Origin of the sequence: Paenibacillus sp. GXUN7292, from assembly GCF_050864975.1 — a bacterium.
Taxonomy (GTDB): domain Bacteria; phylum Bacillota; class Bacilli; order Paenibacillales; family Paenibacillaceae; genus Pristimantibacillus.
In genome coordinates, this window is the sequence record NZ_JBOZWO010000001.1 from 230,687 (window position 1) to 288,357 (window position 57,671).

At 45.6% G+C, this 57,671-nt stretch carries 51 protein-coding genes and 2 tRNA genes (1 of these 53 cut by a window edge); 45 read left to right on the top strand and 8 right to left on the bottom strand.

Annotated elements, in window-relative coordinates:
- On the top strand, positions 1-1,708 hold the 3' portion of the coding sequence (vanT, locus tag ACRRU2_RS00990; RefSeq protein WP_432499682.1) for a serine racemase VanT catalytic subunit. The gene continues 434 nt to the left of window position 1, outside the view; the window shows 1,708 of its 2,142 coding nt (coding positions 435-2,142); its start codon lies off the left edge, out of view; its stop codon occupies positions 1,706-1,708.
- Between the two features lie 155 nt (positions 1,709-1,863).
- Here vanT and ACRRU2_RS00995 read toward each other — a convergent pair whose 3' ends face one another.
- Positions 1,864-2,346: a MarR family winged helix-turn-helix transcriptional regulator gene (locus ACRRU2_RS00995; protein WP_331699278.1), complete on the bottom strand. Its 483-nt coding sequence runs from the start codon at positions 2,344-2,346 to the stop codon at positions 1,864-1,866.
- Between the two features lie 93 nt (positions 2,347-2,439).
- Here ACRRU2_RS00995 and ACRRU2_RS01000 point away from each other — a divergent pair, with 93 nt between their 5' ends.
- The 4 genes from ACRRU2_RS01000 to ACRRU2_RS01015 all read left to right on the top strand — a co-directional run bounded on the left by ACRRU2_RS01000 (position 2,440) and on the right by ACRRU2_RS01015 (position 5,584).
- Positions 2,440-3,846 carry an MFS transporter gene (locus ACRRU2_RS01000; RefSeq protein ID WP_432499683.1) on the top strand — a complete coding sequence of 469 codons (1,407 nt, stop codon included), beginning with the start codon at positions 2,440-2,442 and terminating at the stop codon, positions 3,844-3,846.
- Between the two features lie 64 nt (positions 3,847-3,910).
- Positions 3,911-4,354 carry a MarR family winged helix-turn-helix transcriptional regulator gene (locus ACRRU2_RS01005; RefSeq protein WP_432499684.1) on the top strand — a complete coding sequence of 148 codons (444 nt, stop codon included), beginning with the start codon at positions 3,911-3,913 and terminating at the stop codon, positions 4,352-4,354.
- 52 nt (positions 4,355-4,406) lie between these two features.
- Complete coding sequence (locus ACRRU2_RS01010; protein ID WP_331699281.1) at positions 4,407-5,348, top strand: ring-cleaving dioxygenase; 942 nt, start codon at positions 4,407-4,409, stop codon at positions 5,346-5,348.
- Positions 5,349-5,422: 74 nt separating this feature from the next.
- Positions 5,423-5,584, top strand: coding sequence for a hypothetical protein (locus ACRRU2_RS01015; RefSeq protein WP_432499685.1), 162 nt, complete (start codon positions 5,423-5,425; stop codon positions 5,582-5,584).
- A gap of 618 nt (positions 5,585-6,202) precedes the next feature.
- Here ACRRU2_RS01015 and ACRRU2_RS01020 read toward each other — a convergent pair.
- A tRNA-Pro gene (locus ACRRU2_RS01020) sits at positions 6,203-6,279 on the bottom strand.
- An 8-nt stretch (positions 6,280-6,287) separates the two neighbouring features.
- Positions 6,288-6,363 (bottom strand) — tRNA-Thr (locus ACRRU2_RS01025).
- A 191-nt stretch (positions 6,364-6,554) separates the two neighbouring features.
- Here ACRRU2_RS01025 and ACRRU2_RS01030 point away from each other — a divergent pair.
- On the top strand, positions 6,555-8,075 hold the full coding sequence (locus tag ACRRU2_RS01030; protein WP_432499686.1) for a PAS domain-containing sensor histidine kinase: 1,521 nt from the start codon (positions 6,555-6,557) through the stop codon (positions 8,073-8,075).
- 592 nt (positions 8,076-8,667) lie between these two features.
- Here the strand turns inward: ACRRU2_RS01030 and ACRRU2_RS01035 are convergent.
- Complete coding sequence (locus tag ACRRU2_RS01035) at positions 8,668-9,981, bottom strand: hemolysin family protein (protein ID WP_331699284.1); 1,314 nt, start codon at positions 9,979-9,981, stop codon at positions 8,668-8,670.
- Positions 9,982-10,240: 259 nt separating this feature from the next.
- Between ACRRU2_RS01035 and ACRRU2_RS01040 the strand changes: the two genes are divergently transcribed.
- The 5 genes from ACRRU2_RS01040 (at position 10,241) to thiI (ending at position 15,254) form a co-directional block, all read left to right on the top strand.
- The gene (locus ACRRU2_RS01040; RefSeq protein ID WP_331699285.1) at positions 10,241-11,158 is read left to right on the top strand and encodes a prenyltransferase; all 918 of its coding nucleotides are present in this window, start codon (positions 10,241-10,243) and stop codon (positions 11,156-11,158) included.
- Between the two features lie 60 nt (positions 11,159-11,218).
- A complete protein-coding gene (locus tag ACRRU2_RS01045; RefSeq protein WP_331699286.1) occupies positions 11,219-11,947 on the top strand; it encodes a DUF6081 family protein in 729 nt (242 codons plus the stop codon).
- 88 nt (positions 11,948-12,035) lie between these two features.
- The gene (locus tag ACRRU2_RS01050; RefSeq protein ID WP_331699335.1) at positions 12,036-12,752 is read left to right on the top strand and encodes a lytic transglycosylase domain-containing protein; all 717 of its coding nucleotides are present in this window, start codon (positions 12,036-12,038) and stop codon (positions 12,750-12,752) included.
- A 132-nt stretch (positions 12,753-12,884) separates the two neighbouring features.
- A complete protein-coding gene (locus tag ACRRU2_RS01055) occupies positions 12,885-14,033 on the top strand; it encodes a cysteine desulfurase family protein (RefSeq protein ID WP_331699336.1) in 1,149 nt (382 codons plus the stop codon).
- Complete coding sequence (gene thiI / locus ACRRU2_RS01060; RefSeq protein WP_432499687.1) at positions 14,034-15,254, top strand: tRNA uracil 4-sulfurtransferase ThiI; 1,221 nt, start codon at positions 14,034-14,036, stop codon at positions 15,252-15,254.
- A gap of 16 nt (positions 15,255-15,270) precedes the next feature.
- Here thiI and ACRRU2_RS01065 read toward each other — a convergent pair whose 3' ends face one another.
- Positions 15,271-15,963, bottom strand: a complete 693-nt coding sequence (locus ACRRU2_RS01065) for a TerC family protein (RefSeq protein WP_331699288.1) — start codon at positions 15,961-15,963, stop codon at positions 15,271-15,273.
- Positions 15,964-16,115: 152 nt separating this feature from the next.
- Here ACRRU2_RS01065 and ACRRU2_RS01070 point away from each other — a divergent pair, with 152 nt between their 5' ends.
- The 6 genes from ACRRU2_RS01070 (at position 16,116) to ACRRU2_RS01095 (ending at position 21,053) form a co-directional block, all read left to right on the top strand.
- Entirely contained in the window at positions 16,116-16,769 is a 654-nt protein-coding gene (locus tag ACRRU2_RS01070) for a TerC family protein (protein ID WP_432499688.1), read from the top strand.
- Positions 16,770-16,934: 165 nt separating this feature from the next.
- Complete coding sequence (locus ACRRU2_RS01075) at positions 16,935-17,417, top strand: hypothetical protein (protein ID WP_331699290.1); 483 nt, start codon at positions 16,935-16,937, stop codon at positions 17,415-17,417.
- A gap of 52 nt (positions 17,418-17,469) precedes the next feature.
- Complete coding sequence (typA, locus tag ACRRU2_RS01080) at positions 17,470-19,311, top strand: translational GTPase TypA (RefSeq protein WP_432499689.1); 1,842 nt, start codon at positions 17,470-17,472, stop codon at positions 19,309-19,311.
- An 88-nt stretch (positions 19,312-19,399) separates the two neighbouring features.
- Positions 19,400-19,714 (top strand): YlaH-like family protein, encoded by a 315-nt coding sequence (locus ACRRU2_RS01085; protein ID WP_432499690.1) that lies wholly within the window; start codon positions 19,400-19,402, stop codon positions 19,712-19,714.
- On the top strand, positions 19,711-19,989 hold the full coding sequence (locus tag ACRRU2_RS01090) for a hypothetical protein (protein WP_432499691.1): 279 nt from the start codon (positions 19,711-19,713) through the stop codon (positions 19,987-19,989). Before ACRRU2_RS01085 ends, ACRRU2_RS01090 begins: the two co-directional genes overlap by 4 nt.
- A gap of 11 nt (positions 19,990-20,000) precedes the next feature.
- Positions 20,001-21,053 carry an LCP family protein gene (locus tag ACRRU2_RS01095; protein WP_331699294.1) on the top strand — a complete coding sequence of 351 codons (1,053 nt, stop codon included), beginning with the start codon at positions 20,001-20,003 and terminating at the stop codon, positions 21,051-21,053.
- A gap of 293 nt (positions 21,054-21,346) precedes the next feature.
- On the opposite strand, the gene ACRRU2_RS01100 is transcribed toward ACRRU2_RS01095, so the two are convergent.
- A complete protein-coding gene (locus ACRRU2_RS01100; protein WP_432499692.1) occupies positions 21,347-21,886 on the bottom strand; it encodes a YhcN/YlaJ family sporulation lipoprotein in 540 nt (179 codons plus the stop codon).
- 102 nt (positions 21,887-21,988) lie between these two features.
- Between ACRRU2_RS01100 and ACRRU2_RS01105 the strand changes: the two genes are divergently transcribed.
- Positions 21,989-23,320 carry a PhoH family protein gene (locus ACRRU2_RS01105; protein ID WP_432499693.1) on the top strand — a complete coding sequence of 444 codons (1,332 nt, stop codon included), beginning with the start codon at positions 21,989-21,991 and terminating at the stop codon, positions 23,318-23,320.
- Positions 23,321-23,550: 230 nt separating this feature from the next.
- Positions 23,551-24,840 carry an ABC transporter substrate-binding protein gene (locus ACRRU2_RS01110; RefSeq protein WP_432499694.1) on the top strand — a complete coding sequence of 430 codons (1,290 nt, stop codon included), beginning with the start codon at positions 23,551-23,553 and terminating at the stop codon, positions 24,838-24,840.
- 32 nt (positions 24,841-24,872) lie between these two features.
- Here the strand turns inward: ACRRU2_RS01110 and ACRRU2_RS01115 are convergent, their stop codons facing one another.
- Positions 24,873-25,979, bottom strand: a complete 1,107-nt coding sequence (locus ACRRU2_RS01115; protein ID WP_432499695.1) for a coiled-coil domain-containing protein — start codon at positions 25,977-25,979, stop codon at positions 24,873-24,875.
- 81 nt (positions 25,980-26,060) lie between these two features.
- Here ACRRU2_RS01115 and ACRRU2_RS01120 point away from each other — a divergent pair, with 81 nt between their 5' ends.
- The gene (locus ACRRU2_RS01120; RefSeq protein WP_432499696.1) at positions 26,061-27,224 is read left to right on the top strand and encodes a class I SAM-dependent methyltransferase; all 1,164 of its coding nucleotides are present in this window, start codon (positions 26,061-26,063) and stop codon (positions 27,222-27,224) included.
- Positions 27,225-27,438: 214 nt separating this feature from the next.
- Here ACRRU2_RS01120 and ACRRU2_RS01125 read toward each other — a convergent pair whose 3' ends face one another.
- On the bottom strand, positions 27,439-27,675 hold the full coding sequence (locus tag ACRRU2_RS01125; protein WP_331699337.1) for a DUF2626 family protein: 237 nt from the start codon (positions 27,673-27,675) through the stop codon (positions 27,439-27,441).
- Between the two features lie 265 nt (positions 27,676-27,940).
- Here ACRRU2_RS01125 and ACRRU2_RS01130 point away from each other — a divergent pair, with 265 nt between their 5' ends.
- The 25 genes from ACRRU2_RS01130 to sigG all read left to right on the top strand — a co-directional run bounded on the left by ACRRU2_RS01130 (position 27,941) and on the right by sigG (position 57,382).
- The gene (locus tag ACRRU2_RS01130; RefSeq protein ID WP_331699300.1) at positions 27,941-28,603 is read left to right on the top strand and encodes an RsfA family transcriptional regulator; all 663 of its coding nucleotides are present in this window, start codon (positions 27,941-27,943) and stop codon (positions 28,601-28,603) included.
- A 145-nt stretch (positions 28,604-28,748) separates the two neighbouring features.
- The gene (locus ACRRU2_RS01135) at positions 28,749-29,732 is read left to right on the top strand and encodes a ketopantoate reductase family protein (RefSeq protein ID WP_432499697.1); all 984 of its coding nucleotides are present in this window, start codon (positions 28,749-28,751) and stop codon (positions 29,730-29,732) included.
- A 5-nt stretch (positions 29,733-29,737) separates the two neighbouring features.
- Positions 29,738-30,133: a DUF3397 domain-containing protein gene (locus ACRRU2_RS01140; protein ID WP_331699302.1), complete on the top strand. Its 396-nt coding sequence runs from the start codon at positions 29,738-29,740 to the stop codon at positions 30,131-30,133.
- 135 nt (positions 30,134-30,268) lie between these two features.
- Positions 30,269-31,909, top strand: a complete 1,641-nt coding sequence (bshC, locus tag ACRRU2_RS01145) for a bacillithiol biosynthesis cysteine-adding enzyme BshC (protein WP_432499698.1) — start codon at positions 30,269-30,271, stop codon at positions 31,907-31,909.
- A gap of 32 nt (positions 31,910-31,941) precedes the next feature.
- Positions 31,942-33,204: an adenosylhomocysteinase gene (locus tag ACRRU2_RS01150; RefSeq protein ID WP_432499699.1), complete on the top strand. Its 1,263-nt coding sequence runs from the start codon at positions 31,942-31,944 to the stop codon at positions 33,202-33,204.
- A gap of 196 nt (positions 33,205-33,400) precedes the next feature.
- Positions 33,401-34,360 carry a DUF4349 domain-containing protein gene (locus tag ACRRU2_RS01155; protein ID WP_432499700.1) on the top strand — a complete coding sequence of 320 codons (960 nt, stop codon included), beginning with the start codon at positions 33,401-33,403 and terminating at the stop codon, positions 34,358-34,360.
- Between the two features lie 135 nt (positions 34,361-34,495).
- On the top strand, positions 34,496-34,933 hold the full coding sequence (mraZ, locus tag ACRRU2_RS01160; RefSeq protein WP_331699306.1) for a division/cell wall cluster transcriptional repressor MraZ: 438 nt from the start codon (positions 34,496-34,498) through the stop codon (positions 34,931-34,933).
- Between the two features lie 31 nt (positions 34,934-34,964).
- Complete coding sequence (gene rsmH / locus ACRRU2_RS01165; RefSeq protein WP_432499701.1) at positions 34,965-35,915, top strand: 16S rRNA (cytosine(1402)-N(4))-methyltransferase RsmH; 951 nt, start codon at positions 34,965-34,967, stop codon at positions 35,913-35,915.
- Between the two features lie 12 nt (positions 35,916-35,927).
- Entirely contained in the window at positions 35,928-36,335 is a 408-nt protein-coding gene (gene ftsL, locus ACRRU2_RS01170; protein WP_331699308.1) for a cell division protein FtsL, read from the top strand.
- Between the two features lie 11 nt (positions 36,336-36,346).
- Positions 36,347-38,635, top strand: coding sequence for a penicillin-binding transpeptidase domain-containing protein (locus ACRRU2_RS01175; protein ID WP_432499702.1), 2,289 nt, complete (start codon positions 36,347-36,349; stop codon positions 38,633-38,635).
- Between the two features lie 154 nt (positions 38,636-38,789).
- Entirely contained in the window at positions 38,790-40,730 is a 1,941-nt protein-coding gene (locus ACRRU2_RS01180; RefSeq protein WP_432499703.1) for a stage V sporulation protein D, read from the top strand.
- Positions 40,731-40,806: 76 nt separating this feature from the next.
- The gene (locus ACRRU2_RS01185; RefSeq protein ID WP_432499704.1) at positions 40,807-42,288 is read left to right on the top strand and encodes a UDP-N-acetylmuramoyl-L-alanyl-D-glutamate--2,6-diaminopimelate ligase; all 1,482 of its coding nucleotides are present in this window, start codon (positions 40,807-40,809) and stop codon (positions 42,286-42,288) included.
- Between the two features lie 5 nt (positions 42,289-42,293).
- Positions 42,294-43,703: a UDP-N-acetylmuramoyl-tripeptide--D-alanyl-D-alanine ligase gene (locus ACRRU2_RS01190; RefSeq protein ID WP_432499844.1), complete on the top strand. Its 1,410-nt coding sequence runs from the start codon at positions 42,294-42,296 to the stop codon at positions 43,701-43,703.
- A 4-nt stretch (positions 43,704-43,707) separates the two neighbouring features.
- A complete protein-coding gene (gene mraY / locus ACRRU2_RS01195; protein WP_432499705.1) occupies positions 43,708-44,667 on the top strand; it encodes a phospho-N-acetylmuramoyl-pentapeptide-transferase in 960 nt (319 codons plus the stop codon).
- A 67-nt stretch (positions 44,668-44,734) separates the two neighbouring features.
- A complete protein-coding gene (murD, locus tag ACRRU2_RS01200; RefSeq protein WP_432499706.1) occupies positions 44,735-46,162 on the top strand; it encodes a UDP-N-acetylmuramoyl-L-alanine--D-glutamate ligase in 1,428 nt (475 codons plus the stop codon).
- Positions 46,163-46,206: 44 nt separating this feature from the next.
- Positions 46,207-47,304: a stage V sporulation protein E gene (spoVE, locus tag ACRRU2_RS01205; RefSeq protein ID WP_432499707.1), complete on the top strand. Its 1,098-nt coding sequence runs from the start codon at positions 46,207-46,209 to the stop codon at positions 47,302-47,304.
- A gap of 7 nt (positions 47,305-47,311) precedes the next feature.
- Entirely contained in the window at positions 47,312-48,415 is a 1,104-nt protein-coding gene (gene murG / locus ACRRU2_RS01210) for an undecaprenyldiphospho-muramoylpentapeptide beta-N-acetylglucosaminyltransferase (RefSeq protein ID WP_432499708.1), read from the top strand.
- 170 nt (positions 48,416-48,585) lie between these two features.
- The gene (gene murB, locus ACRRU2_RS01215) at positions 48,586-49,491 is read left to right on the top strand and encodes a UDP-N-acetylmuramate dehydrogenase (protein WP_331699316.1); all 906 of its coding nucleotides are present in this window, start codon (positions 48,586-48,588) and stop codon (positions 49,489-49,491) included.
- A gap of 15 nt (positions 49,492-49,506) precedes the next feature.
- Positions 49,507-50,775, top strand: coding sequence for a UDP-N-acetylglucosamine 1-carboxyvinyltransferase (murA, locus tag ACRRU2_RS01220; protein WP_432499709.1), 1,269 nt, complete (start codon positions 49,507-49,509; stop codon positions 50,773-50,775).
- A 127-nt stretch (positions 50,776-50,902) separates the two neighbouring features.
- Positions 50,903-51,655: a cell division protein FtsQ/DivIB gene (locus ACRRU2_RS01225; RefSeq protein WP_331699318.1), complete on the top strand. Its 753-nt coding sequence runs from the start codon at positions 50,903-50,905 to the stop codon at positions 51,653-51,655.
- A 443-nt stretch (positions 51,656-52,098) separates the two neighbouring features.
- Positions 52,099-53,343, top strand: coding sequence for a cell division protein FtsA (gene ftsA, locus ACRRU2_RS01230; protein WP_331699319.1), 1,245 nt, complete (start codon positions 52,099-52,101; stop codon positions 53,341-53,343).
- A 17-nt stretch (positions 53,344-53,360) separates the two neighbouring features.
- Entirely contained in the window at positions 53,361-54,473 is a 1,113-nt protein-coding gene (ftsZ, locus tag ACRRU2_RS01235; protein WP_331699320.1) for a cell division protein FtsZ, read from the top strand.
- A 283-nt stretch (positions 54,474-54,756) separates the two neighbouring features.
- Complete coding sequence (gene spoIIGA / locus ACRRU2_RS01240; RefSeq protein ID WP_432499710.1) at positions 54,757-55,689, top strand: sigma-E processing peptidase SpoIIGA; 933 nt, start codon at positions 54,757-54,759, stop codon at positions 55,687-55,689.
- A 38-nt stretch (positions 55,690-55,727) separates the two neighbouring features.
- Positions 55,728-56,450: an RNA polymerase sporulation sigma factor SigE gene (sigE, locus tag ACRRU2_RS01245; RefSeq protein WP_432499711.1), complete on the top strand. Its 723-nt coding sequence runs from the start codon at positions 55,728-55,730 to the stop codon at positions 56,448-56,450.
- 149 nt (positions 56,451-56,599) lie between these two features.
- Positions 56,600-57,382, top strand: coding sequence for an RNA polymerase sporulation sigma factor SigG (gene sigG, locus ACRRU2_RS01250; protein WP_331699323.1), 783 nt, complete (start codon positions 56,600-56,602; stop codon positions 57,380-57,382).
- Positions 57,383-57,671: the final 289 nt, after the last annotated feature.

The following is a 57,671-nucleotide window of genomic DNA, read 5'->3' on the forward strand; positions in this document are numbered from 1 at the left end:
GCCGTTCGCATTCATAATGGCAATTACAGGCGGCTTATATATTGTTGGTTTGTTTGGCGATAGTTACTATGGGGTATCCGTACAGAGCTCAGCCTTGCAAGCCAGTTATGATATATTGTTTAAAATATTTGATTATACTCGAAACGGTTTGTTTTTCGCACCGCTGTTTATTGCGATGGGAGCTTGGACGGCAAAGCGGCCGAAAGCTATATTTGATGTAAATACGAATGCGGGCTTTTTAATAATATGTACGTTTATTATGGTGCTGGAAGGAGTATTGCTTCATTACTCCGAGTTCCCAAGACATGACAGCATGTATATTTTTTTAGTGCCTGTCGTATATTTTCTCGTACATTTATTATTAAAGCTAGACGTGCGCAACTATGTGTCCTTTAGGCAGCTTAGCACTTGGATTTATATTTTGCATCCATTAGCGATTATTATCGTCAGAGGTGCTGCGAAAGTAACAGGCACAACTAATTTGTTCGTAACTAATAGTATTTTGCATTATATGGCAGTGGTTGTATTGTCGTTTGCTTTAGCTGCTGTAATTACAAAGTTTGCAGGCAAGCGAGCAGAGCCGTCCGTACCTAATAGAAGAGCGTGGGCTGAAATAAATGTAACGCATATTAAGCATAATGCGATGGAGCTAAGCCGGATATTGCCAAGCGGATGTGGAATAATTGCCGTTTTAAAAGCGAATGGCTACGGTCACGGAAGTGTGGAAGCTGCACATGCTCTTACAGATGCAGGTATTACGCATTTTGCCGTTGCTACTATTACAGAGGCGATTAAAATGCGAGAAGGCGGAATCAAAGGCGATATATTAATTTTGGGCTATACGCAGCCAGAGCAATTCGATGAGCTTAGACGCTACCGATTGACGCAGACCGTTCTGGATGTTCAATACGCGCAGCTGTTGAATAGCTATAAGAAAACGCTCGATGTGCATATTAAAATAGACACAGGCATGGGCAGAGTGGGCGAGTCCTATTTGCATGCCGAAAGTATTAAAAGCCTGTATAGGCTCAAGTACTTGAACATAACGGGAACCTATACTCATCTATCGGCCCCTGACAGCACAAGCAAAAAAGATATTGCTTATACCGATCAACAAATTAGAAGATTCTATACGGTTATTGATTCATTAAAAGAAGCGGGCATCGAGCCTGGAAAGCTTCATATGCAAAGCAGCTATGGAATATTGAATTATCCGGAGCTGCGTTGTGATTTGGCTCGCCCTGGCATTGCATTGTTTGGCGTTCTTGGTCGTGATGAGGACCTTGTGCAGAAAAAAGTAGATTTAAAGCCGGCGTTATCCTTGAAGGCGACGATTACGGTAATAAAAAATATAGATGAAGACAGCACAATCAGCTACGGGGGAAATTACTTTGCTGCCAAAGGCAGCCGAATTGCAACAGTATCGATCGGATACGCGGATGGCATACCGCGCGAGCTGTTTGAAAGTGGTGGGTTTGCGCTTGTAAAAGGGCAGAGAGCGGCAATTTCGGGAAATATTTGTATGGATCAAATGATGCTCGATGTATCAGCTATTGATGGCGTCCAGCCAGGCGATATCGTTACTTTTATAGGGCATGACGGCGATGAACAGATTACAGCTGGACAGATTGCGCGGCGCTGCAATACGATAACGAATGAAGTGTTCTGCCGAATTGGGGAGCGGGTAGAAAGAATTTATGTGTCATAATTATACAAAGGTCAATCCATTGAGAAGTGGATTGACCTTTTGTCATGAACACGCTATATTTAAGTGTGTAAGCACATAGTGAGTAACCTCAGTAACTATTCGCAAGCTTTGCTGCAAAGACGTGCAATCATACTTGTGCATAGCGGCTCATATGGCTAGGATAGCAGATGGTCGACGCTAGGATTCGTTAAGTCGCTCGTTGATATTAATTGCATAAGCAGTGCCAACAGCTCGCTTCGCTGCTTTTCATTCAGATTTTGCAGCAGCAGCTCAGCAGCTTCAGCCTGTTTCGCTAAAGCTTTATCCAAATGCTCCTCAGCTTGAGGAGTTAATTTGACTAGTATGGCGCGCCGATCAGTAGGATCCGGCAAACGGATGATCAAATTTTCTTTCTCCAAACCGTCGACAAAGTCAGTAACCGTCCGAGCTTGAATGCCCAGCTTAGCGGCCAGCTCATTCATGCGTATTTGTCCGGCATTGTGAACAGTAGAAAGCAGTCTCAGGCGCGGCCCCGAAATCGTAAATGGCAAATTCAGCGTTGCCAGCTCCGCTTTGAATTCACGCCTAATGAAATGCGCTGATCGTGCCAGGTAGTGTAAAATATCGACAGCTTGCGAATGGCTTTCATTGGAAGGCAAGTTCCAGTTCTCCTTTCATTTCAATTCATAATTTTATTATAACTGGATTAGTACAAGTTTGCACTTTAATCAAGAAAGCAGAGGGTGAAGGATATGAATGGACATGAAATAAAACATGCAGATCGGCTGTTGAAAGTACTTGTCTTCGCTTTAATTTTTTCAGTTATGAACGGCACGATGTTCAACGTCGCATTGCCGATGATCGGAAAAGAATTTGAGCTGCTGCCGTCTCAGGTGAGCTGGGTTATGACGAGCTACATGGTGCTATACGCCATCGGCTCCGTTATATTCGGCAAGTTGGCAGACCGTTACAGCCTTAAAGATTTGCTGACGATAGGCCTTATTATTTTCGCATTTGGCTCAGTAGTAGGAATGTTTGCTGTGGATTACTGGATGGTAGTGGCCGGCCGAATTCTGCAAGCAGCCGGCGCTTCTGTAATGCCCGCGACTGCCATGATTATTCCGGTAAGGTATTTTGCTCCTGAAAAACGAGGCCGCGCACTAGGCACTACGGCGATGGGCCTTGCGCTGGGGAGCGCCCTGGGACCGATAGTTGCCGGAATGATTTCAAATTTTGGAAGCTGGCGAATATTGTTTTTATTTTCAATGATTTCATTAGCCACGCTGCCGTTCTTCCGTAAATATTTGAATGATTCAGGCGGTCAAAAGAGCTCCTTCGACCTTATCGGCGGCATATTGCTGGGCGGAGCCATTGCGATGCTCCTTTTAACGATTACACAGGGCAGTCTGCTGCTGCTCGCGGGAGCATTAATCTTGTTTGTACTGTTCTTTATTCGTATTAAGAGTTCAAAAAATCCATTTATCGAGCCTGCTTTATTTGCGAATAGAAGCTACTCGATCGGCCTTGCAATTGCATTTTTTGCAACATCGATGAACTTCGGCCTTTCCTTTATGACCCCGCAGTTTTTGTCTGCGGTAAATGGTCTTACTCCAGGAAGCATCGGCTTCGTCTTGTTTCCTGCGGCGCTATGCGCTGCTATGCTTGGACGCCGAGGAGGGCGTATCGCTGATGAGCGCGGCAATGGCTTTCTCGTTATGCTAGCCGGCTCCAGTATGCTGCTTTGCTTCCTTCTTTTGTCTAGTTTCGTCGGTGCATCGCCTTATGTTATCGCCATTATTTTAATTTCAGGCAATATAGGCCTGACCTTTATGCAAATTGCGATGTCCAATACGATTTCCAGAACTTTATCAAAAACACAAATTGGCGTCGGAATGGGATTATTTTCTATGATGAATTTTATTTCCGGAGCGATTTCGATGAGTGTAATAGGCAAGTTTTTAGATCAAAATAGTACTGTAACACCGCTTAATCCGATCGTAAGCAACTCCGCGGCTTCTATTTACAGTAATATATTGCTGGTGATGAGTTTGGTAGTAGCTTTGCTGCTGCTTGTATATAATTTGCAATTTGGAATGAAGAGGATTGCGAAACAGCCAACAGCTGCGGTAAGCGGCGTAAAAGAAAAGGGGCAGAGTTAAAACAGTTGACAGAATGTCACTTGAGTAGTAAAGTGATGGTACGGAAGCAGAAAGGAGGGTGCTGATGAAAAATAATACGATTGGCTCGTTAACTTGGCTGCGTATTATGCGGTTCGCAAATCAAAGCAATCAGTTATCAAATGATTTTCTTAGCCGCTTCGGTCTGACAACTGCCCAGTTCGATTGCTTGCTGCAAATTCAAGTCTATCAGCCCCTGACCCAGACAGAGCTTGCAGAGAAAATCATCGTCACTCAAGGCGGTATTTCTAGAATGCTGGCCCGGCTGGAAAGAGAAGGATATATTGAGCGGACGCAGGATTGGAAAACGAAAACGATCCGTTTGTCGGATAAGGGAGAAGCTGTGCTGCAGCGCGCCATACCAGAGCAATTAGCTTTCCAATCCTCGTTTTTCGAAAGCCCGTTATCCGGTGACGAGCAGAAACTGCTGTACCAATTAATAACGAAAGTTCAGAAGCATAGTATGAAAAAAAAATTGCCGCCTGTGTAATTTTTTTTAATATTTCAATTGACTAATCAAGTGATATGAGGGGGAATTACAAATGACAACTATTATAGGCCATCACCATATTTCTATGTTAATGAAGGATGCAAAAACAAATAACCGTTTTTATAGTGAAGTTTTAGGGATGAGAAGAGTTAAGAAAACAGTGAATCAAGATTCACCGTTTATGTATCATTTATTTTACGGTGATCTGACTGGCAGTGCTGGCACAGAGCTTTCATTTTTTGAGATGCCGATGCTTGCGCAGGCTGTAAGGGGGACGAATGCAATTACTCGTATCGGACTTTTAGTACCTTCCTATGAAAGCTTGCATTATTGGAAGCGGCGCTTTGAGCAGTTCGGCGTACAGCACAGTGATATTACTGCTTTTGCTGGCCGTGATGCTATTTTGTTTGAAGATCATGAAGGTTTGCGTTTGGCGATCATTAACAATAACGGTGAGCCCGTTCCAGCACATTGGCAGCAGTGGGATGGATCTTCTGTAGTGCAAGAACATCGCATTATGGGAATGGGGACTGTAGAAATTACGGTGAAAAATATGCAGAAGCTTTCTTCTATGCTAACTGAAATGTTTGGCTATCAGGTAAAAGCTCAGGATGAGCAATCTGCAATTTTGCAGTCTGCAGCTGGCGAGTCATTCGGCGAAATTATAATCGTGCAGCAGGATGGCGCTGTTGAGCGTCCAGGCAAAGGCAGCATTCATCATTTGGCGATTAGAGTAAAGGATGAGCAGGAACTTCGCTATTGGGAGCAAAAAGTGAGAGAGCGCGGCTATGATACGTCAGGTGTTATAGACCGGTTTTATTTTCAAAGCTTGTATTTCAGAGAAGGGAACGGCATTCTGTTTGAAATAGCAACCGATGGACCTGGCTTCACAATTGATTCTCCAGTTGAAGATATGGGCCGTTCGCTTGATTTGCCGCCATTCCTTGAGCAGCGCCGCTCAGAAATCGAGGCAAGGCTCGCGCCGATTGACTGAACGATACTGCCCATTTGCGTGAAATAATGTTATAGTGGTAGTTGCCATTGTTTGCAGCTAAAGGAGTGAAAAGAATGGAAGTGCCACTAAAGGTATGGATCGTAATGGGACTAATAGCTGTTATTATTTGCGGCCTGACCTTGTTTGCTATAAGTAAAGCCTATTCGAAAAAATGGGATGCAATTGAATATCCGAAGGATCCTGAAGAAGATGAAGGTGTGCAAGCTGACCGTTAATAAATAAGAAGAGACGTTGTGTCTTTATATAGGCTGCAGCGTTTCTTCTTTAAAATATAAGAAAGTATAAATTTTATCTTATACCTGTTCTTATATTTCATCGGTAAACCCGCCTGTCCAAAGGACAGCAGAGCCGTTTATCCTTGTTTAAAAGAATTTATAGCTCAACTTTCGCAGAGCGAAAATTGGCATATATGCATAGAAGAGGTGTCTTTTACACGGCACATCAAAACGTACCCTGTAATCAATTTCCGAAATTACGCTAACGGTTGCCATAGGGGCTATTTCGATTATTTTAGCTCATTTAAGCATGTAACGGTTGCCACGAGCGCTATTGTACCATTTCTCGAGCAAAACCAATGATTTTTGGGAAATTAAGCACAATATCAACCGTTAGAAAATTCAAGCTGTCATTTTTGCACGAATAGCGTTTGTGGCAACCCTTAGAAGTTCTTCATTGCTCGGTATACTTTGCGACGAAGTAAGTCAACTCGAATGGGTGGCCGCATTAGAATAAGTTCTAATAATTCGGAGCCATTTATCCTTGTTCTAAGAAAAAAGGACATTTCCTAGTGGAAATGTCCTTTCAGTTATGTAATAAACCATTCTAATCAACTATGGTCGGGACGACACGATTTGAACATGCGACCCCCTGGTCCCAAACCAGGTGCTCTACCAAGCTGAGCTACGTCCCGATAAGAAATGGTGCCGTCGAGAGGACTTGAACCCCCAACCTACTGATTACAAGTCAGTTGCTCTACCAGTTGAGCTACAACGGCGTGGTTAACGTTTCGGAACACAAGATTTATAATACACAGAATTTATAATGATTGCAAGCGTTTTTTCAAAGTTTAAATTTTCTAAAAATTCAGCCGCTAGCTCATTTGCAGGCATAAACTATTTCTTGACAGCCCTATAACTGCCAGTGAAAATAGACTTAATGTAGTATAAAAAGGGGACTGCCGACAACATGTTTACTAACTCGATCGATATGAAGCACGCACTGTCTGCATTCGAGCAAATATTTATCGTTTCCATGACAGATGCAAACGGCATTATAACTTTTGTAAATGATAATTTTTGCGAGGTGTCAAAATATAATCCGAGCGAGCTTTTGGGTCAACCGCATAAATTGCTTAACTCAAACTTTCACCCGCCAGCAATGTTCAAGCAAATGTGGGAAACGATCCGCGAAGGCGAGCATTGGCAAGGAGATGTTAAAAATCGGGCCAAGGACGGTACGGAATATTGGCTGGATCTTAAAATTGTTCCGTTCGCGGATCAGGGGGGAGCTATCTATCAATACCTTGCCATCGGCTCAGATATTACGAAGCGCAAGCAGCATGAAAGCCAGCTGGACCAGACGGTAGAAAATTTGCGCGATATCGAGAATGCGCTTGATGAATCGTCGATCGTCGCCATAACCGATGAAAAAGGTGTTATTACATATGTAAACACTAAGTTTTGCGAAATATCGAAGTATAATCGAGAAGAGCTGATCGGCAAAACGCATCGAGTCATCAATTCACGCCATCATTCCAAACACTTTTTCAAAAATATGTGGGATACGATAAAGCAAGGTAAGGTCTGGAAGGGTGAGGTGAAAAATCGCGCCAAGGATGGCAGTGAGTATTGGATGAATACGACGATTGTCCCGTACTTGAATGAGGATGGTTCGCCGCATCATTTTATATCGATTCGGACTGACATAACGGATCGTGTTAAAGCTGAGTCCGAACTTGCGAAAAGGACAGAGCAGTTGGCCACCGCGCATGACGAAGCGATACGAGCCAATTTGGTGAAGAGCCAATTTTTAGCTAATATGAGCCACGAGCTGCGTACTCCGCTTAATGCCATAATCGGCTATAGCGAGATGCTCAAGGAAGAAGCAGATGAAATAGGGGAAACCGTTTTTTCTGATGATTTGGGAAAAATCAGCTCCGCAGGCAACCATTTGCTTGCGCTTATTAATGATATTCTAGATATATCCAAAATTGAAGCGGGCAAAATGGAGCTGTTTGTTGAGCCGTGCTCGCTGCAGGAAATTGTGCAGGACGTGCTTACAACGATCCGGCCGTTAGTATCGGCCAAAGGCAATCATTTAACAACGAATATTGATCTGACCGGCTTTATAACGGTAGACAGCATGAAGCTAAGGCAGATTTTGATTAATTTGCTAAGCAATGCTAACAAGTTTACGGATGCGGGCGGCGATATTGCCTTTACGGTGTATAGGGAAACAAGAGGGAATCAGCCTGGATATACGTTTCTTGTTGAGGATACCGGAATCGGCATGACCGTGGAGCATTTGGGCAAGCTGTTTGAGCCTTTTACACAAGCAGATGCCTCCATGACAAGAAAGTATGGAGGGACTGGATTGGGGCTTGCCATTAGCCAGCGCTTCAGCCAGCTTATGGGCGGCATTATTACTGTAAAAAGCTCCCTTCAAAAAGGGACCGCTTTTTATTGCTGGATTCCTGACATGCTCTGAAAAAAACAATTGGGTATGAAATATCATACAGAACGGGTGGGTGCACCTTAAACTACTTTTAGTTGGCACATTTCGCGATATAAAGAATGGATCGACTTGGTCACACGTTCCGTTATTTGCCTTAAAACCGCTATTTTTTTAATTTCGCGGTCACACATTCCGCTATTCGTCTTCAAACGGGGCTTTCTCTGCGGTTTATGGGTCAATAACGGATCGTCTGTCCACTTGCTACCTTAAAACTACGAATTTGGGCATAATAACGGAACGACTGACCGGCTAGAAGCTATCGAATCATGGACTCGGCAACTGCGACGGAAGAGGATGGTACTGGGCGGATCGGATGGCACTGGAGTGGGATCAAATGGTAAATGGAACGGAAGTGGATGGCATTTACAAAGTCCAAAGGGGTTCCACAACTATTCTGATTAGGCAGATAGTCACTTAAACAAGGATAAACGGCTCCGCCGTCCTTTGGACTAGGCGCGTTACCGATGAAATATAAGAACAGCTATAAGGTTACAAAAACTTATACTTTCTTAAATTTTTAATAAAAAACCGTACCGCCACTTATACAGAGGGGTACGGTTTTATTTTATGCAATTTCGCCTTCCAGCTCAGGAGGGGAAATCTGCATTTCAACTTTGCGGATTCGGTTTTTGCTCGTTTCGCGAATAATGAACTTGAGGTGATGGAACTGCATCTCCTTGCCAGGCTTAGGCTCGGTAATTTTGCTGTACAGCCAGCCGCCGATCGTATCTACATCCTCATCCTCAAAGCCAAGTCCAGTAAGCTCAGTCAACTCATCCAGCAGCACTTTTCCGTCTAATAAATAACAATTTTCAGCGAGCAATTCGATTTCGCGCCTTTCGTCGGCATCGAATTCGTCGCGAATTTCGCCTACAATTTCTTCTAAAATATCTTCGATTGTTATAAGTCCAGAGGTGCCGCCATATTCGTCAACCAAAATCGCAATATGGACACGCTCCTGCTGCATCCTTTTGAGGAGCATTTTGACCGGAGTAACCTCCGAAACGGTTAAAACCGGATGGATCAATTTTTTGAAATCCAATTCCTTATTGGAATCATACTCAAGAAATAACTGCTTCGTGTTCAGCATCCCTACAATGTTGTCTTTGCTTTCAAGCGCTACTGGAAATCTGGTATATTGCTCCTTGCGGATAATCTCCAAATTTTCTTTCAGTGTATTGTTGGTGTACAAACAGATCATATCTGTACGCGGCACCATAATTTCTTTGGCTAACAGCTCATCAAAAGCGAAGATGCGGCTTACGTAACCGTATTCTGTGTTGTTGATTTTGCCGCTTTGATAGCTTTCATTCAAAATAATTTGTATCTCTTCCTCGGAATGCGCTTCCTCATGCTCTTTGGCAGGCTTTAGCCCGAAGAAACGAACGAGCGCGTTAGCTGACCCGTTAAGCGCCCAAATAAATGGAAACATCAGCTTGTAGAAAAATATTAATGGCTTGGCCGTATGCAAGCTAATAAACTCTGCTTTTTGGATCGCCCAGGTTTTAGGTGCTAGCTCACCTACAACAACGTGCAGAAAGGTTGTAAATACGAAGGCGATGGTGACAGATAGAACCCCGCTAAGCTTGCTGTTGAGCTCAAGATTGGCGAACACAGGGGTTAACAATTTATTAACCGTCGGCTCTCCAAGAAAACCTAGCCCAAGTGCCGTAATTGTAATACCGAGCTGACAAGCTGACAAGTAAGCGTCCATGTTGCTCGTTACTTTTTGAACGGCTAGCGCATTTTTGCGTCCCTCTAATACCATCTGGTCGATTCGGCTTGTACGAAGCTTGACGATTGCAAACTCTGTCGCAACGAAAAACGCAGTCAGTATAATTAGAAGAGTGAACATAAAAATATTAAGTCCTATACCCATTATCGATTCTCACTACCCTTTTCCCATAAATTTAAAGTATATATTGATAACTATAACGAAATTGTCGCCTGTATGACAACTCTCAAAAGGACCTTCAACGGGCTTAAATTGGTCAAATTAGGTCTAAATGTTCGACTATCATCAGTATTCTCATCGATTATCGAGTCTTTACAAGTCGATTTCACGAGCTTAAGATGATCTTATGACGATTTTTATTATATTTATAATGCTTACAGTAACAGAAAGGCAGTGACTTCATATGTTTAAACAGTTTCTGCGCGCCTCAAGATTTAAAGTTATTCCTGTCATGTTAATTCCCGTCATTCTTGGCGCGCTTGGAGCGTGGGCCTGGAAGGGGCAATTTAATATTGTTTTATTTATTATTACGCTGCTTGGCGCGAGCGCAGCCCATTTATTTTCCAATATGGTCAATGATTTATGGGATTATAAAAATGGCACGGATTCCAAAGCAAAGGAAAGTGTCGATGCTATATCGACCAACTCCGGATTTTTAACTAACGGCACATGGAGCATACAGCGTTTTAAAGCAGTTACTTGGCTGCTGCTTGCCGTCGCTGCAGCTTGCGGCATTATTCTTAGCTTTACCAGCGGTTTTTGGGCGTTTGTGTTTGGCCTTCTGGGGGGCTTGATCGCTTATTTTTATGTAGCGCCTCCGATAAGATTCGGCTATCGAGGGAAAGGCTATAGCGAGATTGCCATCTTGCTGTCCTTTGGCGTACTGCCTGTTGCCGGCGCTTATTATGTGCAAACCTCAACGCTTGATTTGGATGCTTTTTTGCTGTCGCTTCCCATCGGCTTGCTTACAACGCTAATTTTGTTCAACCATCACTTTTTACACTGGCAGGCGGACAAGCAGGCAGGCAAAAAAACACTTGTTGTCGTTTGGGGCGAGCAGCGTGCGCTTTCGTTCTCTAAGCTTTTGCTGGCGCTGGCCTACTTGGCTTTAATCGTTTGTGTACTATACGGTACACTGCCACCTTACAGCTTAATTGGACTTGTAACTGCTATTCCTTTATATATGGTTTACGGCAGATTGGGCAACGGTAATGAAGCGAAAGCCTATATTCCGCTTATGGGCGCCTCGCTGCAAGCGGCGATTCGATGCGGTGCCATAATGATAGTGGCGCTTATTGTACAAGCTTTAATTATTCATTAAAATAATATTATTCATTACAAGATAATAGAGGATCTAGATCAGTCAGGAGAGTGGACATAAATGGAAAAGCAATGGGTACTAGGAGATTTTGATACGATTCTTGAGGAAGGAAAAGTATGGAAGATGGGCGGATTTCAGCTTCCAGACGGATCTTTTTGGGAATATCGGGAGCCAGAAGCCGTTGTTATTGTACGCAATGGCATATTATATGTAAGAGCTTTGTTAAGCCGCGCCAATGATCAAATTCAAATTTTGGACAATGCCAAGCATATGTATTATTCGGCAGAGCCTGTAATCGTGCCGGAAGCAGGAGAAATAAGCTTTGAGCTGCAAATGAGAGCAAGAACGCGGGGAACGGCGCCTAACGATTTGTATGACGGATACGTATCCTTGAATTTGCTTGATTTTACAACTGGCGCGGCACTTGATTTCTTTGCCGGCAATGACAAGTACGCAAGTGTATATGCAATACTGCCATTCCCAGGTGTAGAAGTGCCAAATACAGGCAAGACCAAGTATTTTTGCATCTTCAAAGAGGATACGAACTATAAAAAGCATGAATTCAACACGTACAAAATTACGTACAGCAAAGAACGCAACGAGATTGTCTTTTACCTGAACGGCGAAGAGATTCGCCGGGAGCGCGACGTTCCGGTCCAGTTCAATCAGTTCACCGTTGCTCTGGGCATTATGACAGAGAAGGATCTCTCTCCGGAGGGAAGCACATCGGTTCATGGGCAAACGGTTATAGGCGAATGGTCGCCAATTAAAATAGAAATTTCAGAATAGCGACTAGATGTTTCACCCTAAAACAAGTACAATAGTATCATTAATTGTCGAATGGATAAGCACTTGAGGGGAGATATAAGATTTGAGCATGGACATCGGCATGGATCCGCGCATCATGAAATCATTGCTGCTGCAATACATGACGCCAAGCGTTAATTTTTTATCTGCTTCCAATCAGCAAGGGCAGGACAGCGGCACTGGCATAGCCTCATTGTTTCAAATGATGCTGGGCAGCGAGATGTCTCAGCAGCCTTCTGTTTGGAATAACAGCACTAGCAGCATAATGAATCGTTATTCTGAAGCAAGCCCCGGCTTGAACGGAATGAGCGGCTTAAGCAGCTATAATCCTTTGTGGACGCATTTGAATCAGTTAGGCATATCAGACAGGACACCTCGCGAAGAAACGAAGTATGATTCGATTATCGAACAGGCTGCACTTAAGTATAATATAGACTCTGATCTTATTCACGCTGTGATTCAGGTGGAATCCGGCTATAATGCCGCTATTGTTTCCCACGCCGGGGCCAAGGGGCTGATGCAGCTCATGGATGGAACGGCAAGAGGACTTGGCGTAGCCGATTCTTTTGATCCTGTTCAGAATATAGAGGGCGGAACGAGATATTTGGCGATGCTGCTTCGCAAATATGATGGACAGGCGCCTCTTGCGCTTGCTGCCTACAACGCAGGGCCTGGCCGGGTAGACCGGCTTGGCATCCGTACAGAAGAGCAGCTGCAGGAGCGGCTTCAGCTGCTGCCGCAGGAAACACAGCGCTACATTTCTAAAGTAATGAATGCTTGGCAATAAGCTTGCTTGACAATCATTGTTGTGTTCCGCAGCAGATGGCGGTTTACAACAATGATTTTTTTCGATTTCTGGACAGCTTGCAAATCTCCGGAAACTGTTCATTCATTATTTTTACAACAAGGCGGTGACATTATGCTTTACTTTGATCATTCAGCTTCTACGCCACCCTATGATGAGGTCATACAAACCTTGTATGAGGTGATGAAGAAGCATTATGCCAATCCATCCTCCATGCATAAGCTTGGCGTAGAAGCAAACCAGCTTATTGAGCGGTCGCGCGCTTTGATAGCCAAGCTATTCGGTACGTCTGGCGGCAAATGGCTGTTTACTTCAGGCGGCACAGAATCGAATAATATTGCGCTAAAAGGTGCGGCTTATCATTATCGCAATCGAGGGAATCATATTATAACGACGTCGATAGAGCATCCTTCTGTGTTCGAAACTGTCCGCAGGCTCGAGCAGGAGGGGTTTGAAGTAACTTATTTGCCTGTTAGCGCTGGAGGGCATATTACCGCTGACCAAGTGCAGGAGGCGATTACAGAGCGAACGATTCTCGTTAGTGTTATGCATGTGAATAACGAGGTCGGAGCTGTGCAGCCAATTGAGCAAATTGGACAGCTGCTGCGACAATATCCGAAAATTTTATTTCATGTTGATGCGGTGCAAAGTATAGGCAAGCTGGATATTTGGCCAGAAGAATATGGCATTGATTTGCTAAGCGGATCAGCGCATAAGCTGAGGGGTCCAAAAGGAGTGGGCCTGCTCTATGTCCGCTGCGGCGTACAGCTGGCGCCGCTTAGAACCGGCGGTTCACAGGAGGAAGGTCTGGCGGCAGGAACGGAAAATGTGCCGGCGATTGTAGCCACAGCCAAAGCGGTAAGGTTGACAATGGAGTCAAGAAAAGAGAATGCCAGCTTATACCGGAAACTTAGCAGCAGGCTGCGTGACGGCATTGCTGAAATACCAGAACTTAAGCTTAATGGCGAACAGCCGCTTGCGCCGCATATTGTGCATTTTTCATATCCCGGCATGAGGCCTGAGGTTATGATTCATATGCTGGAGCAGCATCAGATTATGGCATCGACTAAATCTGCCTGCTCTTCCAAGGAAGAAAAGCCGAGCCGTATTTTGCTTGCGATGGGCGCCGAAGCAGGTGCTGCTGCCAGCGGCGTTAGAATCAGCTTTGGCGATGAGCATACAGAAGCGGATGTAGATACGCTGCTCAGCGCGCTGCGGCTTACTGTATCGAATTTGTCCCATTTGGAGAGGAGCAACAGGTAAATGCAATATGATCAAATCGTGCTTCGTTATGGCGATCTTACGATGAAAGGCCGTAATCGCAATATTTTTGAACGAAAAATGCTGAATCAGGTCAAGCATAAGCTTCGTTCTTATGAAAATTTGACATACTGGCACACGTTTGGCAGGCTCTACGTTATTTTGAATGGCACTGAGCACGAGCCGGTTATAGCCAGATTGAAGGACATCTTCGGATTAGTATCACTCAGTCCGGTTATTAGTTGCAAACCGGATTTGGCGGAGATTGAAGCAACAGCACTTCAACTGATGCATGCCCAGCCGAATCCGCCGCGTACGTTTAAAGTAAGTGTTAAGCGCGCTTGGAAGAAGTTTCCGCATGATTCTCAGGAAATGTGCCATTTGATAGGCGCTCCTGTTTTACGCCAGTTCCCGGAGCTTAGCGTTGATGTGAAAAAACCGGAGCTGGAGCTGCGCATCGATATTCAACAAGAGGCGGCTTATATTTTTTGTGAGGTAATTCCGACTGCTGGCGGCTTTCCATTCGGCTCCAATGGCAAAGCAATGCTGCTGCTTTCCGGTGGGATCGACAGCCCGGTGGCTGGATATATGGCGCTGCGCAAGGGGCTTGAGATAGAGGCTGTACATTTTCACAGCTATCCCTATACTAGCCAGCAGGCTAAAGATAAAGTCATTGAGCTGGCAAAGCGATTGTCCTATTACAGTGGAGCACCTTTGAAGCTGCACATGGTTTCCTTTACTGAAATTCAAACAACGCTGGCGCAGTCCAAGCAAAATCACTTGCTGATTACGTTAATGAGAAGGGCAATGCTCAGAATTACAGAGCGTCTGGCGCTCAAGCACGGCGCCAAAGGCATCGTGACAGGTGAAAGCCTTGGCCAGGTAGCAAGCCAAACGTTATCGAGCATGAATGTGATTGGCAGAGCGGCAAGCCTGCCGCTGATCAAGCCGCTGATTATGATGGACAAGCAGGAAATAATCGATATTGCTGAAAAAATAGGAACGTATGAAACATCGATTTTGCCTTACGAGGATTGCTGCACTTTATTCATTCCAAAAGCACCTAGCACAAACCCAAATTTGCGAGTTGTAGAGGGGCAAGAAGCAGCGATTGCCAATTTGGAGGAAATGCTTGAGCAAGCGATCGAAACGACTGAGGTGCTGCTGCTTTCACCGGATTCGGTAACAGCTGCTGAAGCGGCGGGCGAGGACAATTGGTTTTAATCAAAAAAACAGGCTCCTAGGTGGAAGCCTGTTTTTTTGCTGCCCGCTTGCTAGTGCGGGTATTTGTCCAATAACCGAGGCTAATAACAATAATAATCATAATAGCAATGAATACCCAATAATAAAGTTTATTGCTGAAAAAGTCAGTAAACACTTTTTCGTGTGTAATCATTTTTGCGGCTGTAAAAGCAAGGACGGCAGAGCCTAAATACACGATCCATTCGAAACGATTGATCAGCTTGATAAACAAGGTGCTGCCCCATACTACGATCGGAACACTAATAATGAGACCAATAACAACTAGCAGCAAATGGCCGTTCGCCGCGCCTGCTACGGCAAGCACGTTATCAATGCCCATGGCTGCATCGGCAATGATAATTGTTTTGATCGATTGCATAAGCGTATTGCCCGCCTTGATATCGTCGTGTGTATCTTCCTTCACAACAAGTTTGTAAGCAATCCAAAGCAGCAATAATCCGCCTGCTAAATTCAGCCATGGAACAGCTAATAATTTAACAAAAAGAAGTGTTGCTATTATTCTAATGCCTACAGCTCCGGCAGTTCCCCAGATAACAGCTTTTTTCTGCTGCTCCGCGGGAAGATTTCTAGCTGCTAGCCCGATGACGATTGCATTGTCCCCGGCCAGTATTAAATCGATAAATATGATAGTCAGCAAAGCAGTGAAAAATTCGGCCGAGAAAAAATCCACTTAGATTTAACCCCCTTTCATTATTTCTACATAATGAAGAATACAACAAAATGGAAGCTTCGGGAAGATACAGATGGTGCTATTAGAAAAATTTTGTCGTCAGACATAATGATTCATGCTTGTACATACGTCTTAGTATGGGAGGGAATAACGTGGATCATGCAATCATATTTCTAGAAATAATGCTCATTAATTTATTGCTCAGCGGAGATAATGCTATCGTTATTGCAATGGCCAGCCAGGGATTGCCCAAGCAGCAGCGAAAGCAAGCTCTGTTTTGGGGGACGGGCGCAGCGATTGCGCTGCGCTGTATTTTAGCGGTTGCCGCCATACAAATGCTCAAAATTCCATATTTGCAGGCTGCAGGCGCCATATTTTTAATCGTTATCGCTGTTAAACTGCTTGCTGATTCCGGTCATGAAGTGAATGTGAAGGGCGGGGGCAAAACGCTTCGCCAAGCAGTAGCGACAATCGTTATGGCAGATGTTGTCATGAGCCTTGATAATGTAATTGCAATAGCTGCAATTGCAGGCGGTGATATAATCTTGATTTTTTTGGGTATTATTTTAAGCATTCCGATTATATTATGGGGCAGCAGCCTGTTTACAACTTTGCTGCATAAATTTCCTGCTCTGGCCTACATTGGGGCAGGGATGCTTGCTTACACAGCAGGAGATATGCTTATAAAGGACAAGGCTATTGTTCAAATTGCATTTTTTGCCGAAAAAACGCTGCAGGAGCTCATTCCGCTGCTTTGTGTGCCGCTCGTTTTCATCATTGCAATTATGAGAAAAAAGTTAATTTAAGAAAAAAATGTGAACAAATTAGCCGCCTTCCTGCAATCTCTGCGGCTTTTTTTTGTGATTCTCTGTTCGCTGCACTGGTATTTTTGTCTCAGTTCCTATAAACTAATAGAGATAAAAACTGTCGTCTTTCGTCAAATGCGACTGACGCTGTAAGGAGCGGAGCTAATGCCAAAAAACAAATATTCCGCTGGTATCATTTTGCTGATTGTCGGAGTAATTATTTTACTTGGTAAAGCAGGAGTTTTTGGCTTTCTTGGTGCAATTTTCTGGCCATTGCTCGTGTTGATTCCCGGTATACTAATTCATGTACTGTATTTCGGCAGATTAGTGCCAGCATATATGCTAGTACCTGGTGGAGTGCTTGTAGTCTATTCATTGCTGTTTATTTTGTGCAACATATTCGGTTGGGATAGCCTGAAGTTTTTATGGCCTTTGTTTATATTTGGCGTTGCGGCTGGCTTGTACGAGTATTATTTGTTTGGCTCGTCAGTTCCAAAGATTGTTTTTACAGCAGCGATCGCACTTACTGCAGCTTCAGCATTGTTTTTCGTAATTGCTTTAATGTGGAGCTGGGGCATTTATGTAATTGCTGCCGCACTTATTGGAGCAGGCGCCTGGCTGACAATCAGCAGCCGTAAACGATGGTAATTGATCACAATAATTTTCAAGACTTATAAAGATGGAGTGTGGATTAACTTTTATGCAAGAAAGAGAAAATATTCGTAATATCGCAATTATTGCCCACGTAGACCATGGCAAGACAACTCTTGTTGACCAGCTGCTTAAGCAGTCAGGGACATTCCGGGAGCACGAGGTTATCCAAGAAAGAGCAATGGATTCCAATGATCTGGAGCGTGAGCGCGGTATTACTATTTTGGCAAAAAATACAGCCATCACGTATAAAGACTATTTGATTAATATCGTTGATACACCTGGTCACGCTGACTTTGGCGGCGAGGTGGAACGAATTATGAAAATGGTTGATGGCGTATTGCTTGTTGTAGACGCTTTTGAAGGCTGTATGCCGCAAACGAAGGTCGTGCTGCGCAAAGCGCTTGAGCATAATCTAACTCCGATTGTCGTCGTCAACAAAATTGACCGTCCAAATGCAAGGCCTTCTGAAGTAATCGATGAGGTGCTTGATTTGTTCATCGAGCTTGAAGCCAGCGACAGTCAGCTTGAATTCCCTGTTGTTTATGCATCTGCATTGATGGGAACTTCAAGCCTCGATCCAGATCAGCAGGATGAAAATATGATGACGCTGTACGATACCATTACCGAGCATATTCCGGCTCCGCAGGAAAAAGTCGACGAGCCGCTGCAGTTTTTGGTTACGCTGCTCGACTATAATGAGTATGTTGGAAGAATTGCCATCGGCCGTGTCAACCGCGGAATTATCCGCCAAGGGCAAGCTGTAGCGGTAATGATGCGAGAAGGCGGCATTAAGCAAGCCCGTATCGAGAAGCTGTACGGTTTTCAAGGGTTGAAGCGTATTGAGATTCAGGAAGCAGGAGCAGGCGATATCGTTGCCATTGCCGGCATTCGCGAGATCAATATCGGGGAGACGATTGCTGACCCTAATCAGCCTGAAGCTCTGCCTGTACTGACAATTGACGAGCCGACTTTGCAAATGACGTTCCTCGTTAATAACAGCCCGTTTGCCGGACGTGAAGGCAAGTGGGTGACTTCAAGAAAGCTGCGCGAGCGTCTGCTTAAAGAATTGGAAACGGATGTTGCATTGCGTGTCGACGAAACAGACAGCCCGGATGCGTTTATCGTGTCTGGCCGCGGAGAGCTTCATTTGACCGTTCTTATAGAAAATATGCGCCGTGAAGGGTTTGAGCTGCAAGTATCCAAGCCGGAGGTTATTATTAAAGTAGTCGATGGCGTGAAGCAGGAGCCGTATGAGCGTTTGCTTATTGATGTGCCTGAAGAAAGCATGGGAGCTGTAATGGAAAGCCTGGGATCAAGAAAGGCTGAAATGCTTAATATGGTCAATCATGGCAATGGACAGGTTCGTCTTGAATTTACGATACCAGCCCGCGGACTTATCGGTTACCGCACGTCCTTCTTGACGCTCACAAGAGGCTACGGCATTATGAACCACGTTTTTGACAGTTACGGTCCGCTTGCCGGCTCGTCAGTAGGCGGCCGCCATCAAGGTGTGCTCGTTGCCAGCGAGAACGGCGTATCGACCTTCTACGGCATGCTGAGCGTTGAGGATCGCGGTACGATGTTCCTTGAGCCAGGAGCCGAAATTTACGAAGGCATGATCGTAGGCGAGCATAACCGCGATAGCGATATTATCGTTAATATTTGCAAGGAAAAGCATCTAAGCAACGTACGATCAACTGGAAAAGACGATACAGTCAAGCTGAAGACACCGCGGATTTTCTCTCTTGAGCAAGCTTTGGAATATTTGAATGACGATGAATACTGCGAGGTAACTCCCAAATCGATTCGTCTTCGCAAAAAAATTCTAGTAAAAAGCGAACGCGAAAGAGCAGAAAAGCATCGCAAAATGGCAGAGTCCGGCGTTTAACGCCGGACTGTTCCATAATGTTCTAGTGACGGCAAAGCCGTTTATCCTTGATTGCGTGTCTTAACATAAAAGTGGAGGTTATGTAAATATGCAAGCATGGCTGAGTGAGCATATGCTTATATCTTATATTTTAATTGTTGCCTTTACTATTTTTATTTTCAATTCGGTTTTCCGGCCGCAGCAAAAATTGCCGATTCTTAAGGAAATTTTAGTCTATATTTTGATTTTGATAGGATCGTTTATATTAACTATATTGCAGATAGATAAGCTTCCGATTATTCAATGTATGGCTATTGCCGTCGCTATGATGCTTATGCTGCGCGGCAGACAAATGTATGACAAGTGGAAAGGCAATTCTGCGAAAAAGAGCAGCCTGGAGCAGCCAAGGCAGGATCAGCAATGAAGCTGGAGGAGGCTCTATTCAATTGGTTGCAAATTAAAGTTGTCGCCATGGCGAGGCCTCATGATGGAGCAGCGGAACAAACGCTGCAGTTTCTTGAACAAATTTTACAAGAGGATTTCAGTATCAGTCATTTCAGTGTAAATGATTCAGGCGATAATATGTATTTAGTTCAATATGAGCTTGATGGCACAGTTCATCATAAACAGTTTCGACAAGAGCTCGCTGGACAGCTATTGGCTGATATCAATGCGAATCCTAAATACAATGAAGCTTGAAGGTGGAACAAATGAACGTCGAGTATGAACCAATTCCTCCTAGAAAGTCGAGTCCACAGAAGGCGAAGCAATTAAAAAAAACAAAGAAAAAAAGACCGCTTTTGCGTATATTTTTGCTTTTATTCGTCGGAATATTGCTTCTAGCTGGGGCTGGCGCAGGATATGTGCTACATAAGTCGTCGGAAGCGCTTGGGCAGATCGGATCGTTAGGTAACCTTATCGGTAAAGTTACAGCCTCTGAATCAGTCAAGGTCAAACCGACCGCAATAGTGCTGATGGGCTTGGATAAGCGCCCTGCCGGCGTGAAGGGCGGCGGTCTTAACACAGACGTTATGATGGTCGCTTCTCTCAATCCCAAAACGAAGAAAGTCGTCGTCGTGTCGCTGCCAAGGGATTCGAAGCTGTCGGCCAAAGGCTATAAAGCTCGCAAAGCTAATGCGTTTTATGCAGCTTTCTACATGAATGCCAAAAACAAAAAGCTTCCGCAGGAGGAAGCCGAGCTAGCCGGCATGAGTGCTGTTCGTGATGTGTTGGGAGAATTGTTTGGCATCGATATTAAGTACAGTGCTATTATCGATTTTAAAGGCTTTACCGATGTTGTTGATGCTCTTGGCGGCATTGAGGTTGATGTTGATATGCGTATGGTTTATTCAGACAGCTATGACGGTACCAATATTAATTTGGAAAAAGGCCGGCAAATAGTAAAAGGCAAAGAAGCGCTTGATTTTGTCCGTTACAGACAATCGAAGGATGGCAAAAATATGTCAAGCGATTTTGACCGAAATCGCAGACAGGGAGAAGTAGTCGGCGCTATTTTTGATAAAGCGATGTCTTTTGGCGGAATGATGAAAATCGGCTCGTTAATTGATGCTGTAGGCAACAATATGAAGATGGATATGCCAGAGAGCGAAATTAAAAATATGCTTTCGACTTATTATAATGTCAAACGCTCTGATATTACTTTTATAACCGTTGCTGGAACATGGAAGAGCCCTTATGTTTACTTGAATAATGACAGCGTAAAAGAAGCCAGCGATGCCTTAAAGGCAAATATGGCAGAATGAACAACCACTTCCCTTAATATACTTCAAGTATAGTCGTATAATTGCAGCTGCATTACGGGCGGCAGTAGGGAGGACAAACAATATGGGAGCTCAGCATTGCTATAAACGCTTGACTGTAATTGTTCATATAAAAAGCCTAGTGAAGCTCACTAGGCTTTTTTGAGATTTTCACTTGAATTTCATCCATAAACCACCAGCCCCAAACAATGTTGCTTCTCTTCCTGAAATAAAGCTGGGAGCACATTTTTTTCATCCGGACAAGGTAGGTTCCGAAGCGTCTTTAGGAGCATATTCTAATAATTAGCAACAGCTCCGTCTTGACCGCCGGTTTCAGCTTGATCTGGAACGATAATGTCGCGCGGGAGCTGAGGAATAATTCGTCCTATAATATCTGCCATTTCTTCAGCAAAGCCTGTTATAGGGTTGCCGGCGCGAATATCGTTACCGATTTCTCTAAGCCGTTCAGCAATATCGATATCTGCTGACACAAGCGCATCGATACCATAAGGGTCCTTATGAAGCGCCTCGGCCACAGAATACTTTATAGTGCCGACGCGAGATCTCTCAAGCTTTTCATCCACATCAATGCCAACGATGGCTGTATTGCCAAATACGACACAATGGGCGTTCTGTACGCCATTGACTGACATAGCAATCTGCTCCAAATGAGCGGAAACTTGCTTGGGATCAGTAATTTCTTTTTTGACATCAGACTGCTTTGCCCGTATAGATTGATTATGCTGTGGAGAGGGTGATGGTTCTTTGTTAGCTGCAGTTGTGCAGCCGGTAGCCGCAGCAGCAATAATAATAAGTGAAGCAAGCCATTTGTACATGTATCCACCTCTTCTTACATGTGAGTTTTCTTTCATCCATAGTTTGCCCGTCAAGCGATAGGATATGTACGCAATAGTAATTTAGACGGTAGGAGGATTTAGATGGAAAAAATAATCGTGCTAGATACTAATGTGCTGCTTCATGATCCGCAAGCCATATTTTCCTTTCAGTATCATGAGGTTGTTATTCCTGCGGTTGTGCTAGAGGAAATTGATTCCAAAAAACGATTGGCCGATGAGCTGGGCCGCAATGCGCGGCATATTTCCAGATTGCTGGATTCGCTTCGCAAACAGGGGCATTTGCATAATGGCATTGCTTTGCCAGGAGGCGGTATTTTAAAGGTTGAATTGAACCATCGCAGCTTTGAGCGCGTCCAAAGCTTGTTTAGCGAAATATCGAATGATAATCGCATTTTAGCTGTAGCGTTGAATTATCAACTGGAACAAAAGGATAAGGCGGATAAACGCCAGGTTGTCATTGTAAGCAAAGATGTGCTCGTTCGCATAAAAGCCGATGTGCTGGGGCTGCTGGCTGAAGATTATTTGCCGGACCAATCGGTCATTTCAAGCGATGGCTACACAGGCTACGGAACGATTTATGTGCACCCGTCTGTTATTGATGAATTTTATTCGAATCGGTTTTTACCTGTCGCGATGATACCGGTGAAGGGCAGGCTCAGACCCAATGAATTTGTCATTCTTAAAGATGAAATCGGCACTTCCAAATCTGCTTTGCTCAAGGTAAGCCAGGATGGCTGCCGGTTAGAACCGCTTTATTTGAGCAATGATCCCGTATGGGGCATCAGCGCGAGAAGCGCGCAGCAAAGAATGGCGCTGGAGCTGCTGCTTAATGATGATATCCCGCTTGTTACTTTGTCAGGCAAGGCAGGAACCGGAAAAACATTGCTGGCGCTGGCAGCGGGCTTAATGAAGGTGGAGGACGAGCATAAATATAAAAAATTGCTAATAGCAAGACCAGTAGTGCCAATGGGTAAGGACATCGGTTATTTGCCGGGAGAAAAGGAAGAAAAACTAAGGCCTTGGATGCAGCCGATTTATGATAATTTGGAATTTTTATTTGATACGAAAAAAACAGGCGATATCGATAAAATATTGCTTGGCATGGGCAGCATTCAAGTGGAGGCGCTCACATATATTCGCGGCAGGTCCATTCCTGGCCAGTTCATTATTATTGATGAAGCGCAAAATTTATCAAGGCATGAGGTTAAAACGATTGTTTCGCGAGTAGGAGAAGGCAGTAAAATTGTTTTAATGGGCGATACAGAGCAAATTGACCATCCTTATCTCGATGCCGTCAGCAACGGGCTGACGCATATTATTGAAAGCTTTAAACAAGAAAGCATCAGTGGACATATGTCGCTGGAGAAAGGAGAACGCTCCCGATTAGCCCAATTAGCTGCTGATCTGCTTTAAACCGAACAGACGGGACCTGCTGCCGATTGAAGGCGGGTTTCGTCTGTTATTTTAAAATATAGGAAAGTATAAGTTTTCACTTTATACATGTTCCTATATTTCATCGGTAAACGCGCCTGTCCAAAAGACGGCGGAGCCGTTTATCCTTGTTTGTTCGAAATATGTGCTTGGACATATCGGACAATTACTGTTATTCTATACGCATATGATAGAGCTGGAGGGAAGAGGCTGTGCAAGTACGGAAGTTTGCGCCACTCGTTATAGGCGCGCTGCTCATTATTGCGTTATTGTTAATTCCAAGCTCTCGCAGCATTAAATGGTCGCGCGGTGTAGATCAAATGCATCATCTGCCTGCTTTGCCTATTCAAGGCCAAATTACAGCGGAGCAGCCGGTAGATCTTTTTGTAAACGTTTCCTTAACATCGGAGGAATTTGAGCAGCTGCGGCTGATGAATGAGCAATTTATGAAGTATACAAGAGGCATTAACGTTTACTTAAGCAATGATAATAGTTCGGAATATGCATATGAACGATGGTCGGAGCAGCATGCATTAGGAAAAACGGCGGATATTATGCTGCTGGACAATAGCTGGGTCAGGCAGTTTGCCATTCAAGGCTACTTGAAGCCCGTAGACAGTATAATGGCAGGCGATGTGCTTGCAGACCAGCTTCCGGCTGTGCTGGATGCGCTCAGATGGAACGGTTATTTATGGGGTGTGCCAAGAATGCTCAATCCTAATATTTTGCTATGGAATAAGGCTTTGCTGACTGAGCTGGGATGGACGGAGCCGCCTTCAAACTGGAAGGAGTGGGTGGAAGCCGCAGACAGCCTGGATGCTGCAGCTGATCAGCCATTATTTGCGGTTGAATTGGATGATTTCACTCAACTGCTGCCGCTGCTAGGCAAATTCGAATCTGAAGAGGATAATGTGCTTCATCTCAAAACATGGTCCAGCCGCCAGTATGAGCAAATAAATGACCTAAGACAGTTTGAAGCGCATAATCTACTGCTGCAAACCTCAGATCGCAAAGAAGTAGGACAGGCATTTGCCAACGGACATCTGCTTGCAGCCGTGCTGCCTTGGAATGAATATATGTATTTGAACAGCAGTGTAAAGGAACAGCTAATCGTTGATGAGGAGTCTATTATATATCCATGGCTGAACGGTCAGAGCTTTGTTATTTCCTCCAGAACGAAACATGACAAGGAAGCTATGAAATGGATTCAAGCGCTGACTGACTTGTCTCATCAGCAGCAACTGCATGAATCTTTCCGCTTCCTGCCTACTACGGTAACCGCATTGCAGGAGATGGACTACTGGGAGCAAGACAAGTTCAGCAGGGAGTTTGACTGGCTCAATCGCTTGAACCAGAAGCCTGCCGAGCATAAGAGTTCCCGTCTTGATCCGCAATGGCTTATTTATTGGGAAGATTGGCAGCAGCGCTGGCTGGAGGATGCCGATGCTTTACTACATTCTATCAGTGCCTACAATAAACAGCAAAAAGAAGCAGCCTCTTGAATTCAGTACGAAGATGAGGCTGCTTTTTCATTTTATAAAGCGATGCTTAGCTTAATAATAAGCTTGCCGTCCTCTACCTTCACTTCATCTGCCTTGAGGAACGAAATGATCAGCTGCGGGTAAAAGCCGAGATCAAAATCTTTCTCCAATTGCTTACGAGTCGTGTCTGGCAGAGGGAAACCGTTAAAAATGAGCTTATCTACATGAAATATAATTCCGTTTTTAGGCTTTTCTTCAATACTATAATGGCCGGTTACACTAATTTCAATTTCTTCATTTTTACCTTTGGCAATAATTTGCCCATCGGCAAATTCGAATACGAAGTGGTTGAACATTTGATTTTGCTCGCGCAAAAAGGCATTTAAATCGGTATCCGGTACCGTTATCGTATACGTTAATCCTTTGCTTTCCAGCAATTGCTTATTGTTTTGAATCCAGCCTGGAAGCTCGCTCATTGCGTTTGCCAAGGCTTGAAAATATTGGCGGACAGCTTCGACGCCTTGCGTGTTCCAATGGTCGCTTAGCTGTTTAATCAATAGCAGAATGCGTTCTGCATCCGATCTATTTTTCAGCTCATCGGCAACCTCGGCTTCAAGCGCCAATACACGGCTGCGCTGCTCATGCAGCTGCTCTTCCAGCAGGATCAGCTCCTGCTGTCTCGATTCGAGCTTATTTTTATTTTCCTTAAGCAGATCATATTTATTGGCGTACTGGATAAGCGTATTTTTGTCGCTAGCAAATATTATTTCTATAAAATCAAGCATTTGAAACCATTGGGGCAGCGATTCGAAAGAAACTAAGGCAGCATAGACAAAATCCCGATCACCCATGTAATAAGCACGCAGCACTTTGCCTGCCTGCTCCTGCTTGTCCGACAGCTCAGCTTCCTGCTGGACAAGGAGCAGCTCTGTTTCGTCAAGCGATAATAGCAGAAGCTCTTTCTCCTCTTGAATCCTGTCAATTTCTTTATCAATTTCTATCAGAGATAAGCTTTTCTCTAAAATAGCCTGAGTGCCGCTGTCTTCAGCTTCAAAAGGCTGCTGCTCAGCCAGAGCAGGCGGCCGCAGAAACAAGGCTGTACATAAAGTGAAGGCGGCGAGCAGTATAATGAATAACGGTTTATAATTTATTTGCTTCAACGGATACCTCCTCCTCGGCTATTATTCTATGCGGCAAATATATCTATTATATCCTACAAATGAAGAAGGATGAATAATGAGATGAAACAAAATGATAATTTTGGCCACACGAAGCTAGCTGAACAATTGATGAAACAAATCGAGAGCTCGCAGCTGCAGGGATGGCGTTATAACGAAAATAATGAGCAGATACCGGCAAAAGGAATTACGTTTTACACCTATATGAAAAGCTGCCTGTACGATCCTATGTATGGGTATTATATGAGCGGTGAGACGCGTATAGGCAAGATGGGCGATTTTTATACAAGCTCTGCGATCGGCACCATTTTCGCTGAGATACTGGCAGCCAATTGTTTGCAGGAGCTGTCAAGCAGCGCGGAAAAGCTGGCAGTAATCGAGTGGGGAGCCGGCACAGGCAAGCTTTCCTTCCAAATGGCTGAGGCAGCAAACCGCATCGATCCCATTGGAGCGATACGGCTAAAGCACTGGCTTATTGATGATCATGCTGCCCATCGGCAAGCGGCGCAGCAGCAAAGCCGGCTTAGTACTTGGATACAGGCGGAGCATATCGCAGCGTCTGCACAAGGCTGGGAGCTGCTTGCAGGCACGGATAAGGCTATCATCATTGCCAATGAGCTGCTGGATGCTTTTTCCATTCATCGCGTGCAGCGGATGGGGGACAAGCTTGTGGAGCTGGGTGTCACGAGCGATGAGGAGAAAGGCTTCCGCTACATGTACATGCCGCTCTCCAGCCCAGCCATTGTGGAGCTGCTGGAACGTGACAGGATTAAGCTGCATGAAGGGCAAATAACGGAAGTAAACCTGGATGCGGAGGCATGGCTGCTAGAAATTTTTCGGCATATGCGGAAAGGAAAGCTTATCCTGATAGATTATGGCCATGAAGCCGAGGAATTTACAGCAGAATATCGCATGAACGGAACATTGATGTGCTATCATCGTCATTTGGCTAGCGATCAGCCTTTTTTATGGGCGGGACAGCAGGATATTACTGCACAGGTTTGCTTTACTTCCATACGTCATGCGGCTGAACAGTCAGGATTCAAGGTAAGCTATTATAATTCACAAAAGCAATTTTTGATCGATAACGGCTTGCTGGAAATGCTGGCCGACACGACAGATGAGAATCCGTTCAGCGAAGCGAATCGCAAAAACAGGGCTATTCGACAACTGCTCCTCAGCGATCAAATGAGCGAGCTGTTTAAAGTGATTATATTGGAGAAATAAGAATAAGACCAGTTTGTATAAAATTAGGCGCATAAATGGAAATGAGGCTATCCCAATGGTCTTTAGACCTATTTGGAATAGCCTCATTTGGAAATATGTATATATTTCCCTTTGTAAATATAAGAAAGTATAAGTTTCACCTTATACGTGTTCTTATATTTCATCGGTAAACGCGCCTGTCCGAAGGACAGCGAAGCCGTTTATCTTTGTTCCTTTAGAACGGCAAGCTCATTTTGAATACCGACCAGTAGGTAAATCCTACAAATGAAATTACCATATATCCCCAGAACATATAAATATACGTTTTTTCTGAGAAGTTCAAGTAACCTAGAAAAACGAAAGCAACGGCCTGTGCAAAGAAAAGCAGTGCAAATTCGTACAAATCACCTGCGAATGCCATCAGCCCGATCACTAGTGAGAAAAAACCAAGTACTCGATACATACGTGCCACGATACCATCCCCCTTTCGTTGCTTGCCGATTTTTCTAAAGTTCATTATACCTTCGTAACGATATAGTGTCCACATGAAAGCATGACAAAATCGCAAACTTTTAGTCGGATTACTTACATTATACATAGTTTGCTCAAAGATTGGACGAAGTATGTATGATTAATTTGCAAAATGGATATACAAAATAGTATCCAATAGATTCTATGAACTCTACCAAGGGCATAGAGATAAAGTAAGCGCCTTTACGTTAGGAGGTATTTGTTGCATGACAGCAGTCAGACAAGATGCGTGGAGCCCGGATGACGATTTAGTCCTTGCCGAGGTTACTTTACGCCATATTAGAGAGGGCAGTACTCAGTTAGCGGCATTTGAAGAGGTTGGGGAAAGAATAGCCAGGACGCCGGCAGCCTGCGGCTTTCGCTGGAACAGTTATGTCCGTAAAAAGTATGGAGAAGCTATTCAAATAGCGAAGCAGCAAAGACAAAAAAGAAATTACTTTAAAAAGCAATCGTATTCAGCAACGCCTCAGGTATCTTCGGTTGCTATTTTTGAAACGGAAGAACGCAGCAGCTTCAAACAGGATGCGATCCATTCTGTTTCGATGGATGAAGGTTTATCCATTGATGCGGTTATTCGTTTTCTACGAAATTGGAAAACAACCTATCAAGATTTATCCAGGCAAATTAAGTTTTTCGAAAAGGATTTGAAAGAGAAGGAAGATGAGCTGAACCGCCTGCGCACTGAGAACGAAAAATTGTCCAAGGAAGTAAGTAATGTGCAGACTGATTACCGGACAGTTAATGATGATTATAAAACGCTAATTCAAATTATGGACAGAGCGCGCAGATTGACTGTGTTGTCCCATGAGGATGAAGTAAAGCCGCGTTTTAAAATGGACGCAAATGGTAATCTGGAAAGAATGGAATAGTTCTCATTGTAGTGCTAGCTATAAAGAAAAGTCCGCAATGCCTCGAAATGGCAATGCGGGCTTTTCTTTTGGAGCCGTTTATTTTAATTTAATAAAAGTATATAATACGCATAGCGAGATTGTGGAAATACTAGGAGCGATTTCAATGTTGATAGATGTTGTAGGCGGCGGCTCTATAGGCTTGTTATTGTCGGCCAGATTGGCTGGCGCTGGCTTTCAGGTAAACCTTTGGACCCGTACTGAGGAGCAGGCCGAGCTGATTAATGAGCACGGATTAAAGCTGCTTGCCGTGGACGGCTCGGTTGCAGCTGAGGGCTTGACCGTTCGCGCGCACTGCTTGGCTGTCCGTTCGCAGACTATGAAGAAGTTCGGGCAGGATATGCGCTGGCTGCTGCTGTGCGTCAAGCAAACCCAATTAAGTACTGAGCTGGCACTAGACTTACAGGAGCTAACGAGAGGGATGGACAGCCGTCACATTTCCGTTATTGCGCTGCAAAACGGCTTCGGGCATTTGCAGTGGCTTAGCAAATCGCTGCCTGAATGCCGGATCTATGCGGCTATTACAACTGAAGGCGCCAGGAAATATGATGCTTACACGGTCCAGCATACCGGGACTGGCGAGGTATGGATAAGTGAAACTGCTGAAGGCAGCAGAGAACTTCAAATGCTAGAGCCCGATTCACAAATTTTGCTAGCCAATATGCTGCAAAAGGCAGGAATTTCGGCATATTTGTCGAATGACATGTACAATCGCATGCTGCAAAAGCTGCTCGTCAATGCGGTTATTAATCCGTTGACCGCTATTTTTGATGTTCCTAATGGCGAATTGCTGCTGGCAAGCAATCGTATATCTTTAATGAAAACGCTATATGAAGAAACTAGCGACATATTACAAAAGTGCGGCCTCGGCATCGATGCGGCAAGCGGCTGGGAAATGGTCGTACGGGTATGCGAGCTTACAGCAAGCAACATATCTTCCATGCTGAGTGATGTCCGCGCTGGCCGTACTACTGAAATTGCAGCTATTAATGGCGCCGTTATTGAATTGGCGCACTCAGCTGGTGTAGAGGCGCCTGTTAATAAAGCAGTTGCTGTACTAGTAGAATCATTTCGTTTAAGAAGGGAGTGACGGCGATGGGGCAGCTGTGGAATTATTTACATACGATTTATGCAATAATAGCTATTATACCAGTTGTACCTTTCTTTACTGTCCTTGTTTGCTATAGCTTATTTACTGGAGATAGAAAAAAAGCGATGCGGCTGGCGATGGATATTTCAACTATATTTTTAATAGGTGTCGTTGCTGCTTTATTCAATATGGCTTTTGGCAACCAATTCGGGATTTATGGCATATTGCTGATTATGCTTATCGGCGGAGGCTTGCTGGGTAATGCCCAGTTCCGCAAACGAGGTAAAGTAGATGCGAAAAAAATAGCGACGATGGTTTGGAGACTCACTTTTTTTGCGATGAGCGTATTTTATATTATTTTGTTGCCGATCGTCTTAAGCAAATTTTTATTTAAAATATAAGTGGTCATAAAGTAAAATCGCTGCTTGTCAATTTGACAGGGGGCGTTTTTTGTTTTGACTAACTGTACTTTTTTTGTGTACAATGACGTAAGTGTATGACAAAAATTAAAAGAGCAAGGGGATGCTAACTGCGTCATGAAAACAGAACCCTATACTCTGCCAAGTGCCCAGCTATTGACAGAGGCATATACGCATCAGACAGATGCGCAATTAGCACATATATTTGGATATTATCCTGGCAACGAGCAGGATTGGCATAAAAGATTGGCAAGCCTGCAGCAGGAAGAGCGGCTGCGTGCGCCGAAGGATAAGCTTGCAAAAGTGTTGAGAGAGTACAACCGTAATTTGATGGCTGGCGATGCTGCTATGCATGCTATCGATCTTATTGCTGAAGGGGCGCCCGTAATTGTTGGCGGCCAGCAGGCTGGCTTGTGGACTGGCCCGCTGCTTGTCATACATAAAGCGGTATCAATCGTTGGCGCCGCCAAGAAGGCGAGTGATTTGCTAGGGAAGCGGGTCGTGCCTGTCTTTTGGATAGCAGGCGAGGACCATGATTGGGATGAAGTGAATCATACTTACTTGATATCGGCTGAGCAAGAGCTTAAGAAGCTGACGATTGCAAGAAGCGCGGAACCGAGAACTTCGGTAAGCCGGACGATAATTACAGCCGAGCAGTGGGCTGAGCAGCTGCAAAACCTCGATCAGGCATTGCCGGGCTCCGAATTCAAAGAAGAGCTGATGCAGCGGCTTGAAGAGATGGCAGAGCGATCCCATTCTTTATCTGATATGTTTGCCAATATAATGAGCCATCTGTTCCGCAACGAAGGATTAGTAATGATGGATGCAGATCATTCTGGCATTAGGCAGCTTGAAAGCTCGATGTTCGCTTGGATGATCAATCAGAATGACGAGCTGGAGCATGCCTATGCTGCAGCGGCAAGGCAGGTAGGCGAGCTGGGCTATCCGCTGCAGGCTGAGCTTTCTGAAGGCAGCATGAATCTATTTATGTTCCATCCTGAGCTTAATGGGGAGCGAGTCCTGCTATACAAGCAGGAAGAACGCATTGCGGACCGCAAGGGCCGCTTCGAGCTGACGAAGGAGCAGCTGCTGCAAGTAGCGAAGGAGACGCCTGAACTGCTGAGCAATAATGTGCTTACCAGGCCGCTGATGCAGCAATTTTTATTTCCTGTTTTAGGGACGGTGCTTGGTCCTGGTGAAATTGCTTATTGGGCGATTACAACGGAAGCGTTCCGTAAAGCGGGGATGGAGCTGCCGATTATCGTGCCGCGTTCCTCCTTTACGCTTGTGGAAGGAATAGTAGCCAAAAATATGGCGAAATATGAGCTTTCCTTTGAGGATGTGCTAGAGCGTTTTGAAGAGAGAAAGGCTGCTTGGCTAAAGGAGCAGGACAATTTAAATTTGGCTGAGCAATTCGAACGTGTCAAGGAACAGTTCAAAAGCAGCTATGAGCCGATTATTAATACGGCAGCGTCTATCCAACCGGGCCTTGCCAAGCTTGGCGACACGAACATGAGCAAAATTTTGGAGCAAATTACGTACATGGAGCAAAAAACGATCGATGCTCACAACAAGCAGTACGAAGCGTCAGTGAGACAGCTTGACCGCATTCGTTTGTCGATTATGCCTTCGGGAAAGCTGCAGGAACGCATGCTTACGATGGCAGGTTATTGGAACCGCTATGGAGAAGAGTGGCTGCAGGAGCTTCTGGAGCAGCCTTATAATCTTTGCGGCGGGCATCAAATCGCCTATTTATAAAATGAAGATTATTATATATTGGAGGATGAATCATGAATTCGGTTATTAATAGCATAATTGCAGATCCATCATTGGCAGCAGAGGGCCATCTCAAAATAGAATGGGCGAAGTCTCATATGCCAGTGCTCAACCGCATTCGCGAGCAATTTGAACAGGAGCAGCCGTTCAAAGGGCTTAAAGTATCGATATCCTTGCATCTTGAAGCGAAAACCGCCTATTTGGCAAAGGTTGTTCAAGCAGGGGGAGCGGAGGTTACCATTACAGGCAGCAATCCGCTATCTACGCAGGATGATATTTGTGCGGCATTAGTAGAGGACGGCATTACTGTGTTTGGCAAGTACAATCCAAGCCCGGAGGAATTCAAGGCGCTTAATGTTAAAGCGCTGGAGTCAAAGCCGGATCTTATTATTGATGATGGCGGCGATCTTATTACGCTGCTTCATACCGAATATAAGGAATATGGCGTAAATGTACGTGGCGGCGCGGAAGAAACGACGACGGGCATTATCCGCTTGAAAGCTTTGGAAAAGGACGGCTCGCTAAGTTTCCCGATGGTAGCTGTTAACGATGCGTATTGCAAATATTTATTTGATAACCGTTATGGTACGGGCCAATCTGTATTCGACGGCATTAACCGCACAACTAATCTCGTTGTAGCAGGCAAAACGGTTGTAGTTGTCGGCTATGGCTGGTGTGGAAAAGGCGTTGCTATGCGTGCCAAAGGCCTTGGCGCCAATGTCATCGTAACTGAGATTGATCCGATTAAAGCAGTTGAAGCCTACATGGACGGCTTTGCCGTTATGCCAATGCTTGAGGCTGCCAAGCTGGGAGATATGTTTGTTACCGTAACAGGCAATCGCGATGTCATTCGCGGCGAGCATTACGAGGTGATGAAAAGCGGAGCGATTTTATCCAATGCCGGCCATTTCGATGTTGAAATCAATAAGATTGAGCTGGAAGCGATGTCGACGGAAAAACGCACTGTTCGCCGCAATATTGAAGAATACAAAATGAAGGACGGCCGCAGCATTTACTTGCTTGCAGAAGGGCGTCTGGTGAATTTGGCGGCAGGAGACGGCCATCCTGCGGAAATTATGGATATGACCTTCGCGCTGCAGGCGATGTCGCTGAAATATGTAAATGATCAATATAAAGCAATCGGCAGCAAGGTTGTCAATGTGCCGTACGAGCTGGATCAGCAAGTGGCCAGCTATAAACTGCAATCGCTAGGATACCGTATTGATAAGCTGACCGCGGAGCAATCGGCATACCTGGACAGCTGGAATGAAAATTAATTAGCGTTTTAAATCGTATAACATGAAAAGCACAATTTTGAGAGGGTAGTAACCTCCCGGAATTGTGCTTTTTTGTTCTTGCCCGGCTGCCTGATTGTGATCCTTGTTTTTACGTTTTCATCAGAAACATTTTCCAGTCCTATCTCGTTATGGAGTGTAATGGCAAATTATTTATTATATAATGGGGGGCAATAACATGAACAGGTATAGAAAAAGAAAACAGTTCAGTCGATTGTTTGCAGGGTGTATGAGTATAATAGGCATCATATTACTACTTGCAGCATGCTCAAGCAGCAATTCGGATTCCTCGACTCAGAGCGAAAATATCGCTTTAAGCAATGAAGCGAAGGCTGGCGAGAGTTTGCAGGAGGCTGGGGAAGCGGCGGGCTCCAGCGACACTATTCCTTTGACAGGCATGCATCAAAAAATTATTTATAATGCTGATCTAACTATGCAAGTGGAGGATTTGGATAAGGCAGTAGAAGCATTGAAAGAAGCGATCCAGCAAAGCGAAGGATATTTGCTTGAGTTCAGCGATACGCAAACCGAACGTGAGCTACGGTCAAACTATGTCATTAAAGTGCCTGCCAAGCAATTTATGCCCTTTATCAATCAATTGTCCATGATTAAAAATCGTAAATTCGATCAATATGTAAGCGGGAAGGATGTCTCAGAAGAATATGTAGATCTGGAAGCGCGCTTGAAGGCAAGAGAGCTTGTTGAAGAGCGGCTGCTTGCCATGATGGGCGAGGCTAGCACAGCTTCGGACTTGCTGGAGTTTTCACAGCGGCTCGGTGAAGTGCAGGAGCAAATGGAGCAAATAAAGGGCCGGATCCGATATTTGGACAACAACGTTTCTTTCTCTACGATTAATCTCCGCATTTTCCAAGCGAAACAGTCTGCAGCGAGCCTGGCAGGCTATTCAAACCCATTAGGCGAGCGAATAACAGAAGCTTGGCAAAGCAGCATAACATTTGTTTGGGAAGCGATTCAAATGATTATCGTTATTTTGATCGGCGCTTTTCCGATTATCGTTATTTTAGCTGTTATCGCTGTACCGATATGGCTGATTAGAAGGAAAAGAAAAAATGCAGCTTCCTTTTACGAGGAAGAGGATTCAGAGGAAAGCAGCGACGAAGATGTGAAAGAAAACTAATTTAATTAACCTGATCAATTATTTTATGAAATCCTGCTCATTTTAGCAGGATTTTTATTTTGTTTGGCGAATAAAACTAGCTATGTGGGGAAAAGTGGGGTAAAGTGGTGTAATAGGGGGAGGGAGTGGAGCGAAATGTTCATGGGCGAATATCAACATAGCATCGATGACAAAGGCCGTCTTATTATTCCGTCCAAATTTCGTGAAGCGCTCGGCAGCTCCTTCGTTACAACTAGAGGCCTCGACAACTGTTTATTCGTGTATCCGATGAGTGAATGGCAAGTGATGGAGCAAAAGCTTAAATCATTGCCGCTTATGAAATCTGATGCGCGGGCATTTACACGTTTTTTCTTCTCCGGAGCGACTGAATGCGAGCTCGACAAACAGGGAAGGGTAAATATACCTTCGCATTTGCGCGATTACGCCAAGCTGGACAAAGATTGCATGGTGCTTGGAGTATCGGGCAGAGTGGAAATTTGGAGCAAGGAAACGTGGGACAGCTACTACAAGCAGTCTGAAGAAGCATTTAATGACATTGCAGAGAAGCTGGTAGATTTTGATTTTAACTTCTAGGCTGATCGACATAATTTAGGAGGACCAAAGCATGTTTCAGCATACAACAGTATTATTGGAGGAAGCGGTCGAGGGGCTGAATATAAAGCCTGACGGTATTTATGTAGACTGCACACTGGGCGGAGCGGGGCATAGCGAGCTTATCTTATCCCGGCTTGGAGCAGGGGGCAGGCTGATCGCCTTCGATCAGGATGATCTGGCGCTGAACAATGCGAGGGTTAGATTGGCATCTTATATGGATAAAGTAACGCTCGTCAGAAGCAATTTCAGGTATTTGCAGGAGCAGCTGCTGCAGTGCGGCGTTCCGGTTCGTGACGGCCTGCCGCAAGTGGACGGCATCTTATTTGATCTTGGCGTATCCAGCCCTCAGCTGGACGAAGCGGAAAGAGGCTTCAGCTATCATCAGGATGCTCCGCTTGATATGCGAATGGATCAGGAAGGCGATCTCACCGCCTATGAAATCGTCAACGAGTGGGATGAACGGGAAATAGCAATTATTTTGGATCGTTATGCAGAAGAAAAATTTGCGCGTTCGATTGCTAAATCCATCGTCAAGCATAGAAGCGAAGCACCAATTAAAAGCACAAGCGAGCTTGCTGAAATCGTGAAAAATGCCATTCCGGCCGCTACGCGCAGAACAGGTCCGCATCCGGCCCGCCGTTCATTCCAAGCATTCCGTATCGCAGTCAATGACGAGCTTGGCGCAGAAGAGGATGCGCTGGAGCAAGCGGTGAAATGTGTTGCACCAGGAGGAAGGATATCTGTTATAACCTTCCACTCCCTGGAGGATCGCGTTTGTAAGCAAATATTTGCAAAATATTTAGAGAAGTGTACTTGCCCGCCTGATTTCCCGCTTTGTGTTTGCGGCAATAAAGGATTGTTGAAATTAGTCAATCGCAAGCCAATCTTGCCATCTGAAGAGGAGATTGAACATAATGCGCGGGCCAGGTCAGCTAAGCTGAGAGTCGCACAAAAATTATAAGGGGGATTGAGGATGGCATACGTCAACGGTAACTTGGCATTGCAGCCAAAAAGAAAAGAAAATGATCAGGAAGAAGTATATCGCGAGACGAGGAAGGTCGTCGTAAAACGCAAATCATTGCCAGTAGGGGAGAAGCTGCTGTATTTATTCACGATAGTGCTGTGTGTAACCGTGGCGGCTGTCATCATTTTCCGTTATACGCAAATTTATGATATGAATATGAATATGAAAAAGCTGAATACACAGTATCAAACTTTAAATGTAGAGATGGAAGAGCTGAAGCGTCAGGTGGAAATGCTGAGCGATCCTGAGCGGATCCGCAAAATGGCTGAGATGCAGGGGATGGCAACGAAGCTTGATGGAATCAACGTGAAAACGAGCAGCTCTGGCGATGCTGTGAAATCCGCAATGCGTGAATAGGGTGAAGGCTTATGCTGAAAAAAATTAAAGTTCGTACATTGTTGTTTGGAGGGATCATGACCCTCCTTTTTCTCGTACTTATCGGCAGAATCTTTTATGTGCAGGTTGTAGTTGGCGCTCAGTGGTATGATATCGCCAAATCGAGATGGTCAGGATCAGACATTTTTAAAGCAAAAAGGGGAGAAATTACGGATCGGGATGGAAATATGCTGGCAATGGATACGATTGCCTACAATGTATTGTTAAATCCTAAAGCGATTAATGAGGCGGGTATTGCCAATGAGGTTGCGGAAAAACTGCATGAGCTGCTTGATCGGCCAAAAGAAGAACTGATGGAGCAAATTACGGCAAAAAAGGATGACGGTACATATTTCGTCCAGCGCGAGCTCCGCAAGGGCGGCTGGCAAATTGATAAGGCTGTAGCCGATGAGATTAAAGCCTTCAGCAATGAGCTGAAGGAACGTTTTAAAAAAGAAAAGAAGCTGCTTAGCAGTGGAATTGAATTGCAGGAAACGCTGAAGCGTTATTATCCGAGGCATTATCTTGCTTCTCATTTGGTTGGCTACATTACGCTGGACCGCGAAACAAAAACAGGCATTGAATCTTATTTTGATAAGCAGCTGACAGGTGAAGACGGCTATATCAAATATCTGAAGGATGGTCAGCGCGTACAGCTGGCCCAAGGCGATGTGGAGTATAAGGAAGCAAAAAATGGAAATCGCATTAAGCTGACGATAGATAACGATATTCAGCATTATGCCGAAGAGGCGCTGCGTAAAATCGGCGAAGAATACTCTCCAAAAAGTGCGACCGCCATTGCAGTTGATCCTAACACGATGGAAATTTTGGCGATGGCTAATATTCCTGAATACGATCCTAATGAATACTGGAAAGGCGATTATGCCAGCTACTATAATCATGCCGTGCGCTCGCTTTATGAGCCAGGCTCAACCTTTAAAATTATGACACTGGCAGCAGCAGTCGAAGAAGGTGTATTTGATCCGGAGGAAATGTACAAATCCGGACAAATAAAAGTGCCCGGACGAGTGATTCGCGAGCATAATAAAGTAGGCTGGGGAACGATCTCTTTTCTCGACGGACTGAAGTACTCTAGTAACGTCGCTTTTGTAAAGCTAGGCTTTGAGCGTCTTGGCAAAGAGGTGCTGAGAGATTATTATTCGCGGTTCGGCTTTGGCCAGAAGACTGGTGTTGAGCTGGGCGGGGAATTGGCTGGTACGATTGATTTCCACTGGCCGGGCGATGTTGCATCGGCAACATTTGGTCAAGGGGTCGTACAGGTTACCCCGCTTCAGCAGGTAGCAGCAGTAGCTGCGGTCGCCAATGGCGGCAAGCTCTACAAGCCGCAAATCATTAAAGAAGTTACAGATGTAGCAACAAACACAACTACCGTAAGAGAGCCTGAATTTATCCGTCAAGTTATATCGGAGGAAACATCGCGCCAGGTAGGCGAATATTTGGAGCAGGTTGTATCTGATCAGGATAAAGGAACAGGGAAAAACGCATACATTGAAGGCTACCGTGTTGCCGGAAAGACAGGTACGGCTCAGAAGTCAATAAATGGCAAGTACTCTGCCAATAAATATGTGGTATCATTTATTGGCTATGCGCCTGTAGAGGATCCAAAAATTGTCGTCTATGTCGTGGTGGATGAGCCGAATAATCCGATGGTGGGCGGCGGTAAAGTTGCAGCGCCGGCATTTAAGGAAATTGTGCTTAAGAGCCTTCGCAAGATGGGCGTTCAGCAGCAGTGGACTACGAATGAGCAAACAGAAGGCGATAAAAAGGAAGCAAGAGTGATTGTGCCTGACGTTACGAAGATGAAGGTCGGCTTTGCCAAGGAAGAGCTGAAAGGCCAAGCGATGAGCTTCGAAATCGTAGGCAACGGCTCGACAGTCATCAAGCAGATTCCAGCTGCCAAATCGTCTGTTCATCCGACACAAAAAATTTATTTAATTACAGAGCAAGAGCAAAATTTAGCAGTCCCTGATTTAACTGGCGTTTCATTGAGAGATTCTTTGGAAATTACATCGATTATAGGCGTGAAGCTTTCAGCAGAGGGGCAAGGCTATGTCGTTTCGCAGAAGCTTACGGAGCAGGGCGGCGTGCGTCAGCTAAAAGTTATATTAGCTCCGCCAGTCGGTTCGGAAGCTTATGAAAGCTACGTGCCTCCAGAAGAAGATGCTGAAGCTGACGAAGAAGAAACGGATCAATCCGATGAAGAAAATGCGGATGGGCAAAGCGGGCAAGCAGACTCATCCGCTGCTAACAATAATGGCTAGGCTTTATCGTTTTGCAATTTCATGTAACGTTATAGCTATGGCTTTGCAGATACTCTGCAGAGCCTAGCTTGTTCTATCCGTCCATTTCGCTGAATAAACTGAAATGAGCATATGTACATGCTCTGTTGAAGTAAGCAGGCGGAGGGGACGAGCGATGAAGGTGTCTAATGTGACGGTGCGACGCCGTTTATTTTCGATCATCTTGCTGGCAGGAATTGCTTTTGCTGCATTAATTGGACGTTTGGCTTATGTGCAGCTGTGGCAGGGTGAAGAATTGTCTGAAAAGGCTGAGGATTCATGGAGACGCAATATACCGTATGTAGCCAAGCGGGGAGAAATATGGGATCGCAACGGCGTGCAGCTGGCATACAATGTAAGCTCGCCGACAGTTTGGGCGATTCCTGTTCAAGTGAAAGACAAGGAAGCAGCAGCAAAGGCGTTAGCCGTTCCTTTGGGCATGACGGAGGAAAAGCTGCTCGAAAAAATTAAAACGAAAAAAATGCTCGTACAGCTTGGGCCTGGAGGGCGCAAGATTACGCTTGAAAAAGCTGCTGAAATTAAAGCCTTGCAGCTGCCGGGTATAATTGTAGCTGAGGATAATAAACGGTTTTATCCATATGGAAGCCTTGGGGCCCATGTGCTCGGCTTTACAGGCATCGACAATCAGGGCTTGACGGGCATTGAATCGAAGTATAATAAAGAATTAAGCGGCATCCCCGGCAATATATCGTTTTTGTCTGATGCAGCCGGGCGCCAGATGCCGAATTCAACCGATGTTTATGTCGAGCCTAAGGAAGGCTTGACGATGCAGCTAACGCTGGATAAAAATATACAGAGCATTATGGAGCGAGAGCTCGATCTGGCGATGACGCAGCTGCAAGCCGACAATATTATAGCTATTGCCATGAACCCGAATACGGGAGAAGTGCTTGGCATGGCAAGCCGGCCAACCTATGAGCCGGCAAATTATAAAGAGGTGCCGCAGGAGGTTTACAATCGAAACTTGCCGATCTGGATGACCTATGAGCCAGGCTCAACTTTCAAAATTATTACGCTGGCAGCTGCATTGGAGGAAAAGAAGGTTAATCTGAAACACGAGCATTTCTTTGATCCCGGCGCAGTAGAAATCGGTGGCGCTAGATTGCGCTGCTGGAAGAAGGGCGGCCATGGCAGCCAAACGTTTTTGGAAGTCGTTGAAAACTCTTGCAACCCTGGCTTCGTGGCCTTGGGCAATCGTCTAGGAAAAGATAAGCTGTTCCAATATATTAAAGATTTCGGCTTTGGTCAAAAGACGGGTATTGATATTAACGGCGAGGAAAACGGCATATTGTTTAAGCTTAGCCAGGTTGGCCCGGTAGAGCTCGCGACGACTGCATTCGGACAAGGCGTCTCCGTTACTCCGATTCAACAGGTCGCAGCAGTGTCGGCTGCCATAAATGGCGGCACTTTATATAAGCCTTATGTGGTCAAGTCCTGGATTAACAGGGAGACGGGCGAGACGGTGCAGGAGGTGGAGCCGGAGCCGGTCAGAACGGTAGTATCCGAGGAAACCTCCAAGCAAGTAAGAGAGGCGCTGGAAAGCGTCGTTGCCAAGGGCACAGGGCGAAATGCATTCATAGATGGATATCGTGTAGGCGGAAAAACAGGAACAGCTCAAAAGGTAGTAGGCGGACGCTACTCTCCAAATGAGCATATCGTATCCTTTATCGGGTTTGCTCCGGCAGATGATCCGCAAATTGTCGTTTATGTCGCTGTTGATAATCCGCAGGGCATCCAGTTTGGCGGACTGGTCGCTGCGCCGATTGTGCGAAATATAATGGAAGATTCATTGGAAATATTGGAAGTGCCTAAGCGCAAGGATCAAATCGAGCGTCAATATCGTTACGGAGAGACACCTATGGTTACCGTGCCGAATTTAATAGGGAAATCAGCGATGGATATTTACGAGGATATGAATATGAATTTGTATTTGGCGTCAGCAGGATCAGGCAAAGTAGTCGTAAGGCAGGCGCCAGCTGCAGGAGAAAGAGTAGAAAGAGGATCTGTCATTCGAATATATCTCGGTGACGAGGATGATCTATCAGCCTCACCATAACCGATAGGTTATTAACCCGATTGCTCATAGCGGCATATAGTATCCCGTTAGAGTAATTGAGGGAGGCTTGAAGCAGATGCGTCTATTTGAAATTACGAAGCTGCTTATTACGGCTAGGCTGATTGGTGACGGCAATGTTGCATTTCATGGCATGGACAATGACTCGCGTACAATTGCTGCAGGCATGTTATATGTTTGCGTGAGAGGGTATGCGGCAGACGGGCATCAATTTGCAGGCGAAGCGGTTGCCAAGGGAGCGGTCGCGATCGTAGCCGAACGGGAATTGGATTGTGCGGTGCCGCAGATCATCGTTAAGGACAGCACGCACGCGATGGCTATTATCGCCTCTGCCCTGCACGGCAGACCGAGCGAGAAGATGAAAGTCATTGGAGTTACAGGCACAAATGGCAAAACGACTACAACATATTTGATTGAACAGCTGCTAACTGCACATAATAAAAAAACGGGAGTTATTGGCACGATTGAGATGCGCTATGACAACCGCTCCTATCCGATGCAAAGAACCACTCCTCTGTCGCTGGAGCTGCAGCGCTGTCTCGGAGCTATGCGGGACGCAGGTACGGAGTTTTGCGCCATGGAGGTATCGTCGCATGCTTTGGAGCAGGGCAGAGTGATCGGCTGTCATTTTCGAACGGCTATATTTACGAATTTGACGCAGGATCATTTAGATTTTCATGGAACGATGGAGCGATATCAAGATGCGAAGGGGCTTTTCTTCTCCAGGCTGGGCAACGGCATAAGCCGGTTTCCGAGGCAGCGGTCCTATGCAGTGCTGAACGCTGATGATGAAGCTTCACATAAGTTTGCCAAGCTGACCTCGGCGGAGGTTGTTACGTATGGGATAGAGAATAAGGCTGATGTGAGCGCAAGCTTGATGTCTATGAACAATAGCGGCTCTGTCTTCAAGCTGAATAGCTTTAAAGGCGACGTGATTATTCATTTGCCTCTGGCAGGTAAATTCAATGTTTACAACGCCCTGGCGGCTATTGCAGCGGCTTTGATTGAAGGGGTGGAGCTGGCGGTAATCAAGCAGGCCCTCGAGCAAATAGACGGTGTTCCAGGCAGAGTAGAGCGAATTGACGAGGGACAGCCGTTTGCGGTTTTAGTCGATTATGCCCATACGCCGGACGGATTGAAAAATGTGCTGGAGGCTGTGCATGAATTCGCCAAAGGCAAAGTTATTACCGTATTTGGCTGCGGAGGCGATCGTGATCGCAAGAAACGCCCTTTGATGGGCAAAATAGCAGCAAGCTATTCCGATGCCGTTCTCATAACTTCAGATAATCCAAGAAGTGAAAATGCTATGGATATTATGAAAGATATAGAAATAGGCTGTAAAGAGGCGGGATTTACGAATCAGCAGTATAAGCTGGTGGAGGATCGCAGAGAAGCGATAAAAATTGCGGTTGAAATGGCAAGCCCATCGGATGTAGTATTGATTGCGGGGAAAGGTCATGAGACGTATCAGTTAATAGATGGCATTTCCTATCCATTCGACGACCGATTAGTAGCGAAAGAAGCGATAAGGGGATTATAACATTGATAAATCGTACACTTAAACAAGTCGCAGAAATGTGCGGCGGCAACAGCAAGGGCGTTGATCCCGGCTTAACTATACATGGAGCTGTTACAGACTCGCGCAATGCGAAGCCGGGTCAGCTATTCATACCATTAATCGGTGAGCGTTTTGACGGTCATCACTATGCGGAGCAGGCAATCGCTGGCGGAGCGGTTGCCATGCTTTGGCAGGCCGATCACGAGGTTCCGAGCGAGCTTCAGCATGTTCCCAGAGTGCTTGTCAAAAATACACTTGCGGCGCTGCAGCAGCTTGCCAAGGCTTATCGCAGCGAGCTTGTCGTCCGGGTTGTAGGTATTACGGGCAGCAATGGAAAAACAACAACGAAGGATTTGACGGCTGCCGTGCTGGGTACGGTTTATAAGGTACATAAAACAGAAGGCAATTTGAATAATGAAATCGGCTTGCCGCTAACCGTTTTGCAGCTTGAAGAGGATACGGAGGTAGCTGTGCTGGAAATGGGCATGAGCGGCTTTGGCGAGATCGAGTTGCTGACGCAAATTGCTCAGCCTGATGCTGCAATTATTACTAATATAGGTGAATCGCATATGCTGCAGCTTGGTTCCAGAGCCGGCATTGCAAAGGCCAAGCTGGAAATAACAAGCGGCTTAAGCGAGCAGGGGCTGCTTCTGTTCAACGGCGATGAGCCGCTTCTGCATGAGGAGATTGCCCGCACCGCCATTCCGTCTGGCGTAACGGTTCGCACATTCGGGCTGTCTGATCGAAATGATTGGTCAGCAGAACAAATCAAGCTGTATACAGAAGGTTCATCCTTTATAGCGAAATATAATGGAGAAGCAAGCAGTCTCGGCGAGCTGCAATTGAAAACCCCGGGCATACATAATATTAGCAATGCGCTTGGCGTCATCGCGGTTGCCAGATTTTTTGGCGTACCTGCCCACAAAATCGCTGAAGGTCTGCTTCAAGCAAATTTAACCGGCATGCGAATCGAGCCGTCCACGGCCTTTAACGGTGCAAAGCTATTGAATGATTGCTATAATGCCAGCCCTACATCTGTTCGCGCGGCATTAGATCTGGTTGCCAGCGTGGAAGGGTACAGCCATAAATGGATTGTGCTCGGCGATATGCTGGAGCTGGGCGAGGAAGAAGCGCAAATGCACGAGGAGATTGGCAAACATGCCGCTTTGGGCGGAGCCACTGCAGTGCTTGCGTATGGGGAATTGTCACGTCATATTTACGAGGGTGCAAAAGCCGTCATGGAGCAGACGGGCAAGGGAGAAGCACATTATTTTGATACGAAGGATGAGCTGTCCAAGTGGCTGATAGGCCGCATCCAGGAGGACGACATCGTACTCGTCAAAGGCTCGCGCGGCATGCAGATGGAACAGATTGTAAGTCAATTGGAGAAGGGGTGAGCATATGGATATGATGGTCATGTTGTTTTCGCTCGGCGTTTCTTTTTTAATAGCAGTCATTCTAGGGCCATTACTAATTCCAATGCTTCGCCGCTTGAAGTTTGGCCAGCAAATACGTGACGACGGGCCGCAAAGCCATTTGAAGAAAAGCGGTACCCCGACGATGGGCGGCATTATTATTATGCTTGCCGCAACGATAGCGTTTTTAAGATTTGCAGACAAAACACCGCAATTTTGGATTTTGCTTATTGCATCGCTTGGTTTTGGACTAGTAGGATTTTTGGATGATTACATTAAAATTGTATTTAAGCGTTCTTTGGGGCTTACCGCCAAGCAAAAGCTGCTAGGTCAATTAATATTTTCCGTCATTGTATGTGTGCTTTTGTATAATATGAATCATAGTACAGAAATTTTTCTGCCTGGTACGAGCTGGTCGTTTGATTTGGGCTGGGTTTATTATCCGTTTGTTGTCATTATTATGTTTGCTGCCAGCAACTCAGTTAATTTCACGGATGGGGTTGACGGCTTATTGGCTGGAACAAGCGCAATCGCGTTTGGCGCTTTTGCCATTATTGCTCTGCAGGTTTCAGCGCATGAATCCGCCGTCTTTTCGGCAGCTATGATCGGCGGCGTTTTAGGCTTTCTAGTGTATAATGCGCATCCTGCCAAAGTGTTTATGGGCGATATGGGCTCGCTTGGGATCGGGGGAGGCATTGCTGCAGTTGCCATTCTTACGAAAACAGAGCTGCTGCTTATTCTGATCGGCGGAATTTTCGTACTAGAGATGCTCAGCGTTATATTACAGGTGGCATCCTTTAAGCTGAGAGGAAAACGCATATTCAAAATGAGTCCGATTCATCATCACTTTGAGCTGAGCGGCTGGTCGGAGTGGAAGGTAGTTTCAGTATTTTGGTCAGTAGGACTATTGCTGGCAGCGCTCGGCCTATTAATTTCATTAAAATAATTTTAAGAGTATGAAAGCGGCCGTATTTGCGAGCCGCTTCGCTCTATCCATAGAGAGGATTGACTATATGAATCAACCAGCAGCATATCGTGATCGCCAGGTTATCGTGCTAGGCATGGCGCGCAGCGGTGTCAGTGTCGCCAAGCTTTTCCATAAAGCCGGTGCAAACGTCATTGTAAATGATAAAAAAGAACGTGAACTTTGTCCCGAAGCGGCAGAATTAGACGCTTTGGGCATTTCTGTGATTTGCGGATACCATCCGGACGATCTTGTAACAGAACAAACTGCGTTGCTCATTAAAAATCCCGGCATTCCTTACAGTGCACTGCCAGTTGTGCAGGCGGAGGCTCTCGGCATACCTGTTATTACGGAGGTAGAGGCGGCGTATTGGATATCACCCGCACCAATCATCGGCATTACCGGCTCCAATGGCAAGACGACGACAACGACGATTGTCGGAGAGCTGCTGCAAGCAGCAGGACTGTCGCCGATCGTAGCCGGCAATATCGGCAGGCCGCTATGCGAGGCTGCTGCAGAGGCGAATGAACGGCAGTGGGTTGTTGCAGAGCTAAGCAGCTTCCAGCTAAAAGGAACGAAGCAATTCCGGCCGTCCATTGGCGCTCTGCTTAATTTGGCAGAGACTCATCTCGATTATCATGGCGGGATGGACGATTATGCCGCTTCGAAGGCCAAGTTGTTTGCCAACCAGACAAGCGGCGATGTAGCAGTATGGAATTGGGATGACGAGCTTTGCAGGCAATTGACGGCAGGCCTGCCTTCCCGAGCTCTGCCCTTTTCACTATATTCCGTGCTTGAGCAAGGAGTATATGTCGATCCGCCGTTTCTTAAAGGGGAACAAAGCGATAAGGAGCATTTCATTGTGTATCGCTGCGCCAGTAAGCAGGAAGAGCCTTTCGTGCTGATGCCAACGAGCGAGCTGGGCCTCCCGGGCAGACATAATGTAGCCAATGCTCTGGCTGCGATCGCTATTTGTATCGCTGCAGGCGCTGAGCCAGCGCAACTTGCGGAGCCGCTTCGCGTATTTAAAGGTGTGGAGCATCGGCTAGAATATGTAAGAGAATATAACGGCGTGAAATTTTATAATGATTCCAAGGCTACGAATCCAATGGCGACTATGATGTCCGTTTCTTCACTGCAGGAGCCGATCGTGCTGATTGCCGGCGGTCTTGATCGCGGTTCTGATTATATGGAGCTGCTGCCATTGTTTAGAGACAGGCTCAAAGGGCTAGTCGTGCTTGGAGAGACGGGAGAGAAGCTGGCGGCTGTTGCGAAGCAGGCAGGTTTAACTAAGGTCGAAATCGTCGAACCTGTGGAGGACGCCGAAGCTGTTCTCCGGCAGGCGACTTTGCAGGCGGCAGCGCTGGCAGAGCCGGGAGACGCAGTACTGCTTTCCCCTGCTTGCGCAAGCTGGGATATGTTTGATTCATTCGAGCAGAGAGGGAGCATTTTTAAAAAATCGGCGCATACCTTGTAGTAGGGGGCCTGTCCCTACTTTCCAGCTAAGAGGTGTGTTTGATTATGGCTAAAGCTAGATCTGCCCCGGATGTATACCTGCTCTTGTCGATTATTTTCATTCTCGTAATTGGACTGATAATGGTATACAGCGCTAGCGCAGTATTAGGTTTTCATCAATTTGGCGATCGTTTTTATTTTGTCAAACGGCAAGTATTATTTGCTGCCTTAGGCATTGGTGCGTTAATATTTACTATGAATATTCACTATTCCCATTGGAAGAAATGGGCGCCCTTGCTGCTCGTAACTTGCTTCGGCTTGCTTGTGCTCGTCTTGATTCCTGGAATCGGCGTTGTACGCGGCGGAGCGCGGAGCTGGCTTGGCATCAGCTCATTTGGCATCCAGCCTTCAGAATTTATGAAGCTGGCGATGATCTTGTTTCTTTCAAAGTGGCTGTCAGAAAAACAGCAGACGATCACACAATTTACGAAGGGGCTAATGCCGCCGCTGGGCTTGGTCGGCCTTGCCTTTGGCCTGATCATGCTGCAGCCTGATCTCGGCACTGGCGCTGTCATGGTAGGAGCTTCCTTACTGCTCATTTATACCGCAGGTGCACGACTCGCTCATCTGGGGGGATTGGCCATGCTTGGCGTCGCCGGCTTGGTCGGGCTCATTCTTGCTGCGCCTTACCGCCTGCAGCGCATAACATCGTTTTTGGATCCTTGGGCTGATCCGCTGGGCGGCGGTTATCAAATTATTCAATCCTTATTCGCAATCGGGCCGGGGGGCCTGGTCGGGCTTGGGCTCGGAATGAGCCGGCAAAAATTTAGTTATTTGCCAGAGCCGCAGACTGATTTTATTTTTTCTATATTGGCCGAGGAGCTTGGTTTTATTGGCGGAGCAGCGCTGATTTTATTATTCCTTGCTGTGATTTGGCGTGGCATTCGTACAGCTATTGCAGCTCCTGATACGTTCGGAAGTCTGCTTGCCACAGGCATAACAAGCATTATAGGCGTTCAGGTACTTATTAATATTGGCGTTGTAATCGGCATGATGCCAGTAACAGGCATTACTTTACCGCTAGTCAGCTATGGCGGCTCATCCTTAACGCTTCTATTGACAGCGTTAGGCATTTTGCTGAATATATCCCGTTATTCGAGGTGAATTTCATATGCGTATCGTTCTAACCGGTGGAGGAACCGGCGGCCATATATATCCTGCAATTGCTGTAGGCAAGTATTTGGCTGAGCAAAATCCGGATACAAAGCTTTTATATATTGGAACAACGCGCGGTCTCGAGAGCAAGGTCGTTCCTGAGCATGCCATTGACTTTGAAGCGATAGAAATTACAGGCTTTCGCCGTTCTTTATCGCTTGAAAATTTCAAAACGATTATGCGATTTTTTAAAGGGGTCAAGCGCTCCAAGCAGCTGCTGAAGGAGTTTGAGGCCGATGCAGTAGTCGGAACTGGCGGCTATGTTTGCGGACCGGTCGTTTACGCAGCCGCTAAGCTTGGCATACCTACTTTTATCCACGAACAGAACGCCATTCCAGGCTTGACTAATAAATTTTTATCTCAATACGCAAGCGCAGTCGGGGTCAGTTTTGAACAGTCCTTAACGCAGTTTCCGAAAGCAAAGCGCATTGATTACACAGGCAATCCATGCGCAACCAATGTGCTGAGCACCAGGAAAGGTGAAGGGCTTTTGTCATTAGGTCTGGCCCGCGATAAGAAGCTTGTGCTGATGGTGGGCGGAAGCCGGGGGGCGAGGGCGTTTAACGATGCCATGCTGGAGCTTGGAAGCAAGCTGGACCGCTTTCGGGACTATCATTTTTTATTCGTAACTGGCGAGCTTTATTATGAATCTACAATAGCTAAACTCAAAGAATCAGGCATACTTGCTGCTAGAAACCTGACGGTTACGCCTTATCTGCATAATATGGCGGCGGTATTGCGTGATTCCGTGCTGGCCATTAGCCGGTCAGGCGCCTCCTCACTTGCCGAAATGTCTGCGCTTGGCTTGCCGTCTATACTGATTCCTTCTCCCAATGTAACCAATAATCATCAGGAAGCTAACGCCCGTTCATTCGTCGAAGCCGGAGCTGCAGAAATGATTTTGGAGAAGGATTTGACAGGGGATAGCCTGCTTGAGCAGCTAACGGAATTGCTTAAAAGCGAGGATAAGCTTGCCCGTATGGCAGAAGCCTCTAAACGTCTTGCCGTGCCCGATTCTGCGCAGCGTATAGTAAAGGTGCTGCAATCGATTGAAAAATAGAACAGATAGGCGATTGTCACACAAAGATTATCAGGGGCATATGATACCCTATACTCGTGACCGTCTACCAAGCAACAATCATTACCGGATTAACATAGGCAACAGGCAAGGCGCCATGGACGATTGCTGCGAATGACGTAAGGATACAGCGTATAAGGAGGCAGAACCAGATGGAAGCATTTATAGCGGAAATAGAAGGAGCCAATGTCGGAAAATTGCTCTTCAACGAACCGCTTTCAAACTATACGACATGGAAAATTGGCGGACCAGCGGATTTGATGATTGTTCCAGACAGCAAAGAAAATTTAATAAGGACCATCAGCTTGCTCAGCAAGCACGATGTTCCATGGATCAGTCTTGGCCGCGGGTCTAATATGCTGGTAAGCGATAAAGGCATTCGCGGCGTAGTGATTAAACCTGGGAAGGGACTCGACTACATGCGTATCGACGGTACGCAGGTGACCGCAGGGGCTTCCTATTCATTCATTAAGCTTTCCGTGCTGGCGGGCAAGGGGGGCTTGACAGGGCTGGAGTTCGCTGGAGGCATACCAGGAGCGGTCGGTGGAGCTGTCTATATGAATGCGGGTGCACATGGTTCGGATGTGTCACGAATTTTCAAGTCGGCTGACATTGTACTGGAAACAGGAGAATTGGTGCGTTACAGCAAGGAAGACATGCGCTTTTCTTATCGGCATTCTATTTTGCACGAGCAAAAAGGAATGGTAGTTGAAGCTAGCTTTGAACTGTCAGAGGGCAACAGAGAGGAAATTGCGAAAGCGATGGCTGCTCATAAAAAACGGAGATTGGATACGCAGCCCTTGCAGCTAGCGGTTGCAGGAAGCGTGTTCCGAAATCCGCCTAATGATTATGCGGCTCGATTAATAGAGTCGGCTCAGCTCAAAGGCCTTATGATCGGTGGCGCACAAGTATCTACGCAGCATGCCAATTTTATTGTAAACACCGGGCAAGCGACAGCTGAAGATGTTCTCGCCCTCATGTCCCATATTCAAAGCACGATTAATGAGCGCTTCGGCGTTCAATTAGTGCCAGAGGTATTGGTGGTGGGTGAGCGGTAATTCGGAGGTGATACATTGGACAAATTGGTGATCGAAGGCGGGAAACCACTCTCAGGAACCATCGTTATCCAAGGAGCTAAAAATGCCGCTTTGCCGATTTTGGCTGCCAGCATGCTGGCCTCAGGCACTTCAACGATTGAGCATGTGCCTGAATTATTGGATATTAGCGTTATGCTCAGCATATTGCGTGAACTCGGCTGTCAGGCGGAGCATAAGGATGGAACGGTTGTAGTTCAAACGGAAAAGGCTCATTCCCCCCATGTGCCAGAAGCATTGATGAGACAAATGCGTTCGTCCATTTTTTTAATGGGACCGCTGCTAGCCCGCTTCGGCGAGGCCAAAGTTTATCAGCCGGGAGGCTGCGCGATTGGCGAACGGAAAATTGACTTGCACTTGCAGGGCCTTCAGGCGCTGGGAGCTGAAATAGAGGAAGAAGGCAATGTCATTATATGCCGCGCTAAGGAGCTGCAAGGGGCAGATATTCACCTTAGCTTTCCGAGCGTAGGCGCGACTGAGAATATTATGATGGCTGCGGTGCTTGCCAAAGGCCGAACGACTATCAGCAACGCTGCCAGAGAGCCGGAAATACAAGATTTGCAAAACTTTCTTATTCAGATGGGTGCAAAGATTATCGGCGCCGGAACCGATACAATTACGATTGAGGGTGTAGAGGAGCTTTCTCCTTGCCGCTATCGGGTCATTCCTGACCGCATCGTAACAGGCACCATGATGGTTGCGGCGGCGGTAACGCGCGGGAATGTTACACTGCTGAAAACACAGCCGGCACATTTGACCTCATTAATACATGTTATGCGCAGAGCGGGTGTTCAAATTACAATCGACGATGATATAATAATGGTTAGTAATTCAGGAAGGCCCAAAGCGCTTGAGCGCGTAGTTACTTCCCCCTATCCGGCGTTTCCGACCGACCTGCAGTCGCAGCTAATGGTGCTGTTGTCGCTAGCCGATGGAGTAAGCGTGCTGAAGGAGACGATTTTTGAAGGCAGATTTATGCATGTAGGCGAGCTGACGCGCATGGGCGCAGATATTCGAGTAGATATGAACGCAGCTTTCATTCGTGGTGTCAAGAGACTGTATGGCGCAACAGTAGAAGCTACTGATTTGCGGGCAGGTGCAGCGCTCGTCATCGCCGGCCTCGCGGCTAACGGCCGGACAATAGTAGAGCAGGTGCATCATATAGATAGAGGGTATGACCGCATTGAAGAAACTCTGTCTCATCTAGGTGCCAGCATATCTCGCTACTCTCCTGTTACCAATAACTAATGCTTGCATTAGTCATAAGACAGAATGAATCGGCTCCTTGGCAGCCCGCTTCGATTATGGAACGTATAATCGCAGGCTAGGCGGCTTCTCAAGGGAGCCTCTGTTTTGGAGAAAGAAGGGACAAGTTATGGAATCGCAGATGCCTGTTTTGCAAGAGCCTGTAAAAAAGAAAAAAACGAATATTAAATTAATCGTCATTGTAGTTTTATTGTTTATAGCATTGCTGGCGGTATTATTTTTCAATTCTTCGATCAGCAAAATATCTGAGATTCGCATTTCAGGTGCGCAGTTTGCAAAAAATGAAGTTATCGTCAAGGCATCCGGCATTAGCGTAGGAGATGCTTTTTTCCAGTCCTCGACGACCGCAATCAAAGCTGAGGTAGAGAAGCTGCTCGAGGTAGAGTCGGCTCAAATTACAAAAAAATTCCCTGGCGTTATTAATATTGCATTGAAGGAACATCCTGCTGTCGCTTTCGAGCTGTCAGAGGATGGCCATATGATTGCTTTGCTTGCCAACGGCACTTCAGTTGATGCCACTGATGTAGCGAACCTGCTTATAGACAAGCCTGTCCTGACTGATTGGGAGAAGGATGATCCGATCAAAATCGAGCTGGCCAAGCAGCTTGCCCTAATACCGAGTAAGCAGCTGTCAGATTTGTCAGAAATTTTGCCTATTCCTTCGAATGCATATCCTGATAGAATAAGAATGTATACGAGAACCCGGTTCGAGGTCGTAACGGCGGTATCCGTGCTGACAGAAAAGATCGAGGCGCTTAATGCGGTAATTGAAACCCAGGAGCCGGGCAAAATTACGATGCTGCTGGCAGATACGTATGTGCCTTTTGATTCTGATGGCGAATCTGATGTACAATCTAATTAAAATCTAATGAAATAAAGACTACTCAATCTTTACAAACAATGTTAGAATTTTAATGTCCTTATAAAATATAAGAATAATAGGTTTGGCATTTATTTTTCTTATATGCTGAGCAATTCGCACATCCGCTGGAAAGCAGTTCAAGGATGCCAGTTGTCTTGAGACAAGGACGCATAGCGTTTCTGCTTGAAATATAAGAGTTTATAAGTTTTGCACACGTATACTGATCTTATATTTCATCGGTAAACGCGTCTTCCCAATGGAAGGCGAAGCCGTTTATCCTTGAAATAAACTATTAATCTAGCAGCGGTCAATGGTCCGAATTGCTATAAGGTTGTGAATAAACTTAGATTCATGTAAAATATGATGAAAAAAGAGGGAATATATTAAGTTTGTTGAATATGAATTGAGATGACTAATTATTGATGAAATGGAGGTGCCGCGAGTTGAGCAGCAATGACATCATCGTCAGTTTGGACATCGGTACATCCAAGGTTCGAGCTATTATTGGCGAAGTGAATAATGGAGCCATTAATATTATTGGAGTTGGATCTGCTGACTCTGAAGGTATTCGCAAAGGCGCAATTGTAGATATTGACCAGACAGTAAAATCGATTCGCAATGCTATTGAGCATGCGGAACGTATGGTGGATATAAAAATATCGGATGTATACGTGGGTATTCAAGGCAATCATATTGCGTTGCAAACAAATCACGGCGTTGTAGCAGTATCGAATGAGGATCGGGAAATTGGCGAAGAAGACATAGAACGAGTTTTACAGGCTGCAAAGGTGGTAGCACTTCCGCCTGAGCGTGAAATTATTAACTTGGTCCCTAAGCAATATTTGGTAGACGGGCTTGAAGGCATCGCTGATCCGCGCGGTATGATTGGAGTCCGGCTGGAAGTTGAAGCGACTATAGTTACAGGCACGAAGACAGCTATTCATAATTTGATGCGCTGCGTAGAGAAGGCGGGATTAAGAATTTCCGGCGTTATTCTACTTTCTTTGGCGTCCGGTGTAATGAGCCTGTCCAAGGATGAAAAATCGGTAGGCACAGTGCTTGCAGATATTGGCGCAGGATCTACAACTATCGCTATTTTTGACCAGGGAGGATTATCTGCAATATCGACATTGCCAATTGGCGGCGAGTATGTCACCAATGATATTGCTTATGGCCTGCGTACTCAAACCGAGCATGCTGAGAGATTGAAGATCAAGTATGGCTGTGCTTCAGTTGCTGATGCTGCTGAGGATGTCAGATTTAAGGTTACTAGAATGGGAAGTAATTTGGAGAAAGAGTTTTCTCAGCAAGACCTTGCCAGCATTATCGAGCCGCGCATGCAAGAGATATTCCATTTGATCAAGCAAGAGGTTGGCCGCATGGGATATGGCGATAAGGATAATGGCTATGTGTTAACCGGCGGAACGGTATCCTTGCCGGGAACGCTGCAGCTTGCTCAGCATGAACTGGATGCTTCGGTCCGAATTGCTCTACCTGACTACATAGGCGTGAAAGACTCAGCGTATAGCAGTGGAGTAGGAATGATTCAATACGTATCGAAGTATATGGGCGCGCGCAGCAGCGGTGCGGAGAAAAAAGCAACCCCTAGCCGAAAAGCTAGTCCCGCAGCTTCATCTAAACCCGGTATGTTCGAACGATTAAAAAATATGTTTAACGAATTTATCTGACTGGGGGACATTGAGAAATGTTAGAATTCGATTTGGAGCTGGAACAATTGGCTCAAATAAAGGTTATAGGGGTAGGCGGCGGCGGCAGCAACGCTGTTAACCGAATGATCGAAAATGGAGTCAAGGGTGTAGAATTTATTACGGTAAATACGGATGCACAAGCACTTCACCTGGCAAAGTCGGAGCATAAGCTGCAAATTGGCGACAAGCTGACCCGCGGTCTAGGCGCTGGTGCTAATCCTGAAGTAGGTCAAAAGGCAGCTGAAGAATCTCGCGAACTTATTATGAATCAGCTAAAAGGCTCTGACATGGTATTTGTAACAGCCGGCATGGGCGGCGGTACAGGTACGGGTGCAGCTCCGGTTATAGCTGAAATTGCTCGTGAGTGCGGTGCGTTGACCGTCGGCGTTGTTACACGCCCGTTTACATTTGAGGGCCGCAAGCGCTTTGGACAAGCTGAGCTTGGTATAGAGGCGCTAAAGGATAAGGTAGATACACTAATCGTTATTCCAAATGACCGACTGTTGGAAATTGTCGATAAGAAAACTCCGATGCTGGAAGCATTCCGTGAAGCCGACAATGTACTGCGCCAAGCCGTTCAAGGTATTTCTGATTTGATCGCAGTGCCGGGTCTAATCAACCTTGACTTCGCAGACGTGAAGACGATTATGACAGAACGCGGTTCAGCGCTTATGGGTATCGGTATTGCAAGCGGCGAGAACCGTGCTGCTGAAGCAGCTCGCAAAGCGATTATGAGCCCGCTGCTCGAAACTTCCATTGATGGCGCACGCGGCGTAATTATGAATATTACGGGCGGCAGCAATCTATCACTTTATGAGGTGAATGAAGCGGCTGAAATCGTTATTTCAGCATCTGATCCGGAAGTTAACATGATCTTTGGTGCAATTATTGATGAAGATATGAAAGATGATATTAAGGTTACTGTTATTGCAACCGGATTTGAATCGAAGCCTGCTACACCTCCGCGGAGAACGCCACAGACTCAATCAGAAAGCAATGAGCCTGCTTCATCTTCGCAGTCGCAAGTAAGACCTTTCGGCTCGAGCCCGTCCAGCGATCAGCTGGAAATCCCAGCGTTTTTGCGCAGAACGCCTCGCAACGATCGCTAAAATTACAACTAAGTCTGCAAAGAGTGTCCGCAGCCATCATAGATGGTGCGGTGCACTCTTTTTTTCATTTACTGCCCCTTTGTGCCAGCCTTCCTTCTGTATTCCCTGTCGAAAATTTGAAGTCGTTTCTTTTTAGTGCAGTCGACAAAAATAGCGATGACATGACGTCATGAATAGACAGACTTTGAAATCATAGTTTACTATACTGAATTCAGTCGTTCTTTCTAGCAATGCGCAATGCGCGGCATAAAGCGCTAATAATCCGCTGCCGAAGGAATAGGTGGTGACCGGTCTGGCAGTATACGTAGACATTTTATTTTTACGAGAGCTGCTTGTAGATGGCATTGTGCTTTGGACAACGGCCTGGGTGCGCCATATAAGGCCCAACCCTTGGCGTATGCTCGCATCAGCGGCTTTTGGCGCGTGCTATGTCGTGCTCATGATTTTTCCCCAGCTTTCATTTATGTTCATGCTAGCTATTAAAATATCCGTATCTTTCATCATGCTTTGGATCGCTTTCGGCTATAATTCGCTTCAGCATTTTCTTCGTCTAGTCGCAGCATTTTACGGAGTGAATTTTGTAGCGGCCGGCGCGATTCTGGGCATCTATTTTTTACTGCTTAAAGGCTCGGATAATGTGTGGAGAACGATGGCATTTTCAGGTGAGGGCTGGAATATGGAGTTGAAGTTTGGCTTTGTTTACTTTATTACTGCGCTCAGTATAGGAATTTATATTCATCGATCCGTACTGACACAAAAACGTGAACGGGAGCTGGTGCGTACTCATTTGGCTGAAGTGGAAATTATTATCGGGGAAAATTCGCAGCGATGCATTGGCCTTATTGATACAGGCAATCAACTTTATGATCCTTTGACGAGAACACCAGTTATGGTGACAGAGGCATCTCTTTGGAAAGAGCAATTACCAGATGCATGGATACAAGGAATAGCGGATGGGCAAGTCGATCGGCTTATTGCGGGATTGGATGTGGAAGCGGCAGGCGTTGTCTGGCAGGACAGAATGCGGCTGGTGCCATTTCGCGGCGTAAACCGCGGATCGCAATTTATGCTGGCGATTAAACCGGACAGTGTAAAGGTTGTTGTGGAAGGACAAGTTATGGAATCTAAAAAAGTGCTAATCGGATTAGATGGCGGCAAGCTTACTGCAGATGGGACTTATCGAGCAATTATCCATCCATCAATGGTACAGCCGTAAAGCAATATTTACATAACCAATCGGGGAGGGATGGGCAAATGCTCGTCAAATACAAATTAATTGTTCAGCTTTATTATTATCGGCTTTTATTTTTATTCGGATTAAAGAGTGAAGAAATTTATTATATTGGCGGAAGTGAAGCGTTGCCGCCGCCTTTATCCCGTGAGGAAGAGGAATATTTGCTGGATCGTCTGCCTTCGGGGGACACGGCGATAAGAGCGATGCTTATTGAACGAAATTTAAGACTGGTCGTCTATATTGCCAGAAAGTTTGAAAATACTGGCATTCATATTGAAGATTTAGTATCAATAGGAGCAATCGGACTTATTAAAGCAGTTAATACTTTTGACCCTGAGAAAAAAATAAAACTGGCGACCTATGCTTCACGTTGTATCGAAAATGAAATTTTGATGTATTTGCGCAGAAATAACAAAACGCGGACAGAGGTTTCTTTTGATGAACCGCTTAATATTGATTGGGACGGCAATGAGCTGCTGCTTTCTGACGTGCTGGGCACGGAGAATGACACTATTTATAGAAATATCGAGGAGCAGGTTGACCGCAAGCTATTGCATAAAGCATTGGATAAGCTTACTGAACGCGAGCGGATTATTATGGAGCTGCGATTTGGGCTAGGCGATGGCGAAGAAAAAACACAGAAGGATGTAGCGGATATGCTGGGCATTTCGCAGTCATACATTTCGCGTTTGGAAAAAAGAATTATTAAACGGCTTAGAAAAGAATTTAACAAAATGGTATAGCGCTTACAGTGTGCATTTCTCAAGCTGTTTGCTTATGAAGCGGCTTTAGTAGACGGGCTGGAATGTATCTTCGCAGGGAGAATTTAGGAATAAAATGATCGCTCGAGGAAATAATGATCATTAATGTTTCTCTTTGGGAGGTAGTCACGTTGACCCGAAATAAAGTCGAGATCTGTGGAGTGGATACCGCTAAGCTGCCTGTACTTAATAATGTCGAAATGCGTGAATTGTTCACTGCACTGCAAACCCAGAATGAATGGGCGGCAAGAGAGAAATTAGTCAATGGCAATTTGCGGCTAGTGCTTAGTGTAATTCAAAGATTCAATAACAGGGGGGAGTTTGTTGACGATCTGTTCCAGGTCGGGTGCATAGGACTAATGAAAGCAATCGATAATTTTGATCTTAGTCAAAACGTTAAGTTTTCCACATATGCAGTACCTATGATTATTGGAGAAATTCGGCGTTATTTGCGCGACAATAACCCGATACGCGTATCACGCAGCTTGAGGGATATTGCTTATAAAGCGCTGCAGGTTAGAGATAGCTTGACGAACAGATATTCAAGAGAGCCGACTATTTTTGAAATATCTGAAGCGCTGAATGTGCCGAAGGAGGATGTTGTTTTTGCTCTTGACGCAATTCAAGACCCGGTATCGCTTTTTGAACCGATTTATCATGATGGCGGCGATCCGATCTATGTCATGGATCAAATTGGTGATGATCGTAACAAGGATGTAACCTGGATCGAGGAGATTGCGCTGCGCGAAGCGATGCACAAGCTCAATGATCGTGAAAAAATGATATTGTCCATGCGCTTCTTTGAAGGCAAGACACAAATGGAAGTTGCAGATGAGATCGGAATATCACAGGCACAGGTATCACGCCTTGAGAAATCTGCCATTAATCAGATGCAGAAGCACGTAAAAACGTAAGCATAGCAGGCTTGTCCAAGAGGACAGCAAAGGACAGCACCTTGGTGGTGCTGTCCTTTGCTTTTTTTTATTAAAATATAAGAAAGTATAAGTTTTTGGGAACTTTTATCTGTTCTTATATTTCATCGGTAAACGCGCCAGTCCAAATGACAGCGGAGCCGTTTATCCTTGATGCAGCCTTGCTCTAAGCACTGACGAAACTTTGGAAAGCATACTAATTGCAATTGTACTCACAGACAGGCGAGCTTATTCCTGCAACGGAGGATGTACCTATACCTTAGCTACTTTT

Coding starts and splice junctions, on each gene's coding strand:
- ACRRU2_RS01000 (WP_432499683.1), top strand. CDS start 2,440: ATGAATGGACATGAAATAAAACATGCAGATCGGCTGTTGAAAGTACTT.
- ACRRU2_RS01005 (WP_432499684.1), top strand. CDS start 3,911: ATGAAAAATAATACGATTGGCTCGTTAACTTGGCTGCGTATTATGCGG.
- ACRRU2_RS01010 (WP_331699281.1), top strand. CDS start 4,407: ATGACAACTATTATAGGCCATCACCATATTTCTATGTTAATGAAGGAT.
- ACRRU2_RS01015 (WP_432499685.1), top strand. CDS start 5,423: ATGGAAGTGCCACTAAAGGTATGGATCGTAATGGGACTAATAGCTGTT.
- ACRRU2_RS01030 (WP_432499686.1), top strand. CDS start 6,555: ATGTTTACTAACTCGATCGATATGAAGCACGCACTGTCTGCATTCGAG.
- ACRRU2_RS01035 (WP_331699284.1), bottom strand. CDS start 9,981: ATGGGTATAGGACTTAATATTTTTATGTTCACTCTTCTAATTATACTG.
- ACRRU2_RS01040 (WP_331699285.1), top strand. CDS start 10,241: ATGTTTAAACAGTTTCTGCGCGCCTCAAGATTTAAAGTTATTCCTGTC.
- ACRRU2_RS01045 (WP_331699286.1), top strand. CDS start 11,219: ATGGAAAAGCAATGGGTACTAGGAGATTTTGATACGATTCTTGAGGAA.
- ACRRU2_RS01050 (WP_331699335.1), top strand. CDS start 12,036: ATGGACATCGGCATGGATCCGCGCATCATGAAATCATTGCTGCTGCAA.
- ACRRU2_RS01055 (WP_331699336.1), top strand. CDS start 12,885: ATGCTTTACTTTGATCATTCAGCTTCTACGCCACCCTATGATGAGGTC.
- thiI (WP_432499687.1), top strand. CDS start 14,034: ATGCAATATGATCAAATCGTGCTTCGTTATGGCGATCTTACGATGAAA.
- ACRRU2_RS01075 (WP_331699290.1), top strand. CDS start 16,935: ATGCCAAAAAACAAATATTCCGCTGGTATCATTTTGCTGATTGTCGGA.
- typA (WP_432499689.1), top strand. CDS start 17,470: ATGCAAGAAAGAGAAAATATTCGTAATATCGCAATTATTGCCCACGTA.
- ACRRU2_RS01085 (WP_432499690.1), top strand. CDS start 19,400: ATGCAAGCATGGCTGAGTGAGCATATGCTTATATCTTATATTTTAATT.
- ACRRU2_RS01090 (WP_432499691.1), top strand. CDS start 19,711: ATGAAGCTGGAGGAGGCTCTATTCAATTGGTTGCAAATTAAAGTTGTC.
- ACRRU2_RS01095 (WP_331699294.1), top strand. CDS start 20,001: ATGAACGTCGAGTATGAACCAATTCCTCCTAGAAAGTCGAGTCCACAG.
- ACRRU2_RS01100 (WP_432499692.1), bottom strand. CDS start 21,886: ATGTACAAATGGCTTGCTTCACTTATTATTATTGCTGCTGCGGCTACC.
- ACRRU2_RS01105 (WP_432499693.1), top strand. CDS start 21,989: ATGGAAAAAATAATCGTGCTAGATACTAATGTGCTGCTTCATGATCCG.
- ACRRU2_RS01120 (WP_432499696.1), top strand. CDS start 26,061: ATGAAACAAAATGATAATTTTGGCCACACGAAGCTAGCTGAACAATTG.
- ACRRU2_RS01130 (WP_331699300.1), top strand. CDS start 27,941: ATGACAGCAGTCAGACAAGATGCGTGGAGCCCGGATGACGATTTAGTC.
- ACRRU2_RS01135 (WP_432499697.1), top strand. CDS start 28,749: ATGTTGATAGATGTTGTAGGCGGCGGCTCTATAGGCTTGTTATTGTCG.
- ACRRU2_RS01140 (WP_331699302.1), top strand. CDS start 29,738: ATGGGGCAGCTGTGGAATTATTTACATACGATTTATGCAATAATAGCT.
- bshC (WP_432499698.1), top strand. CDS start 30,269: ATGAAAACAGAACCCTATACTCTGCCAAGTGCCCAGCTATTGACAGAG.
- ACRRU2_RS01150 (WP_432499699.1), top strand. CDS start 31,942: ATGAATTCGGTTATTAATAGCATAATTGCAGATCCATCATTGGCAGCA.
- ACRRU2_RS01155 (WP_432499700.1), top strand. CDS start 33,401: ATGAACAGGTATAGAAAAAGAAAACAGTTCAGTCGATTGTTTGCAGGG.
- mraZ (WP_331699306.1), top strand. CDS start 34,496: ATGTTCATGGGCGAATATCAACATAGCATCGATGACAAAGGCCGTCTT.
- rsmH (WP_432499701.1), top strand. CDS start 34,965: ATGTTTCAGCATACAACAGTATTATTGGAGGAAGCGGTCGAGGGGCTG.
- ftsL (WP_331699308.1), top strand. CDS start 35,928: ATGGCATACGTCAACGGTAACTTGGCATTGCAGCCAAAAAGAAAAGAA.
- ACRRU2_RS01175 (WP_432499702.1), top strand. CDS start 36,347: ATGCTGAAAAAAATTAAAGTTCGTACATTGTTGTTTGGAGGGATCATG.
- ACRRU2_RS01180 (WP_432499703.1), top strand. CDS start 38,790: ATGAAGGTGTCTAATGTGACGGTGCGACGCCGTTTATTTTCGATCATC.
- ACRRU2_RS01185 (WP_432499704.1), top strand. CDS start 40,807: ATGCGTCTATTTGAAATTACGAAGCTGCTTATTACGGCTAGGCTGATT.
- mraY (WP_432499705.1), top strand. CDS start 43,708: ATGGATATGATGGTCATGTTGTTTTCGCTCGGCGTTTCTTTTTTAATA.
- murD (WP_432499706.1), top strand. CDS start 44,735: ATGAATCAACCAGCAGCATATCGTGATCGCCAGGTTATCGTGCTAGGC.
- spoVE (WP_432499707.1), top strand. CDS start 46,207: ATGGCTAAAGCTAGATCTGCCCCGGATGTATACCTGCTCTTGTCGATT.
- murG (WP_432499708.1), top strand. CDS start 47,312: ATGCGTATCGTTCTAACCGGTGGAGGAACCGGCGGCCATATATATCCT.
- murB (WP_331699316.1), top strand. CDS start 48,586: ATGGAAGCATTTATAGCGGAAATAGAAGGAGCCAATGTCGGAAAATTG.
- ACRRU2_RS01225 (WP_331699318.1), top strand. CDS start 50,903: ATGGAATCGCAGATGCCTGTTTTGCAAGAGCCTGTAAAAAAGAAAAAA.
- ftsZ (WP_331699320.1), top strand. CDS start 53,361: ATGTTAGAATTCGATTTGGAGCTGGAACAATTGGCTCAAATAAAGGTT.
- sigE (WP_432499711.1), top strand. CDS start 55,728: ATGCTCGTCAAATACAAATTAATTGTTCAGCTTTATTATTATCGGCTT.